The sequence below is a fragment of the Streptomyces afghaniensis genome (genome assembly GCF_044327915.1).
Lineage (GTDB): Bacteria > Actinomycetota > Actinomycetes > Streptomycetales > Streptomycetaceae > Streptomyces > Streptomyces afghaniensis.
In genome coordinates this window covers 414,249-459,397 of sequence record NZ_JBIRGJ010000010.1, presented here as the reverse complement: position 1 = coordinate 459,397, position 45,149 = coordinate 414,249, and the positions used below count along the sequence as shown (strand labels likewise).

Here is a 45,149-nt window from a genome sequence, read left to right as displayed (position 1 = left end):
TTCACCCGCCCGGCGATGATGCACACCCTGGCCCAGATCGGCTTCCAGCAGTCCTACACGTACTTCACCTGGCGCAACTCCAAGCAGGAGCTGACGGAGTACCTCACGGAGCTGTCGGGCGAGGCCGCCTCGTACATGCGGCCGAACTTCTTCGCCAACACCCCCGACATCCTGCACGCCTACCTCCAGCACGGCGGCCGCCCCGCCTTCGAGGTCCGGGCCGTCCTCGCGGCGACCCTCTCGCCCACCTGGGGCATCTACTCCGGCTACGAACTGTGCGAGAACACCCCGCTCAGGGAGGGCAGCGAGGAGTACCTCGACTCGGAGAAGTACCAGCTCAGGCACCGCGACTGGGAGACCGCCGAACGCGAGGGACGCACCATCACCCCGCTGCTGACCAGGCTCAACACCATCCGCCGGGAGAACCCGGCGCTCCAGCAGCTGCGCGACCTCCACTTCCACCACGCGGACCAGGAGGCGGTGATCGTCTACTCGAAGCGGCAGGGTTCGAACACGGTTCTGGTGGTCGCCAACCTCGACCCGCACCACACCCAGGAGGCCACGGTCTCGTTGGACATGCCGCAACTCGGCCTGGACTGGCACGAGTCGGTGCCGGTGCGCGACGAGCTCACCGGCGAGACCTATCACTGGGGCAGGGCTAATTACGTGCGCCTCGAACCGGGCCGTAGGCCCGCGCATGTCTTCTCGGTTCTGCGACCGTCCACCCCGCAGATCGGAGGGTCACCCACAACATGATCGTCAACGAACCCGTTCAGGACACCTTCGAGGACACTCCCGCCAGGGACCGCGACCCGGAGTGGTTCAAGCGCGCCGTCTTCTACGAGGTGCTCGTCCGCTCGTTCCAGGACAGCAACGGTGACGGCGTCGGTGACCTGAAGGGCCTGACCGCAAAGCTCGACTACCTCCAGTGGCTCGGCGTCGACTGCCTGTGGCTGCCGCCGTTCTTCAAGTCCCCGCTCCGGGACGGCGGCTACGACGTCTCCGACTACACCGCCGTGCTGCCGGAGTTCGGTGACCTGGCCGACTTCGTGGAGTTCGTCGACGCCGCCCACCAGCGCGGCATGCGCGTGATCATCGACTTCGTCATGAACCACACCAGCGACCAGCACCCGTGGTTCCAGGAGTCGCGCAAGGACCCCGACGGGCCCTACGGCGACTACTACGTGTGGGCCGACGACGACAAGCAGTTCCCGGATGCCCGGATCATCTTCGTCGACACCGAGGCCTCCAACTGGACCTTCGACCCGGTCCGCAAGCAGTACTACTGGCACCGTTTCTTCTCCCACCAGCCGGACCTCAACTACGAGAACCCGGCCGTGCAGGAGGAGATGATCTCCGCGCTGAAGTTCTGGCTGGACCTGGGCATCGACGGCTTCCGGCTGGACGCGGTGCCGTACCTGTACCAGGAGGAGGGCACCAACTGCGAGAACCTCCCGGCCACGCACGACTTCCTGAAGCGGGTGCGCAAGGAGATCGACGCGCAGTACCCGGACACGGTGCTGCTGGCGGAGGCCAACCAGTGGCCCGAGGATGTCGTCGACTACTTCGGCGACTATCCGAGCGGCGGCGACGAGTGCCACATGGCCTTCCACTTCCCGGTCATGCCGCGCATCTTCATGGCGGTGCGGCGCGAGTCCCGCTACCCCGTCTCCGAGATCCTGGCCAAGACCCCGGCCATCCCCTCGGGCTGCCAGTGGGGCATCTTCCTGCGCAACCACGACGAGCTGACGCTCGAGATGGTCACCGACGAAGAGCGCGACTACATGTGGGCCGAGTACGCCAAGGACCCACGGATGCGCGCCAACATCGGCATCCGGCGCCGTCTCGCCCCGCTGCTGGACAACGACCGCAACCAGATCGAGCTGTTCACGGCCCTGCTGCTGTCGCTGCCGGGCTCGCCGATCCTGTACTACGGCGACGAGATCGGCATGGGCGACAACATCTGGCTCGGTGACCGGGACGCGGTGCGCACGCCCATGCAGTGGACCCCGGACCGCAACGCGGGGTTCTCCTCCTCCGACCCGGGACGGCTGTTCCTGCCCACGATCATGGACCCGGTCTACGGCTACCAGGTGACGAACGTCGAGGCGTCCATGGCCTCGCCCTCGTCGCTGCTGCACTGGACCCGCCGCATGATCGAGATCCGCAAGCAGAACCCGGCCTTCGGACTCGGCTCGTACACCGAGCTGCCGTCGACGAACCCGGCGGTGCTGGCGTTCCTGCGGGAGTACGAGGACGACCTCGTGCTGTGCGTGAACAACTTCTCACGGTTCGCGCAGCCCACGGAGCTGGATCTGAGCGCCTTCGAGGGGCGGCACCCCGTGGAACTGTTCGGCGGGGTCCGCTTCCCGGCGATCGGCGAGCTGCCGTATCTGCTGACGCTGGCAGGTCACGGTTTCTACTGGTTCCGGCTCCGCAGGGACACCTTGTGAGGTCCGAGGCGGCCTGACGAGGCCCTGAATCACGGGGCGGGCCGCAAACCCCCGGGGCGGGGCGTTTCTCCCGCCCCGCCCGGGGCACGCATCAGTAACACCCCGCCCATCCGCGTGAGCCGGAGGGGCGCCGCCGGCACCTGCTGAAGGCCCCGGAGGCGCACCAATCATGGGTGAAAGGACGCGACGCCATGTCGGAAGCCGTCACACGCACCGTCACCGCTCCGCCCGGCCTTCTTGCCTCCCTCGATCCGCTGCTGCGGGAGTGGCTGCCGCGGCAGCGCTGGTTCGCGGGCAAGGGACGTCCGGTCACCGGGTTCACGCTGGTCGAGGCCACCGAGCTGCTCCCGGCCACGGGCAAGCTCGGCCTGTACCACCTGCTCGTGCGCGCCCACCAGCCGTCCGTGCCGTCGCACGGCGCGCCCGGCCACCCCGGCGACTGCTACCAGCTGCTGATAGGCGTGCGCGAGGCGCTGCCGCCTCGGCTGGCGCCCGCGCTGATCGGACACCTGGCGACGGGGCCGCTGGCCGGCCGGACGGCCTACGACGCTCTGCACGACGCCAGGCCCGCCGAACTGCTCCTGGAGGCGCTGCGCACCCAGGCCCGGATCGGCGGGCTCCGCTTCGAGCGGGACCTCGACCAGGACATCCGGTCCGGTCTGGTGCCGCGCGTGGTGACCGCGGAACAGTCCAACTCGTCGATCGTCTACGGAGATACGTTCATCCTGAAGCTGTTGCGCCGGATCGTGCCCGGGGTCAACCCGGATCTGGAGCTGCCGCTGGCGCTGGCCCGCGAGGGCTGTCCCCGGGTGCCCGCGCCGACGGCCTGGATGGTCGCGGACGTCGACCGCACGGCGGACCCGGTGATCTCGGGAGGCCCGGCCGACCTGGCCGGCCAGCCGTATGTGCTGGGGGTGCTCCAGCCATTTGTGCAGGGCGCCTCCGACGGCTGGGAGCTGGCGCTGCGCGAGCTGGCCAAGGGCGAGGACTTCGGCGCCGAGGCGCGGGCGCTGGGCCGGGCCACCGCCGAGGTGCACACCACGCTGGCCCGGGCACTGCCGACGGTCACGCTCGGTCACATGCAGCTCCGGCTCATGGTGGACGGCATGATCGAGCGGCTGGAGGCGGCCGTCCAGGCGGTGCCCGCGCTGCGGCCGTACGCGGCCGACCTGCGCTCGGCGTTCACGGCGCTGGGCGATCTGGCCGCCGAGGGCCGCACCTGGACCGCGCAGCGGGTACACGGCGATCTGCACCTCGGGCAGTGCCTGCGCTCGCCGGCCGGCGAGTGGTGGCTGATCGACTTCGAGGGCGAACCGGCCCGGCCGCTGGCCGAGCGGCGCATGCCGCAGCCGGCGGTGCGGGACGTCGCCGGCATGCTGCGGTCCTTCGACTACGCGGCACGCTCGGCCGATCCGCCCCAGCCGGACTGGGCCGAGACCTGCCGGTCCGCGTACTGCTCCGGGTACGCGGAGGCCTCCGGCCTCGATCCGCGCACGGACCCGGTGCTGCTGCGCGCCTACGAAACGGACAAGGCGATCTACGAGGTGGTGTACGAGGCCCGCCACCGCCCGGACTGGCTGCCGGTGCCCCTGGCCGCCATAGACCGCCTCGCCTCGACCGGCCATCTGACCTGACCTGACTGACCCACCTGCGTCCTGGAGGCTCCGCCCGTGACCCCCCGCCCTGAGTCCAGCGGTTCGCGTCCCAAGGGGACGGCCGGGGAGAAGATCCCCGAGCAGCCCACGGCCGCCCAGAAGAAGAGTGCCGCCAAGAAGACGTCGGTGCCGAAACAGGCAGTGGCCAAGAAGGCGACGGCCCCCGCGAAGAAGGCCGCCGCCAAGAAGACGGCTGCCGCGCAGCCACCCGCGACGAAGGCCACGGCCAAGAAGTCGGCCCCGGCGAAGACGACCGCGAAGAAGGCCGTCGAGAAGAAGGCAGTTGCGAAGAAGGCGGGTGCTGAGAAGGCGGTCGCCAAGAAGACGACCGCGACGAAGACCGCTGCCGCGAAGGCGACGGCGAAGAAGGCCACCGCCAAGAAGGCCACAACCACCAAGGCAACCGCCGCCAAGGCGACGACCACGAAGGCGGCTGCCAAGAAGGCGGTCGCCAAGAAGGCCACGACGGCGAAGGCGGCGGCCACCAAGTCCACCGCAACCAAGTCCACCGCCGCCAAGGCCACCGCCGCCAAGGCCGCTGCTGCCGAGACCACCACCGCGGCCAAGCCTCCCGCGAAGAGGGCCACCGCGAAGAAGACCCCCACGAAGAAGGCTCCCGCCAAGAAGGCCACCGCCAGGAAAACCAGCGCCGGCCAAGCCACCTCCGCCCCCGCCCAGACCGTCCCGCCGGAGATGGAACTCGGCGTCTCGCCCGCCGTCGGCGCGGCGGACCGGGACCGGCTGCTCAACGGCACGCATCACGACCCCCACTCCGTGCTCGGCGCCCACCCCGTGCCCGGCGGGGTCGCGTTCCGGGCGTTCCGGCCGTACGCCCTGTCGGTGACCGTCGTCGCCGGGGAGGTGCGGGCGGAGCTGGACGACGACGGGGAGGGGTTCTTCTCCGGACTGCTGCCGCTGCGGGAGGTTCCGGAGTACCGGCTGCTCGTGGAGTACGAGGGGACGGTCCTGGACACCGAGGACGCCTACCGTTTCCTGCCCACGCTGGGCGACCTCGACCTGCACCTGATCGGCGAGGGCCGGCACGAGGAGCTGTGGACGGCGCTGGGCGCGCACCCGATGACCCACCAGGGCGTGACCGGCACCCGGTTCTCGGTGTGGGCGCCGAACGCGCTCGGCGTGCGCGTGGCCGGCACCTTCAACTTCTGGGACGGCACCGGCCACGTCATGCGCTCGCTCGGCTCGTCGGGCGTGTGGGAGCTGTTCCTGCCGGACATCGGCGAGGGCGAGCTGTACAAGTTCGAGATCACCCGCCCCGACGGTTCGAAGACGATGCGTGCCGACCCGATGGCCCGCCGCACGGAGGTGCCGCCCGCGACCTCGTCGGTCATCACGTCCTCGCAGTACGAGTGGGGCGACGCCGCGTGGCTGGACCGGCGCGCCGAAGCCCCGGCGCACGAGGCGCCCTTCTCGGTGTACGAGGTGCACCTGCCGTCCTGGCGGCCCGGACTGACGTACCGTCAACTGGCCGAGCAGCTCCCGGGGTACGTGAAGAACCTGGGCTTCACGCACGTCGAGCTGATGCCGGTCGCCGAGCACCCGTTCGGCGGCTCCTGGGGCTACCAGGTCACCGGCTTCTACGCACCGACGGCCCGGCTGGGCACGCCCGACGACTTCAGGTACCTGGTGGACTCGCTGCACCGGGCCGGGATCGGCGTGCTGATGGACTGGGTGCCCGCGCACTTCCCGCGCGACGACTGGGCGCTGGCCGAGTTCGACGGCCGGCCCCTGTACGAGCACGCGGATCCGCTGCGGGCCGCGCACCCCGACTGGGGCACGCTGGAGTTCGACTTCGGACGCAACGAGGTGCGCAACTTCCTCGTGGCGAACGCCCTGTACTGGTGCGAGGAGTTCCACATCGACGGGCTGCGCGTGGACGCGGTGGCGTCGATGCTCTACCTCGACTACTCGCGCGAGCCGGGCCAGTGGACGCCCAACGAGCACGGCGGCCGGGAGAACCTGGACGCGGTGGCGTTCCTCCAGGAGATGAACGCGACGGTGTACCGCAGGGTGCCCGGTGTGGTCACGATCGCCGAGGAGTCGACCGCCTGGGACGGCGTCACCCGGGCCACCCACCACAAGGGCCCGAGCGGCTTCGGCGGGCTCGGGTTCGGGCTGAAGTGGAACATGGGCTGGATGCACGACTCGCTCCAGTACATGAGCCACGAGCCGGTGTACCGCAAGTACCACCACCACGAGATGACGTTCTCGATGGTGTACGCGTACAGCGAGAACTACGTCCTGCCGATCTCCCACGACGAGGTGGTGCACGGCAAGCGCTCCCTGGTGTCGAAGATGCCGGGCGACTGGTGGCAGCAGCGCGCCAACCACCGGGCGTATCTGGGCTTCATGTGGGCCCACCCCGGCAAGCAGCTGCTGTTCATGGGGCAGGAATTCGCCCAGGGCGCCGAGTGGTCCGAGGCGCACGGCCCCGACTGGTGGCTCCTGGATCCGGGCTACGGCGCCGAGGCCGAGCACCGGGGAGTGCGGGACCTGGTCCGCGACCTCAACACCGTCTACCGTGCGACTTCGGCGCTGTGGCGGCTCGACACGGACCCGGCCGGTTTCGAGTGGGTGGTCGGGGACGCCGCCGACGACAACGTCCTGGCGTTCCTGCGGCTGGACCCGGAGGGCACTCCGATCCTGTCGGTGTCGAACTTCGCGCCGGTCGTCCGCCAGGACTACCGCCTGGGCGTGCCCGAGGACGTCCCGGCCTGGCACGAGGCCGTCAACACCGACGCCGCGCGCTACGGCGGCAGCGACGTCACCCACCCCGACCCGGTCAAACCGGAGGCCCAGCCCTGGCACGGCCGCCCGGCGAGCATCCGGCTGACCCTGCCACCGCTGTCGACCGTGTGGCTGCGCCCGGCGTAGGCGGCCTGTGACACCGCTGTGACGGGAGGGGTGGCTTCCGTCACAGCCGGTCCGGGTCGCGCCTGGTGAGGTGGCCGGATGCGTGCCACGTCGCTCACCTCACGGTCCGGAAGGGGCTGAGGCCCGTGCTGGTGGGTCTCGGTGTCTCGGCGGCCTGCGCCGTCGGCGCCCTCATCGCCGCGGCGGGGGTCGTCGCGATGGCGTTCCCCGGGCGGCCCGAGCCGTGGGCGGTGCATCTGATGCGCCGGGCGGCGGCAGGGGCCGCGTGGGCGGCCGCGGCCGCGTACTCCCTCGGGTTCTTCGCCGTCCTGATGTCCGAGTCGGAGTTCGGCGAAGGTGCGAGTTCCGTCCCGGCCCCGGCCTGCGTCGACGGTTTCGACGAAGCCACCGTCGAGGGCCTGTCCCATCACCGCTCCTCCTACCTCCCGCTCCGCTTCGACTGCGTCCGCGACGACGGCAGCGTCTACGCCAGTGACCCCTCCTACGTGTGGATGAACGGTGCGAGCGCGTCCCTCGCCGTGTCCGCCGCCCTGCTCGCCATCGGCGCCGGGTACGCGACCGAACTGCGCGCCCGCAGGGCCGCGGTGGTGTCGTGACGCTGCTCCCGGTCTTCGCCGGGCTCGTCGTCGGCTGGGTGGCGCTGCGCGGGCTGCTGACGCACCCGCTGCTGCCGCTGTGGGTGCGGACCTCGACCTTCTGGACCGTGCCGCTCGGTGCCGCCACCTGGGTGTTCATCATGGCGGCGGACGATCCCGTCCTGTTCCCCGAGACCGCCCCCTGCCCCAGGGAGCCGTACCTGGAGGGCGTCATCGGAAGCGGAGAGGTGTCGGGAGTCTCCACGCCGTTCCCGCCGCGTGCCTACTGCGTGTGGGAGGACGGCACCGTCTACGACCTCACGCCCGGGGCCGAGTTCCTCTTCTGGGTCTTCTTCGCCCTGACGGTCGTACCGCTCGCGGCCGGGCTGTGGCACGCCTGGCGGGATCCGAGGGCGTTCCTGCTCTGAGGGGATGCCGTGCCCGGCCAGCAGCGGCCGGGCACGGCATCCGCTCGGCTACGCGAAGGCCTCCGCCAGCGCCTGCGGCAGCTCCCCGGTGTGCAGCACGCCGAGTCGCTGGGTGGCGCGGGTCAGGGCGACGTACAGGTCGCTGGTGCCGTAGCGGCCGGGTTCGACCACGAGGACGGAGTCGAACTCCAGGCCCTTGGCCTGGCGCGGGTCGAGGAGGACGACCGACTGCGTGAGGTCGGGTTCGGCGCCCGCCGTCACGCCGTCCAGCCGGGCCGCGAGGCCGCGGTGCAGGTCGCGCGGGGCGATCACCGCGAGCCGCCCCTCGGCCGGGGTGAGCTCTTCCACAGCCTTGGCGACGGCGCCAGGGAGGTCGTCGGTGGCGCGTGCCCAGGGGCGTACGCCCGTGGAGCGGACGGAGCTCGGCGGCTCGAACTCCGGGTGCTCGGCGCGGACCACGGCCGCGGCGACGTCCATGATCTCGGCCGGGGTGCGGTAGTTCACGCCCAGCCGGGTGTGCTCCCAGCGGTCCTCGACGAACGGGGCGAGGATGCCCGCCCAGGAGCCGACACCGGCCGCCTCCGCCGTCTGGGCGGGATCGCCGACCAGGGTCATCGAGCGGGTCGGGCTGCGCCGCATCAGCAGCCGCCACGCCATCGGCGACAGCTCCTGCGCCTCGTCCACGATGATGTGCCCGAACGCCCAGGTGCGGTCGGCCGCCGCGCGCTCGGCGGCGCTGCGGTGGTCGTCCTCCTCGTGCCGCTCGGCGAACCGCTCGGCGTCGATGATGTCGTGCGCGGACAGCACCTCGGAGGACTCGGGGTCGTCCTCCTCCTTGTCCTCGAACTCGTAGGTCCGGGACGCGTAGGACACGTCCAGCACGCCCTGCGCGTAGGCGATCTGCCGCTCCCGCTCGCGCTGCGCGCGCTCGCGGGCCAGCCGGTCGTCCTCGCCGAGGAGCTCGGCGGCCTCGTCGAGCAGCGGCACGTCCGCGACGGTCCAGCGCCGGGTCACCGGGCGGCGTACGGCGGCGGCGTCCTCGGCGGACAGGAACTCCTCGGGCGCGGCGAGGAAGTCGGCGACGAGCCGCTGCGGGGTCAGCAGCGGCCACAGCTGGTCGATCGCGGCCCAGACCTCGGGGTTCTCGGCGAGGTCGTCGCGGATCTGGGTGATGTCGCTGGGGTCGAGCAGGCTGGACCCGTCGAAGGGGTCGGTGCCGATCCGCTCGGCGTACAGCTCGGTGAGGGTGTTGAGGATGTGCCCCTCGAAGTGCTCACGGGCCGCGTTGTGCGGCAGCTTCGCGGCGCGGGTGCGTTCCCGGGCGACGCCGGCGAGGCCGTCGTCCAGCATGAGCACCTCACGCTCGTGCTCGATCGTGATCACCGGGTCGGGCAGTGCCTGCCGGCTGCGCACGACCTCGGCGAGGACGTCGGCCATCTCGGCGCGGCCCTTCACTGCGGCGGCCTCGGGCGTGTCGGTGGCGGTCGCCCTGACACCGGGGAAGAGCTCGCCGACGGTCGCGAGGAGCACACCGGTCTCGCCGAGGGAGGGCAGCACCTCGCCGATGTAGCCGAGGAACGCCGGGTTGGGCCCGACGATCAGCACCGCCCGCTTGGCGAGCAGTTCCCGGTGCTCGTACAGCAGATAGGCGGCGCGGTGCAGGGCGACGGCCGTCTTGCCGGTGCCCGGGCCGCCCTCCACCACGAGCACGCCGCGGTGCGGGGCGCGGATGATGCGGTCCTGGTCGGCCTGGATGGTCTGGACGATGTCGCTCATGCGGCCGGTGCGGGCGGAGTTGAGCGCGGCGAGCAGCACGGCGTCGCCCGTCGGGTCCTCGTGGCCGGTGCGGGTCTCGTCGCCTAGGTCGAGGATCTCGTCGTGCAGGTGGGTGACCGTGCGGCCGTCGGTGGCGATGTGCCGCCGGCGCCTCAGCCCCATCGGGGTGTGGCCGGTGGCCAGGTAGAAGGGGCGGGCGACGTCGGCACGCCAGTCGATCAGGACCGGTGTGCGCTCGGCGTCGTCCCGGCGCAGGCCGATGCGGCCGATGTGGTGGGTCACGCCCGAGGTGAGGTCGATCCGGCCGAAGCACAGGGAGCCGTCCACCGCGTTCAGCGCGGCGAGCAGCCCGGATCGCTCGGCGACGAGGATGTCCCGCTCCAGTCTGGCCTGCATGGGGGTGTTGCCCTGCGCGAGCGCGTCCGTGACGGAGGTCTCGGCGTCGCCGCGCAGCGCGTCCACGCGCGCGTACAACCCGTCGATGAATTCCTGCTCCTGCCGCAATTCATCGTCCGGAAATTCGGTGTTTGACAATTCCGCTCCCGCCCGGATATACTGTGCTCACTGAACTTAACTGTGCCTTCAATCGACTTGAAGTCACGAATGAACAAATATACGCAAGGAAATCCCCCGAGCGCAATTGCTCGGGGGATTTCCTCGTTTCGGGGCCGCCAGGCCCGCCCTCTACAGCACGTCGGCCAGTTCCTCCAGCAGCCGCCGCTTGGCCCGGGCGCCCACCATCGCCTTCACCGGCTCACCGCCGCGGAAGACCATGAACGTCGGCATCGACAGCACCTTGTAGGCGTTCGTCGTCTCCGGGTTGGCGTCCACGTCGAGCTGCACCACCTTCAGCCGGTCGCCCTCCTCGGAGGCGAGGGCCTTCAGCACCGGCCCCATCTGCTTGCAGGGCGGGCACCAGTCGGCGGTGAACTCCACCAGCACCGGCAGGTCGGCGCCGATCACCTCCGCCTCGAAATCCGCGTCGGTCACATCCGTCACCATGTGTGCCTCCCCAGTTCGCACTGTGGCTCCGGACCCCCCGGAGCCTCCGCCTCGGCGGCCAGCTCGGCCCGCGCCAGCTGCCGGGCGACCGTTTCCCGCACGCTCGTCAGCTGACCGATCAGGGAGTCGAGTTCGTCCAGCTTGCGCCGGTAGACCGCGAGCGACGCCGGACAGGTGTCGCCCTCGGGGTGCCCGGCGCGCAGGCACTCCACGAAAGGCCGCGTCTCCTCCAGGTCGAACCCGAAGTCCTGCAGCGTCCTGATCTGCTCCAGCAGCTTCAGATCGCACTCGTCGTACGTCCGGTACCCGTTGTCAGCACGCCGCGCGGGCAGCAGCCCCCGCGCCTCGTAGTACCGCAGCGTCCGCGTCGTGGTCCCGGCCCGTGCGGCCAGCTCGCCGATTCGCATACGCACGAACGTAGTCCTTGACGCCGACGTCAAGGCAACAGCGGCTTCCGCTCCACCGGGGAGGTCAGCACGATCGACGTCGTGGTGCGGCCCAGCGCGGAGACCGCCTCCAGCACCTCCTCCAGGTGGACGGTGTCCCGGACCGCGGCCCTGAGGATCCAGCAGTCCTCCCCGACCACGTGGTGCACCTCGGTGATCTCGGGCCGCTCGATCAGCTCCAGGGTCCTGGGGTGCTTGAGGTTGTAGCCGCCGTGCGGATCGACCCTGATGAACGCCTGGATGCCGTAGCCGAGCCGGGCCGGCACGACATGGGCGCCGTAGCCGCTGATCACGCCCGCCGCCTCCAGTCGCCGCACCCGTTCGGTGACCGCCGCCGGGCTGAGCCGGACCCGGCGGCCCAGCTCGCTGAGCTTGATCCGGCCGTCGGTCTGGAGCAGCTGGAGGATCTGCCGGTCCAGCGCGTCGAAGGCCACCGAGGTTTCGTCGGCGACGGTGCGCGGATGCCGTGGTTCTTTCGGCGTAGCGGCCTGAACTCCCATGGTTCCCCCTTCAAGGCGTGGCTGTGCGCCAGGAGAATTATGGTCATGGAAAAGGCCCTGGAAGTCCTGGTCATCGGCGGGAACCGTTACGCCGGAAAGCGTCTGATCGCACGGCTGCTCGCCGACGGCCGCCGCGTCACGGTGCTGAACCGGGGGTCCTCCCCGCCGCCCGCGGGAGTGGAGCACGTGGTCGCCGACCGGGACGACGAGCGGTCCCTGACCGGCGCGCTCGGCTCGCGCGTCTTCGACGTCGTCGTCGACCAGGTCTGCTACACCCCGCGCCAGGCGGCACTCGCCCGCCGCGTCTTCTCCGGCCGTACCCGCCGCTATGTGATGACCTCCACGGTCGAGGTGTACGAGTACGAGGACTCCCCCGCCCTCGTGCGCGAGGAGGCCGTCGACCCTGCCACGGTCACCGTGGACCTCGGGCTGCCCTGGGACGACCCGGCGTTCCTGGAGGCGAACTACGGCGAGGGCAAGCGGCAGGCCGAGGCGGTCCTCGCGGCCGGCGGCCCGGCGTTGCCGTACACGGCGGTGCGGGTGGCCCACGTCCTGGGCGGGGACGACGACTTCACCGGGCGGCTGGCCCACTACGCCGAGCGGATGCGCACCGGCGAGCCGATCGCCGTGCCGGTGGTGAACCGGCCCGCCACCTATGTCCACGTCGAGGAGATCGGCCGGTTCCTCGCCTGGGCGGCGGGCGAGGACTTCACGGGGCCGGTGAACGCCGCCTCCCACGGGACGCTGACCACCGGGGAGTTGTGCGAGGCGGTGGCCGCGCACGTCCCGGGCGGCCGGGCCGTGTTCCGGCCCGTCGAGGTCGGCGAGGTCTCGCCGTTCTCCTTCCGCCGCTCCTACGGCATGGACAACGCCCGGGCCGCGCGGCTCGGCTTCACCTTCACCGACGCCCAGCAGTGGCTGCCGAGTGCCGTCGCCGAGACGCTCGGGAAGGGCGACTGACATGCGGTACAGGACACTCGGCGGGCTGCGGGTGAGCGCGGTCGGGCTCGGCGCGATGCCGCTGTCCATCGAGGGCCGCCCGGACGAGCAGCGCGCGCTGGCCACCGTGCACGCCGCGCTCGACGCGGGCGTGACCTTCTTCGACACGGCCGACTCGTACCATCTGCCGGGCGCGGAGCCCGGCCACAACGAGCGGCTGCTGGCCCGCGCGCTGGCCACGTACGGCGGTGACACCTCCGGCGTGCTGGTGGCGACGAAGGGCGGCCGTGGCCGCCCGGCCGGCGGCGACTGGACGGTGAACGGCTCCCCGCGCCACCTCAAGGCCGCCGCCGAGGCCTCCCGCAAGCGCCTCGGTGTGGAGGCGATCGGCCTCTACCAGCTCCACAAGCCGGACCCCGAGGTGCCCTTCGAGGAATCGGTCGGCGCCCTGCGCGAGCTGATCGACGCGGGCACGATCCGGCTGGCCGGGGTGTCCAACACGGACGCGGACCGGATCCGCCGGGCGCGGGAGATCCTCGGGGAGAAGCTGGTGTCGGTGCAGAACCGGTACTCCCCCGCCGTCCGGGACAGCGAGCCGGAGTTGCGGCTGTGCGCGGAACTGGGGCTGGCCTTCCTGCCGTGGAGCCCGCTGGGCGGGCTGGCCCGCAGCTCCCTGGACGGCCCGTCGCGCACCGAAGGCAGGGAACGTCTGGCCGCCTTCCACGAGGTGGCGGCAGCCCGCGGTGTCAGCCCTCAGCAGGTCGGTCTGGCCTGGCTGCTGGCGCGCTCCCCCGCCGTCGTCCCGATCCCGGGGGCGAGCCGGCCGGAGACGGCGAGGGACTCGGCGGCCGCGGCGGACCTGTCGCTCACCCCGGAGGAGCAGACCCACTTGGACGAGGCCACCGAGCCGGTCGTTCAGTGAACCCCCGCGGACTCCAGCTCCTTCTCCTCGGCGGGCTCGTCCGCGGTCTTCCCCTTGCCGGGCAGCAGCAGTGCCACCACGACCGTCCCGACGCCCAGGATCACGGCCCCGGCCAGACTCGTGTGCGCGACCGCGTCGGCGAAGGAGGACCCGACCGCGTCGGCCATCTGCCGAGCCCCGCCGGCCAGTTGCTCGGCCTGCGTCCGCAGCCGCTCGGCCTGCTGCGGGTCGCTCGTGTGCGCCGCCTGCTCGGCCAGCCGGCGCGCCTTGTCACCGATGCCCTGGGCCACGGCGTACCCGGCCCCGACGGAGTCCTGGGCCGTCTGAAGCGCGGAGGCGGGGAGCTTGCCGCCGGCCGTCGCGTCCGCGAGGTGGCCGGAGTACGACGTCGCCAGCAGCGAGCCGAGGATGGCGATGCCGAGCGACCCGCCGAGCTCCAGCGATGTGTCGTTCACCGCGCCGCCGATGCCCAGCTGGGACTCCGGGAACGCCCCCATGATCGCGTCCGTGCAGGGCGAGAGCGCCAGCCCGATCGCGAGGCCGAGCACGATCAGGGGCGCGACGAAGTCGCCGTACGACGACCCCGAGTCGACCCGGGTGAGCAGCGCCAGGGCCGCCGTACCGCCGACCATGCCGGCCGTGACGGTCCACTTCATGCCGACCCGCGGGGTGAGGTAGCCGGTGAGGGCGGAGCCCACGAAGACGGCACCGGCCAGCGGCAGCATGCGCAGGCCCGTGTCCAGGGCGTCGTAGCCGAGGACGAACTGGAGGTGCTGGGTCAGGTAGTAGAAGGCACCGAAGACGGCCAGGAAGAACAGGGCGACGGCGAGGTTGGAGCCCGCGAAGCGGCGGTCGGTGAAGCGGCGCACGTCGAGGACGGGACGCGGGTGGCGCAACTCCCAGAGCACGAAGGCCACGAGCGCGACGCCCGCGACGACCGCCGCCCCGACCGCCTTGACGCCCCAGCCGAAGTGCGGGCCCTCGATGATCATGTAGACGAGCGCGCCGATCCACACCACCGACAGCAGTCCGCCGCCGTAGTCGATACGCCCCTGGTGGCCGGCCTTGGACGGCGGCACGAGGACGAGCGCGCCGACGACGGCCAGGGCGGCGATGGGCACGTTGATGAGGAACGTCGACGACCAGCCGTGGTGCTCGAGCAGCGCCCCGGCGACCAGCGGCCCGGCCGCGATCGCGAGCCCGGCCGTGGCGGTCCACAGGGTGATGGCCTTGGCGCGTTCGGCGCGCGGGAAGGTCGCCGCGAGCAGGGACAGCGTGGCGGGCATGATCATCGCGGCGCCGGCGCCCATCACGGCACGCGCCGCGATCACCGCCGTGGCGCTGCCGGCGAGGTAGCCGGAGACGGCACCGCCGCCGAAGACGACCAGCCCGAGGACGAGCGCGCCCCGGCGGCTGTACTTGTCGCCTATGGCGCCGAGGAGCAGCATCAGCGCGGCGTACGGGACCGTGTAGCCGTCGATGACCCACTGGAGGTCGGCGCTGGACAGGCCGAGGTCCTCGGTCATGGCGGGCGCGGCGACGGTGAGGGCGGTGTTCGCCATCACGATGATCAGCAGGCTCAGGCAGAGCACGAGGAGCGCCCACCAGCGGCGTGCGTAGGGGCGGTCCATCCTCTCGGCCGGTTCGGTCATGACGAGTCGCATGGCAGGGGGTCGCCTTCCTCACTGACTTGCACAGGGGTGTGCATTTGCACAACACTGTGCAATGTACGTCGTTGCACAGCGTTGTGCAAATCGATGAGGGAAGGGGCACAATGGCGTCCATGACCACGGGCACCACCAGCCGCGCCGACGCCAACCGGCGCCGCATCCTCGACGTCGCCTTGGCTGAGCTGCTGCGCGACCCCGACGCGTCGATGGACCAGATCGCACGCGCGGCGGGTGTCGTACGGCGGACGGTGTACGGGCACTTCCCGAGCCGCGAGGCGCTGATCAGCACGCTCGTCGACGAGGCGGTTCAGACCCTGTCGGCCGCGCACGCGGCGGGCCGGGAGGGCGTCGACGACCCGGCGGAATCCGTGGCCCGCTCGGTGCTGGCGGTGTGGGAGCTGGCCGACCGCTACCGGCTGCTGATCGCGCTCGCCCAGCGCACGGTCACCATGCAGGGCATCCGGGAGCGGCTCGCCCCCGTCCGGGAGGCCGCCACCGGGGTGCTCCGGCGCGGCCTCGACGAGGGCGTCTTCAGCTCACCGCTGCCCGCGCCGGCCCTGGCCTACGTGCACGAGCAGATGCTGGTCGCGCTGATGGAGGCGGTGAACGACGGGCTCGTGGCAGCGCGAGAGGCGGGCCGCTGCGCCGCGGTCACGGTGCTGACCGCGGCGGGCGTACCCGCCTCCGAAGCCACCGAACTGGTGGCGAAGCTCAACGATTGATCTTGTCCGTGCACGGACCGGGCGGCTGAGCGACGGGGGGACACTCAGCCGCCCGGAGTCTCACGGGGCGCGACGCGCGGCCGTCAGGCCTTCGCCAGCTCCTTCTCGCCGCCCTGCTCGGACACCTCGGCCTGGTCGTCGGCCGGGCCGCCGTGCGCGTCGTCCAGCAGCGTCTTCTCGTCGAAGGGCAGCTGACCGGCGAGGACCTGGCCGACCCGCTCCTTGTCGATCTCCTTCGTCCAGGTGCCGATCAGCACGGTGGCCACGGCGTTGCCGGCGAAGTTGGTCAGGGCGCGGGCCTCGCTCATGAAGCGGTCGATGCCGACGATGAGGCCGATGCCGTCCACCAGGGCCGGCTTGTGCGACTGGAGACCACCGGCCAGCGTCGCGAGACCGGCGCCGGTGACACCGGCGGCGCCTTTCGAGGCGACCAGCAGGAAGAGCAGCAGCGGGATCTGCTCGCCGATCGACATCGGCGTGCCCATCGCGTCGGCGATGAACAGGGACGCCATGGTCATGTAGATCATGGTGCCGTCGAGGTTGAAGGAGTAGCCGGTCGGGACCGTGATGCCGACCACCGGCTTGCTGACGCCCAGGTGCTCCATCTTCGCGATGAGCCGCGGCAGCGCGGACTCCGAGGAGGACGTCGACAGGATCAGCAGGAACTCGCGGCCCAGGTACTTGAACAGCGTGAGGATGTTCAGGCCGGAGATCACGCGCAGCAGGACGCCGAGCACGATGAAGACGAAGAGGAAGCAGGTGACGTAGAAGCCGAGCATCAGCACGGCGAGGCTCTTGAGCGCGTCCACGCCCGCGGAGCCGGTGACGGCCGCGATCGCGCCGAAGGCACCGATCGGGGCGGCCCACATCACCATGGCCAGGATGCGGAAGACGAGCCGCTGGATGTGCTCGATACCGCGCAGGATCGGCTGACCGGCCGAGCCCATGCCCTGGAGCGCGAAGCCGGCGAGCAGGGCGATCAGCAGGGTCTGCAGGACCGACTCGTTGGTGAACGCGGAGACGATCGTGGTCGGGATGATGCCGAGCAGGAACTCGGTGGTGTCCTTGGCCTCGGCGTCGACCTGGGCGTGACCGGCGTCCTTGATCGCGTCGGTCACCGCGAGGCCGGTGCCCGGCTCCAGGATGTTGCCGACGACCAGGCCGATACCCAGCGCGACCAGCGACATGATCGTGAAGTAGACCAGGGCGATACCGCCGACGGCACCGACCTTGGCGGCCTTCCGGACCGAGCCGATACCCAGCACGATCGTGCAGAAGATGATCGGCGAGATCATCATCTTGATCAGATTCACGAAGCCCGTGCCGATCGGCTTCAGCCCGACCGCGAAGTCCGGTGCGGCCAGACCCACCGCGATACCGGCGGCAACCGCGATGATCACCGCGATGTAGAGATAGTGCGTACGGTCCCGCTTGGCTTTGGGTGCGGCTGGTGCCGTATCGGCTGCGCTGGTCACGGCGGCCCTCCTTGACGACGTCGTCGGCATCACCGGCGTGCGGCTCACGTCCGGGAAAAGGGAGCGGGGGCTCCCGGAGATGCGTATTGGGGAATGCCGTGACTATGTCCTGCTCTGTGAGCGCGGTCACCCTTCCGTTCATTTAGTTCACAATCAGCCACGGTGCAGACTGACGGCATGCGCTTCTCCGTACCCGGTCCCCGCAGCCTGGCGGGCCAGCTCTTCGCCATGCAGGCCGTCCTGATAGCGGTCGTCGTGGCCGGATACGCGCTGTTCAGCTACGTCAGTGACCGCAACCAGGCCGAGGAGGCGGCGCGGCGCCAGGCCAGGGCGGTGGCGCGGTCCGTCGCCGACTCCCCTTCGGTGCTGGAGGCGGCCCGCAGCTCCGACCCGACGGGCCGGCTCCAGCCGTACGCGCTGAAGGTCATGCGGGACACCGAGGTCGACTTCATAACGATCATGAGTCCGCGGGGCATCCGCTGGACGCACCCCGACCCGGACCGGATCGGCCAGCCCTTCCAGGGCCACACCGAGAAGGCCCTCAAGGGCCAGACCTTCACCGAGACCTACACCGGCACGCTCGGCCCGTCGGTACGCGCGGTCACCCCGATCCAGGACGGCAAGGAGATCGTCGGCCTGGTCAGCGCGGGCATCCGGGTCGAGGAGATCAGCCAGCGGGTGCAGGACCAGCTGACGGCCCTGCTCGGCGTCGCGGCCGGCGCTCTGGTCCTGGGCGCCGTCGGCACCTATGTCGTCAACGCCCGGCTGCGCCGCCACACCCACGGCATGAACGCGGCCGAGCTCAGCCGGATGCACGACTACCACCAGGCCGCCCTGCACGCCGTACGCGAGGGGCTGCTGATGCTGGACGGGCAGTACCGTGTGGCGCTGATCAACGACGGAGGGCGGGAGCTGCTCGGCGTGGCCGGGGACGTGGTGGGCAGGTCGGTGGCGGAGCTGGGGCTGCCCGCCCCGCTGACGGGCGCGCTGCTGGCGTCGGAGCCGCGGGTGGACGAGGTGCATCTGACGGCGTCGCGGGTCCTGGTGATCAACACGTCTCCGGTGTCGGGTGGTGAGCGGCGCGGTACGGTCGTCACCCTGCGCGATGTCACCGAACTCCAGTCGCTGATGGGCGAGTTGGACTCCGAGCGGGGTTTCACGCAGGCGCTGCGCTCGCAGGCGCACGAGGCGGCGAACCGGCTGCACACGGTCGTCTCGCTGATCGAGCTCGGCCGGGCGGAGGAGGCGGTGGAGTTCGCGACGGCCGAACTGGAGCTGGCACAGGCGTTGACCGACCAGGTCGTGGCGGCGGTGAGCGAGCCGGTGCTGGCGGCACTGCTGCTGGGCAAGACGGCCCAGGCGAACGAGCGGGGCGTGGAACTGATGGTGTCGGAGGACAGCAGCCTGGACGACGGCCTGCTGCCGGAGTCCCTGCCGTCGCGGGACCTGGTGACCATCCTGGGCAACCTGATCGACAACGCCGTGGACGCGGCACAGGGCAGCGCGCGGACGCGGGTGACGGTGGCCGCGTACACCCAGGACACCGGGGACCCCGAGGCTCTCGATGACGCCCCGGAGCTGGTGCTGCGGGTCTCGGACACCGGCCCGGGCGTGGACCCGGAGCACGCCGAGGCCGTCTTCCAGCGGGGCTTTTCGACCAAGCCGGCGGGGCCGGGCGGCCGGGGGCTGGGGCTGGCCCTGGTACGGCAGGCGGTCCAGCGGCACGAGGGGACGCTGTCGGTGTCGGAGGCCGAGGGGGGCGGGGCGGAGTTCGAGGTACGGCTGCCGCTGCGGGAGTCGGGGGCGGTGGCCGAGGGCGTGACATCCAGGACCTCGGTGTCCAGAGGCGCTGGAGGCAACGCATGACGAGCGACAGCACGCCCGAGAGGGACATCCGCGTCCTGGTCGTGGAGGACGACCCGGTCGCCGCCGACGCGCACGTGCTGTACGTCGGCCGGGTCCCCGGCTTCGTGGCGGTGGGCAAGGCGCACACGGGCGCGGAGGCCCGCCGGGCCCTGGAGCGCACGCCCGTCGACCTGCTCCTGCTCGACCTGCACCTGCCGGACGTGCACGGACTGCACCTCGCGCGCTCCCTCCGGGCGGCCGGACACCACGCGGACGTGATCGCGGTGACGTCGGCACGCGATCTGGCGGTCGTGCGCGAGGGCGTCTCCCTCGGAGTCGTGCAGTACGTCCTGAAGCCGTTCACCTTCGCGACCCTGCGGGACCGCCTCGTGCGGTACGCGGAGTTCCATGCCGCGGTCGGCGAGGCGAGCGGCCAGGACGAGGTCGACCGGGCGCTGGCGGCCCTGCGCGCGCCGGGCCCGGCCGCCCTGCCCAAGGGGCTGAGCGCACCGACGCTGGAGCGGGTGACCGTGGCCCTGCGCGACAGCGCGGAGGGCCTCACGGCCGCCGGTGTGGCGGAGAGCGTGGGCATCTCCCGCATCACGGCCCGGCGTTACCTGGAACATCTGGTGGACGCGGGGCGCGCGGCCCGCCGCCCGCAGTACGGCACGGTGGGGCGCCCGGAGTTGCAGTACCGCTGGGTCACGGGCCAGTGACGGACCGTCAGTTACGGTCGGCCACGATCGAACCCGCGCACACGCATTGACCTGACTAGACCACTCAACTTAGGTTCACCACGCAGCCGTCCCGGCCACAAAGAAGTGCGTCCGTAGGAGGTTCGTGCCGTGCGCCCCACCGCCGCTTTCACACCTCTCCTCGCCCTGGCCCTCGCCGCGACCGCCCTCACCGCCTGCGGTGGCGGCTCCGGCAGCGACCCCGACACCGTGAAGGTCTCCTTCAAACAGTCCACGGACAACTCCATCAAGGTGATGGACACCTATCTCGCGGACATCAAGAAACAGTTCGAGAAGGCCCACCCGGGCAAGAAGGTCGAGCTCGTCCCGATCAAGGCCCCGGACTCGGAGTACTACACCAAGCTCCAGCAGATGCTCCGCTCCCCCAAGACCGCACCCGACCTGGTCTACGAGGACACGTTCCTCATCAACTCGGACATCACCAGCGGCTACCTCAAGCCCCTCGACCCCTACCTCGCCAAGTGGCCGGACTGGAACCGGTTCATCGACACGGCGAAGGCGGCCGCCAAGGGCGAGGACGGCAAGACGTACGGCGTCCCCGACGGTACCGACACCCGCGGACTCTGGTACGACAAGGACGTCTTCGCCAAGGCCGGCCTCCCCGCCGACTGGCAGCCGAAGACCTGGAAGGACGTCCTGACCGCGGCCCGCACCATCAAACAGAAGGTCCCCGGCGTCATCCCGCTCAACGTCTACACGGGCAAGCCGGTCGGCGAGGCGGCCACCATGCAGACCTTCGAGATGCTGCTCTACGGCACGGACGACGGCAGCACGGACCCGCTCTACGACAAGGCGAGCAAGAAGTGGATCGCCGGCGGCCAGGGCTTCAAGGACGCCCTCGCCTTCGTCGAGACGGTCTACAAGGAGAAGCTGGGCCCGGACGTCTCCGACGCGCTCGACCCGAACGTCATGACCCGGGTCCGCGGCGAGTGGCTCCCGCAGGGCAAGCTCGGCATCGCCCTCGACGGCTCCTGGCTGCCCCAGGACTGGCTGCCCGGCAGCGGCCACGAGTGGCCCGAGTGGTCGAAGAAGCTGGGACTGGCCGCCATGCCGACCCAGAACGGCCAGGCGCCCGGCAAGGTGAGCATGTCCGGCGGCTGGACCTGGTCGATCCCGGCCAAGGCCGGCAACCCGGACCTGGCCTTCGAGTTCGTCAAGACGATGCAGACCAAGGCCAACGCGCGGAAGTGGTACGTCGCCAACTCCGGCATCGCGGTCCGCGAGGACGTGGCGAAGGACCCCGAGTACGCCACCGCCCAGCCGGGCACCGAGTTCTTCACCGACCTGGTGCGGCACACCCACTACCGCCCCGCCTACCCGGCCTATCCCAAGGTCTCCACGGCCATCCAGGAGGCCATGGAGGGCGTGACGACGGGTGACGTGTCGGTGGACGAGGCGGCGGACAACTACGTGGACGCCCTGAAGGACGCCACGGACAACCAGGTCGTCGAGCGATAGGCGACGGGGACGCCTCGATGACCACCACAGCACCGCACACCGGCCTCGGAAAGGCGCCCGGCCCCACGGCTCCCCGCCGCCCCCGGCGGGGCCCGGGCGCACTGGTCCGGGCCCTCCCCCTCACCCCCGCCGTCGTCCTCCTGCTCCTCTTCCTCGCCGGCCCGATCGCCTACTGCGTCTCCATCGCCTTCACCGACCTCCAGCTCACCGGCCAGGCCGAGGACTCCTTCGTCGGCTTCGAGAACTTCACCCGGGCCTTCGGGGACGAGGCGTTCCTCAACGCCGTATGGCTGACACTGGTGTTCACCGTCCTGTCGTCCCTCATCGGGCAGAACACGCTCGGCCTCGCCCTGGCGGCGCTGATGCGGCGCGCGTCGAAACCGGTCCGCACGCTCACCGGCGGCATCGTGGTCACGGCCTGGGTGCTGCCGGAGGTGGTGGCCGGCTTCCTCCTCTACGCCTTCTTCCGCCGCGAGGGCACCCTGAACGCCATCCTGGACTGGCTCCACCTGCCCGCCCAGAACTGGCTGTTCACGCTCCCCATCCTGGCGGTGTCCTTCGCCAATGTCTGGAGGGGCACGGCCTTCTCGATGCTGGTCTACTCGGCCGCGCTGAACGAGATCCCCCAGGAGATCACCGAGGCCGCCGAGGTCGACGGGGCCGGGGGCCTGCGCCGTATGTGGCACATCACCCTCCCCATGATCCGCCGCTCCATCGCCACGAACCTGATGCTCAACACCCTCCAGACCCTCTCGGTCTTCGGGCTGATCTGGGTGATGACCAGGGGCGGCCCGGGCGGCAGGAGCCAGACGCTGCCGCTCTTCATGTACGAACAGGCCTTCCAGAACAGCCTGATCGGCTACGGCACGGCGGTGGCCCTGCTGCTCCTGCTGGTCGGTTCCCTCTTCTCCCTCGTCTATCTGCGCCTGCTGCGGACGGAGGTCTGACCCGCATGGCCGTCACACTCGCCTCCCGCCGCACGGCCCGACGCCTGGCAGCGGACGCGGGCCTCCTGGTGGTCGCCGCCGCGTTCGTACTCCCCCTGGCCTGGGTGGTCCTGTCCTCCCTGGACCCTCACGCCGACCTCCGGGTGAAGGCACCCGACGGCCTCACCCTGGACAACTTCGACGCGATCCTGACGCCCGAGATCACCTTCACGCCCCTGCTCAACAGCCTGATCCTGTGCGGCAGCGCGACGCTGCTGACGGTGGTCTGCGCGGCCCTGGCGGCCTACCCGCTCTCCCGCTTCCGCTCCCGCTTCAACCGCCCGTTCCTGCTGACGATCCTCTTCGCGACGAGCCTGCCCATCACGGCGATCATGGTCCCGGTCTACGCGCTCTTCGTCCGGGTGGACCTGATCGACACCATGCAGGGCACGATCTTCTTCTTCGCCGCGTCCCAACTGCCGTACGCCATCTGGCTGATGAAGAACTTCATGGACGGCGTACCGAAGGAACTGGAAGAGGCGGCCTGGACCGACGGGGCGTCGTCCCTCCAGTCCCTGATCCGCATCGTGCTGCCCCTGATGGGCCCGGGCGTGGCCGTCGTGACGGTCTTCTCCTTCGTCATGATGTGGGGCAACTTCTTCGTCCCCTTCATGCTCCTGCTGACGCCCGACCAGATGCCGGCGTCCGTCAGCATCAACGACTTCTTCGGGAACCGGGGCATGGTGGCGTACGGGCAGCTGGCGGCGTTCTCGGTCGTCTACTCGACACCGGTGATCCTGCTGTACGTCCTGATCGCCCGACGCCTGGGAGGGGGCTTCGCACTGGGCGGCGCGGTGAAGGGCTGACCGGCGCCGGGCCGGGCCCGCGCCCACCCGTACCGCCCTCAGCGGCACGATTGCCCGCGGCCAAGCGGACCAGCGGCCTGCGGCGACGGCCTGCGGCAGCTGAACCGGAGGGTTGCGCGGCACGACTGCCCGCAACTGAGGCGGCCACGACGGCCCGCAGCGCGGCAGCCTGCGGCAACTGAGCGACCACCGCGCGCCCGCAGCGCAGCGGCCGGCCCGGCAGCCAGGGCGGCCACGAACGCACGCGCACCCGCCGACGGCGAGAAGGGGACGTGTCGGGGGGTGTCCGCCCGCAGCGGTTGGCGCGTCAACGGACAGTCAGTCGGCGTCCGACCCCATCGCGCCGTTCCGAGGACGGACACCCCCCGACACGGCCCCGACCCACCACCGGCGAGCAGGCGCTACGCGCGCCCCCCCCGAAGCCGCACAGGCCGCCGCAGGCCCCCCGCCCAACCGCCGGAGGCACCCGGCGATCACCGCACCAGACACGGCCGCTTACCGTCGAACTCCCAGCCAGGCACCAGATACCGCATCCCCACCGCATCATCCCGAGCCCCGACCCCCTTCTCCCGGTACAGCTCGTGCGCCGCCAGCAGCCGGTCCATGTCGACCTCGACCCCCAGCCCCGGCGCGTCCGGGACGGCAACCTCCCCGCCCACGATGCGGGGCGGCTCGACGGTCAGCCGCTCCAGCCCCTCCTGCCAGATCCAGTGCGTGTCCAGCGCGTTGTACTCCCCCGGCGCCGCCGCCCCGCAGTGCGTCACCATGGCCAGGGAGATGTCGAAGTGGTTGTTGGAGTGACACCCCCAGGTCAGCCCCATCGCGTTGCACAACTGCGCCACCCGCACCGACCCCTGCATCGTCCAGAAGTGCGGGTCGGCCAGCGGGATGGAGACCGACTGGAGAGCCAGGGCATGGGCCATCTGGCGCCAGTCCGTCGCGATCATGTTCGTCGCCGTGGGCAACCCCGTGGCCCGGCGGAACTCCGCGAGGATCTCCCGCCCGGAGTAACCGCCCTCCGCCCCGCAGGGATCCTCGGCGTACGCGAGCGTGCCCACCAGCGGCCGGCACAGCTCGACCGCCTCCCGCAGCGACCACGCCCCGTTCGGGTCCAGCGTGATCCGCGCCTCGGGAAAGCGCGACTTGAGAGCGCGCACCGCCGCGACCTCCTCGGCCCCGGCCAGCACACCCCCCTTGAGCTTGAAGTCCCGGAACCCGTAGTGCTCGTAGGCCGCCTCCGCCTGCCGCACGATCGCCTCCGGCGACAGCGCCTCCTCGTGCCGCACCCGGTACCACTCCACGGACGAGTCCGGCTCCCGGACGTACTCCAGATCCGTCCGGTCCGGGTCACCGACGTAGAAGAGGTACCCCAGCACCCGCACGGAGTCCCGCTGCTGCCCGTCACCCAGCAGCGCCGCCACGGGCACGTCCAGATGCTGCCCGAGCAGATCGAGCAGCGCCGACTCGACCGCGGTCACCGCATGGACGGTGGTCCGCAGGTCGAAGGTCTGCGCACCCCGCCCCCCGGCGTCCCGGTCGGCGAACCGCTCGCCGATCTCGCGCAGCACCCGCTTGTAGTCCCCCACCTTCGCCCCGACGACCAGCGACTCGGCGTCCCGCAGGGTCCGCGTGATCTTCTCCCCGCCGGGCACCTCCCCCAGCCCGGTACGCCCCTCGGAGTCGGTGAGTACGACGATGTTGCGGGTGAAGTACGGGCCGTGCGCGCCGGAGAGGTTCAGCTCCATGCTGTCCCGGCCCGCGACGGGGTAGACGGCGAACGCCGTGACGGTCGGCTGCCTGCTGCTCATCAGTTGCCCTTCCTCAAAATGCGGTGCACAGAACGGAATACGGTTCACAGACTCAGGACGTCGAGGCCCCACTCGACGACGAGCACCCCGCCCAGCCCGAGCACGGCGAGCACGGTCGTATAGGACGTACGGACCTTGATGGCCTCGATGACGGAGAGGTTGAAGTACTCCTTGAACAGCCAGAACCCGGGGTCGTTCACATGCGAGAACGCGATGGAGCCGCAGGCCACGGCCAGCACCATCACCTCCGGATGGACCCCGCTGCCCGCGAGCAACGGCAGCGCCACTCCGGAGGCCGTGACGACGGCGACCGTGGCCGAGCCGAGCGCGATGCGGAGGATGACGGCGACGAGCCAGGCGAGGACGATCGGCGAGATGGACCAGCCGTCCGTGACGTCCTTGATGTAGTCGGAGATCCCGCCTTCGACGAGGACGTTCTTGAAGGCCCCGCCCGCGCCGATCACCAGCAGGATCATCGCCATCGCCTGGGCCGCCGAGCCGCAGGAGGCGCCGACGTCGCTCAGGCTGCGCCCGATCCGCGGTCCGAACGCCCACACCGCCAGGCACAGGGTCAGCAGCAGGGCGATCGGCGCCGACCCGACGAAGGCGACGACGTGCAGGAACGGGCTGTCGCCCGAGGCGGCCATGTCGGTCACGGCGGCGGCCACGATCAGCACGACAGGGAAGAGCGCCACGAGCAGCGACCAGCCGAGGCCCGGCATCTCCTCGTCGGTGAACTCGCGATCGCTGACCAGGCCCTGGGGGATGGCCGGTGTCAGCCGCGCGACGAACGGGAGGCGAGGCCAGGTCAGGGCGATGAGCGCACCGGCGGGCACGGCGACGAACAGGCCGTAGAACAGCGTCAGTCCGACGGAGGCGTGGAAGGTCGCGGCGACGGCGGTGGGGCCGGGGTGCGGCGGCAGGAAGCTGTGCATGGTGGACAGGGCGATGGACATCGGCAGGCCGACCCACAGCAGCTTCGCCCCGGTGACCCTGACCAGGGTGAACGCGATGGGCACGATGATGACGAACGCGACCTCGTAGAACATGGTCACGCCGATCAGCATGGACGTGACGACCATGGCGACCTGGACCCAGCGCGGTCCGAAGGCGTCGAGGAGCTTGCCGGCTATCCGCTGCGCGGCGCCGGCGTCCCCCATCACCCGGCCGACCATGGCGCCGAGTCCGATGGTCAGCATGGTGTCGCCGATCTGGTCCCCGATGCCCTCGGAGAGGACGTCCGGGATGGTCGCCACGGGAATCCCCTGGACCAGGGCGACCCCGACCGCCACGAGCAGCAGGGCCGCGAAACCGTTCAGTCTCAGCCTGGTCATGAGGAGGAGCAGAACCAGAACGCTGATTCCGACTACGAGCAGAGGCAAGGCAGTTCCCCTTTGAACCGGTGTCCCATCCCTATATGCAGACGGCGTCCACGTATGCAGATGGAGGCTAAGTGCGTGAACCTGCCGGGTCAATGGCCGTGCGATCACGGATTCCTGCGGACCTACGATGAGCGCATGCAGGAGAGCAGAGGGGTCCGCGGCGTGAAGTCGGCGGCCCGGACCGTCGCGCTGCTGGAACTGCTCGCGGAGCGGGGCGAGCAGCCCTCGCGCCTCGACCAGCTCGCGGAGGACCTGGGGGTGCCGCGCAGCAGCATGTACCAGCTGCTCCAGACGCTCGTCGACGCCGGCTGGGTCCGCACGGACGCCACCGGCTCCCTCTACGGCATCGGGATCCGCGCGCTGCTCACCGGCACCAGCTATCTGGACGGGGACCGGCACGTCCGGGCGGTCCGCCCGTACCTCGACGAGGCGTCGGACACGCTCGGCGAGACGATCCACCTGGCCCGGCTCGACGGCCTGGACGTCGTCTATCTCGCCACCCGTGAGTCCCACGAGTACCTGCGGACCATCAGCCGGGTGGGCCGCCGGGTCCCGGCCCACGCCGGCGCGCTCGGCAAGGCACTGCTCGCGGAGCGCGCCGACGAAGAACTGCCGTTCACGCGGTGGCCGTTGGCCGCGCTCACGGAGAACACCCGCACCGACCGGGCAGCCCTCCTCGCCGACCTGGCCGGGGTGCGCGAACGCGGCTACTCCATCGACCGCGAGGAGACGGTGCCCGGCATCGCCGGCTTCGGCTTCGCCCTGCGCTACGGCACACCGGTCGTCGACGCCATCAGCTGTTCGGTCCCGGTGGCCCGGCTGACCCCGGAGCACGAGGCCCGCATCGTCTCCGTGATGGGGGACATCCGGGCGAGGATCGAATCCCGGCTACCACCGGCACCGGGCACACCCGACTGGCGTTAGGGAGGGCCCGCAGGGAGGCCCTCCGAAACCGTCCGTCAGCCGGCCGCCCCGTCCGGCAGGACCCCGGCCCGGAAGGGCTCCACACCCTCCAGCCTCCGTACCCGAGTCGGCTCGATCAGCAGCATCACCCGGCGCTCCCCGGGCAGCAGCCAGGGATACCGGTCCTCCCCGAGGTACTTCCGCGCGAGCCGGTCCATCGCCCGCTCCGCCTCCTCGCCCTCCACGAACCGGACGACCTTCCCCCGGATCTCCGCCCGGTCGTACGGGTTCTCGGGGTCGTGGTGGGACAGCGAAACGTACGGATTGCGCCGCAGATTCTCTTCCTTCACCCGCCCGATCGACGTGTTGACCATGACGTACTCCCCTTCGATGTCCGCCCACATGGGCGACACCTGGGGCGCACCGTCCGCACCGACCGTCGCGAGATGCCAGAAGTTCGTCGCGAGGAGACGTTCGCGAATATGCCCGTTGAGCTTGCCGTTCACGTGAGTGCCCGCCTTTCCGGGCCCATGCTCACCAGGCCCGGCGCCATCCTCGCCGCACCTCCGCCCCGGCCGACAGACGATCTTCAGCCCCGCTCGAACCCGCCGGTAGCCGTAGCTTCCTACAATCCGTGATCCTGGCCGAACAGACCGTAGTCACCGCAGCCCCGCGCCCCTAGCTTGTGGCCCGTGCGCCGACCTTCAGCCCGCCCGAGCCAGCCCGCACCCCACTCCCTGCCCGCCACCCCGACACCCCCGCCCTTCAACGCCCCCGCCGCGCGCCGGCTGCGCGCGGCCCTCGGCATGACACCCGAGCGCGTCGCCCACGACATGCGCGTCTCCTACGGACACCCCCGCATCACCCCGGACCACGTCATGGCCTGGGAACGCGGGGCGGCGGCCCCTTCCGCGTCGGAACTCACCGCCCTCGCAGGGGTGTTGTGGTGCTCGCCCGGCGAACTCATCGGCAGACCCCGCACCCTGCGAGAGCACCGCATCGCCCGCGGCTTCGCCCCCGAGGACGTGGCCCGTGCCGTGGGCCACGAACTCCACGCCTATCTGCGGATGGAGGAGACCGACACCTGGCGCGGCACCGACCGTCAGTCCGCCGCCCTCGCCGACCTGCTCGGCCTGCGCCTGCCCGACTTCGTCACCGTCACGGGCGGCAACGCCAGGCTCGGCGACCTGCTGCGCAACGCCGTCACCACCCGCTGGCAGGCCTACGTACGCCCGGTGGCCAAGGTCGTGCCCCTGGACCGGCCGTTCCTGGAGGGCGCCCTACGCGGGCTGCACCAGGACTACCAGGGGCACATGGCCGCCACCCTGAGCTGGGGCGGCGGCAGCAGCGACGCCGGCGACGCGGCCCGCGACTTCCTCGACCGGATCGTCGAGCACTTCTGGACGAGGATCCAGCAGAGCCCGGCCTAGGCCGGGCTCGGGCCTCTCTAGAAGACCGACTCGGCCTCGTCCATCCGGTCCTTCGGCACGGTCTTCAGCTCGGTCACGGCCTCCGCGAGCGGCACCATCACGATGTCCGTCCCGCGCAGCGCGGTCATCCTGCCGAACTCCCCCTGGTGCGCGGCCTCCACCGCGTGCCAGCCGAACCGCGTGGCGAGCACCCGGTCGTACGCGGTGGGTGAGCCGCCGCGCTGGACGTGGCCGAGAATGACCGGCTTGGCCTCCTTGCCGAGCCGTCGCTCCAGCTCGTGGGCGAGCGCCGTGCCGATGCCCTGGAAGCGCTCGTGGCCGAATTTGTCTATGGCGCCCTTGCCGTAGTCCATGGTGCCGTCGGCGGGGTGGGCGCCCTCGGCGACGCAGACGACCGCGAACTTCTTGCCGCGGGCGAAGCGCTCCTCGACCATCTTCACGAGGTCGGCCGGGTCGAACGGCCGCTCCGGCAGACAGATCCCGTGCGCACCGGCCGCCATGCCGGACTCAAGCGCGATCCAGCCCGCGTGGCGTCCCATGACCTCGACGACCATCACCCGCTGGTGGGACTCGGCGGTGGTCTTCAGGCGGTCCATCGCCTCGGTGGCGACCCCGACCGCCGTGTCGAAGCCGAAGGTGCGGTCGGTCGACGAGATGTCGTTGTCGATCGTCTTCGGGACGCCGACCACCGGCAGACCGGCGTCGGACAGCATGCGCGCCGCCGTCAGCGTGCCCTCGCCGCCGATCGGGATCAGCGCGTCGATGCCGAACTCGTGGATCATGTCGGAGGCGTTCTCGCACGCCTCGCGGAGCCGGTCGCGCTCCAGCCGGGACGACCCCAGGATCGTGCCGCCGCGGGCCAGGATGCCGCTGACCGCGTTCAGGTCGAGGGTGCGGTAGCGGCCGTCCAGCAGGCCCGAGTAACCGTCCTCGAAGCCGATGACCTCGTCGCCGTAGTTGTCGACCGCCCGGTGCACGACCGACCGGATCACGGCGTTCAGGCCGGGGCAGTCGCCGCCTGCGGTGAGAACTCCGATACGCATCGTGCTGTGTCTCCTGCTCGCTGTTGACACCGGTGAGCCTCTGCCGATTGTTTCACGCTCCACAGCCCGGCGTCGCACCCCGAGGCTGACGGGCGCCTTATCTATCGGCGGAGGTATTGTCAAGAGGGTTCTGCTCACCTCGGTGGGCGATTTTTGTGCCCCTGGCTGGTTAGCCATTGGCTTGATGTGTACCCCCACTCGAGACGAAACGGAGAGCGCGCGTGACCCGCAGCGTGTACGTGACCGGCATCGACCGCGGCGACGGCCGCCAGGTCGTCGAACTGGGGGTCATGGAGCTCCTCACCCGGCAGGTCGACCGGGTCGGCGTCTTCCGCCCCCTCGTCCATGACGGGCCCGACCGCCTCTTCGAGCTGTTGCGCGCCCGCTACCGGCTCGCCCAGGACCCGGCGACCGTCTACGGCATGGACTACCACGAGGCGTCCGCCCTCCAGGCCGAGGCCGGCACGGACGAGCTCGTCTCCACGCTCGTCGACCGCTTCCACCTGGTCGCCCGCGACTACGACGTGGTCCTGGTCCTCGGCACCGACTACGCCGGGACCCAGCTCCCGGACGAGCTGTCGCTCAACGCCCGGCTGGCGAACGAGTTCGGCGCGTCCGTGATCCCGGTCGTGGGCGGCCGCAAGCAGACCGTCGACTCGGTGCTCGCCGAGACGCGCAACGCCTACCGCGCCTACGACACGCTGGGCTGCGACGTGCTGGCCATGGTCGCCAACCGGGTGGCCCGCGAGGACCGCGACGAGATCGCCGCCCAGCTCGACTCCCGGCTGCCCGTGCCGTGTTACGTCCTGCCCGACGAGCCGGCGCTGTCCGCCCCGACCGTCTCGCAGATCGGCCACACCCTCGGCGCCAAGGTGGTGCTGGGCGACGACTCGGGGCTGGCCCGGGACGTGCTCGGCTTCGTCTTCGGCGGGGCGATGCTGCCGAACTTCCTGGGCGCCCTGACTCCGGGCTGCCTGGTCGTCACCCCGGGCGACCGGGCCGACCTGGTCGTCGGCTCGCTCGCCGCGCACAGTGCCGGCACCCCGCCGATAGCGGGCGTGCTCCTCACCCTGGACGAGGTGCCCGGCGACGACATCCTCACGCTCGCCGACCGTCTCGCGCCCGGCACCCCGGTGCTGTCGGTGGCCGGCACCAGCTTCCCCACCGCCGAGCAGCTGTTCTCCCTGGAGGGGAAGCTCAACGCGGCCACCCCGCGCAAGGCGGAGCGGGCGCTCGGCCTGTTCGAGCGGTACGCCGACACCGGCGACCTGGCCCGCCGGGTCTCCGCGCCGAGCAGCGACCGTGTCACGCCGATGATGTTCGAGCACAAGCTGCTGGAGCAGGCCCGCTCCGACCTGCGCCGGGTCGTCCTGCCCGAGGGCACCGAGGAGCGTGTGCTGCACGCGGCCGAGGTGCTGCTGCGCCGGGGCGTGTGCGAGCTGACCCTGCTCGGCCCCGTCGACCAGATCCGCAAGAAGGCCGCCGACCTGGGCATCGACCTCGGCGAGTCCCAGCTGATCGACCCGGCCACCTCCGACCTGCGCGACGCCTTCGCCGAGCAGTACGCGGCCCTGCGCGCCCACCGGGGCGTCACCGTGGAGCTGGCCTACGACGTCGTCTCGGACGTGAACTACTTCGGCACGCTGATGGTGCAGGAGGGCCTCGCCGACGGCATGGTGTCCGGCTCGGTGCACTCCACGGCCGCGACCATCCGCCCAGCCTTCGAGATCATCAAGACCAGGCCGGACGCCGACATCGTCTCGTCGGTGTTCTTCATGTGCCTGGCCGACAAGGTCCTCGTCTACGGCGACTGCGCGGTCAACCCCGACCCGAACGCCGAGCAGCTCGCCGACATCGCCATCCAGTCGGCGGCGACGGCCGAGCGGTTCGGCGTGGAGCCGCGGATCGCGATGCTGTCGTACTCCACGGGCACGTCCGGCTCCGGCGCCGACGTCGACAAGGTGCGCGAGGCCACCGAGCTGGTCCGCTCGCGCCGGCCCGACCTGAAGATCGAGGGCCCGATCCAGTACGACGCCGCCGTGGAGCCGTCGGTCGCGGCGACCAAGCTGCCCGGCTCCGAGGTCGCCGGACAGGCAAGCGTGCTGATCTTCCCCGACCTGAACACCGGCAACAACACCTACAAGGCCGTGCAGCGCTCGGCCGGCGCGATCGCCGTCGGCCCGGTGCTGCAGGGTCTGCGCAAGCCGGTCAACGACCTGTCCCGGGGCGCCCTCGTCCAGGACATCGTCAACACGGTCGCCATCACGGCGATCCAGGCCCAGTCCCCCGCCCCGTCCCCGAGCGAGAAGGCAACCGCCCAGTGAGCCCCACCCGCGTCCTCGTCCTCAACTCCGGCTCCTCGTCGGTGAAGTACCAGTTGCTCGACATGAGTGACAGCAGCCGGCTGGCGGTGGGCCTGGTCGAGCGCATCGGCGAGCAGACCTCCCGGCTGAAGCACACCCCCGCCGGCGGCGAGAGCCGGGAGCGCGGCGGGGCGATCGCCGACCACGACGCCGCCCTGAAGGCCGTCGCCGAGGAGCTCGCCAAGGACGGCCTCGGGCTGGACTCGCCCGAACTGGCCGCGATCGGGCACCGGGTGGTGCACGGGGGCAGGTCCTTCACCGAGCCGACCGTGATCGACGACGCCGTGCTCGCCGAGATCGAGCGGCTCATCCCGGTCGCCCCGCTGCACAACCCGGCCAACCTCACCGGGATCCGCACGGCCCGGGCGCTGCGGCCCGACCTGCCGCAGGTCGCCGTCTTCGACACCGCCTTCCACACGACGATGCCGGAGTCGGCCGCCCGCTACGCGATCGACGTCAAGACGGCCGACGACCACCGCATCCGGCGCTACGGCTTCCACGGCACCTCCCACGCCTACGTCTCCCGGGCCACCGCCGAGCTGCTCGGCAAGGACCCCGCCGAGACGAACGTGATCGTGCTGCACCTGGGCAACGGGGCGTCGGCCTCGGCCGTGCGGGGCGGGCGCTGCGTGGACACCTCCATGGGGCTGACGCCTTTGGAGGGGCTCGTGATGGGTACGCGCTCGGGAGACATGGACCCGGCCGTCATCTTCCATTTGATGCGTGTTGGTGGAATGTCCGCCGACGAGATCGACACTCTTCTCAACAAGAAGAGCGGTCTGATCGGTCTGTGCGGTGACAACGACATGAGGGAGATCCGCCGCCGCGTCGACGAGGGCGACGAGCAGGCGGAGCTGGCGTTCGACATCTACATTCACCGCCTGAAGAAGTACATCGGCGCCTATTACGCCGTTCTCGGACGGGTGGACGCGGTGGCCTTCACCGCCGGTGTCGGCGAGAACGCGGCGCCCGTGCGGGCGGCCGCCCTGGCGGGCCTGGAGGAGCTGGGCCTGGCGGTGGACGGCGAGCGCAACGCCGTGCGCGGCGACGAGGCACGGCTGATCTCGCCGGAGGGCGCCCGGGTCGCCGTGGCGGTGGTGCCTACTGACGAGGAATTGGAGATCGCGACACAGACCTACGCGCTGGTAATTGGTTCGGGGAATCACACCTGAGCGGCATCCCGCCCTTTTGTATTTTCCGCCAGACGGAATATTCCGTTGCGAAACAAACCGATAGGATCGCCCCCATGCGCCGTTCGAAAATCGTCTGTACTCTCGGCCCCGCGGTCGACTCCCACGAGCAGCTTGTCGCGCTGATCGAGGCCGGCATGAACGTGGCCCGCTTCAACTTCAGCCACGGCTCGCACGCCGAGCACCAGGGCCGGTACGACCGGGTCCGTGCCGCCGCCAAGGAGACCGGCCGGGCCATCGGGGTCCTCGCCGACCTCCAGGGCCCCAAGATCCGTCTGGAGACCTTCGCCGAGGGTCCCGTGGAGCTGGTCCGGGGTGACGAGTTCACCATCACCACCGAGGACGTCCCGGGCGACAAGACGATCTGCGGGACGACCTACAAGGGCCTGCCCGGCGACGTGACCAAGGGCGACCAGGTCCTCATCAACGACGGCAACGTCGAGCTGAAGGTCACCGAGGTCGAGGGCCACCGGGTGAGGACGATCGTCATCGAGGGCGGCGTCATCTCCGACCACAAGGGCATCAACCTGCCCGGCGCGGCCGTCAACGTGCCCGCGCTGTCCGAGAAGGACATCGAGGACCTCCGCTTCGCGCTCCGCATGGGCTGCGACCTGGTCGCGCTGTCGTTCGTCCGGGACGCCAAGGACGTCCAGGACGTGCACCGCATCATGGACGAGGAGGGCCGGCGCGTCCCGGTCATCGCCAAGGTGGAGAAGCCGCAGGCGGTGCAGAACATGGAGGACGTCGTGATGGCGTTCGACGGCGTGATGGTCGCCCGTGGTGACCTCGCCGTCGAGTACCCGCTCGAGAAGGTCCCCATGGTGCAGAAGCGCCTGATCGAGCTGTGCCGGCGCAACGCCAAGCCGGTGATCGTGGCGACCCAGATGATGGAGTCGATGATCACCAACTCCCGTCCGACCCGCGCCGAGGCCTCCGACGTGGCCAACGCGATCCTGGACGGCGCCGACGCGGTCATGCTGTCCGCCGAGTCGAGCGTGGGCGCGTACCCGATCGAGACCGTCAAGACGATGTCGAAGATCGTCACCGCGGCCGAGCAGGAGCTGATGTCCAAGGGGCTGCAGCCGCTCGTGCCGGGCAAGAAGCCGCGCACGCAGGGCGGTTCGGTGGCCCGCGCCGCCTGCGAGATCGCCGACTTCCTCGGCGGCCGGGTCCTGGTGGCCTTCACCCAGTCCGGCGACACCGCCCGCCGGCTGTGCCGCTACCGCGCCACCCAGCCGATCGTCGCCTTCACCACCGACGAGGGCACCCGCAACCAGATGGCGCTGAGCTGGGGCGTGGAGCCGTACGTGGTGCCGTTCGTGAACAGCACCGACGAGATGGTCGACCTGGTGGACCAGGAGCTGGTCAAGCTGAACCGCTTCAACGAGGGCGACATCGCGGTCATCACCGCCGGCTCGCCCCCCGGCGTCCCCGGCACCACCAACATGGTGCGCGTCCACCACCTGGGCGGCGCCAAGAGCTGATCCGGAAAGGGCCTGAGGGCCCGTGTACGGCGCCGAGGGCGCCCCCTGGGAACAGGGGGCGCCCTCGGCTTGTGCGGCTCCCGAACGGGCCTGGAGAGGCGCTCAGTCGGTGATGTAGTTGTGCAGCCCGGGCACGTGCAGCGTCCCGCCGAACTGGCCGGCCTGCTGGACCTTCACGTTGGTGAAGTAGATCAGCGGGATGTTCAGCGGCGGCGGGTGCTCCGGGTCGAACGTGATCGGGATCAGTCCGAGCAGGTTGCCGGAGATGCTCTCGGTGTACATCACCGTGTCGCCGTCGCGGATCGTGGACGTCGAGCCCTTGGCCGCCTGCACGTGGTAGGTCTTGCCGGACTGCTTGTCCTTGACCGTCTGGTGGAGGTCGCCGATGTCGGTACCGCCGGAGATGACGTACTTCAGGACCTTCTTGACGGTGCCGTTGGCGGTGCGCACCTCGACGACGCCCTTGTAGTCGGCGCCCTTCAGCGTCAGCGAGCTGGCGTTGAGGAACCACGGGTCGTCGGGCAGCGGCACCTTGTTGTCGACGCCGCCCTCGGCGTCGGTGGCGGCCGGGCAGTCCTCGGCGTCCGTGCCGGAGCTCGGGGACGGGCTGGGCGAGGCGGTGGCCTCCCCGGCCTCCTGCGCCGCCTCCCCGGCCTCCTGGGCCGCCTTCCCGGCTTGCTCCGCCGCCTTCTCGACGGCCTTGCCGGTGTCCTCGGCCGTCTCGGACGCCTTGTCGGTGGTGTCCTTGACGGTGTCCTCGACCGTGTCCGTGGCCTTCTCGGTCGTGTCCCGCACCGTGCCGGCGGCGTCGTCGTCCGTCGTCCCGCTGCTCTCGGACGCGGAGGCGGACGGGGTGGGGCTCGGGCTCGCGCCGGCCTTGTCCCCGCCGTTGAAGATGCCCCCGATGGCGTCGCCGATGTCCTCCAGCACGTTGCCGCCGCTCTCGGACGGCGAGGGGGACGGAGTCCCGGCCGAGTCGCCGTCGCCGGGCGCGCTCGGGGACGGGACCGGCTCGGGCTCGCCCTTGTCGTCGGAACCTGAATCCGACGAAGAGGAATCGCCCTCGTCCGCGCCCGTACCGCCCTCGGTGGCCGAGGGGGAGGGGGTGGGATCCGTCTCGCCCTTGCCGGCGTCCTCGTCCTTCGCCCCGTCGCTCGCCGAGGGAGACGGCGTCGGGGAGGCGGAGTCGTCGCCCTTGTGGTCCTTGGCGTCCTCCAGGGCCGCCACGCAGTCCTTGTACTCGTCGGCCGTCAGGCTCTTCGACGACGGCGTCGCCGGGTTGTTGCTGTCGGCGATGGCGAGCGTGGATGTGAAGCCCATCCCCATGAGGACCGCCGTCGGCATCGCCGCCATGGCTATCGCCTTGCCCGCGGGCCTGTTGAACCTGGTGAACAGCGGCTTCTTGGGTGCCGCGTGGCGCGGCCCGGTTCTCACACGGGACGCCTCCACATCAGCCCCGTGGGTCACCTCGTCAGCCGGCACTGTGCCTCCCGTTCGCCCCGTTGGCCGGGTTCGTTCCTGACAGATCGTTCGGCTCGTCCACCCCGTCCACGGGCCGCAGCACCGTGGTGTCGTGGTCCTTGGTACCGGCGGCCTCGCCCGTGCCCGTGGCCGCGTGGCCGGCGAGCTGCCCCGCAGGCGGCGGGGCCGGGGCCCAGGCCACGGCCATCGCCCCGCCCACGAGGGCGAGGAGGAAGCCGATGAGGAAGCCGCCGAGGTTGGACACGGGGATGGACACCAGCGCCAGCAGGATCGCCGCGACACCCGCGAAGACGCGGACGTGCTTCTGGAACCAGAGGCTGACGCCCAGCACGACGAGCAGCACGCCGATGATCAGGGAACCGGCACCCGCGGTGGTCGCCATCGCCAGCGTCAGGTGACCGATCTGGAGGTTCGCGTACGGGAAGTAGGCGATGGGCAGTCCGCTGAGCAGGACGAACAGCCCGGCCCAGAACGGCCGCGTACCCCGCCAGGCGCGGAACTGCTGCCTCCGGTAAGTGAACTGGCCGTCTGCGGCAGGAGTCTCGGCGCTCATGGAAAAACAGCTCCCTGGTACGGCGTTGCTGTGGTGGTGATGTGGGCCGTCCGTGAAGGCCCGGCCGGAAGGTGGACGGGCGGGGGCGCCACCGGCTCCCCCGCCCGTCAGCGAGTGCTTAGTAGCACTCCTTGACACCCGTCGACAGCGACATCTTCAGGCCGCTGAGCTTGAAGGTTCCGGCGGTGGTCGCCCACGCCGTCTGCTTCACGTCGGTCAGGGTCGCCTTGTCGGCCTGCTGGGCGAAGCCGTACGGGTTCGCCGTCTCGCCCTTCCTCATGGCCGGACCCTTGTTGGCGTCCTTGGCGGCCACACCGATGTCGATGTTCTCGAACGTCGCGTCGGCGCTCAGGTCGGCGACATCGATGTAGAGGTTCTGCGCCTCGACCGGCTTCGCACCCTGACCCGCACGCAGGATCAGGCTGACGTTCCCGAGCACCGGAATGTTCGGGGTGACGACCGACTGGCACAGGTTCTTGATCGTCGCCTGCTTGAACGACGAGACGGCGACCGGGTGGACGGCCTTCTTGCCGTCCATCGTGTATCCCTCATCGAGGGCGCCGTACTGCGAGAAGCCCGTACCGACGAGCTGGTCGGTCGTGACCTTGAACGACTGCCCGGAGACACTGAACGACGCGGCGAGAGCGCCCTGCGCGAGGGCGACACCTATCGCAGCCGTGGCGGCGACGCTGGGCACCATCACCACAGCGAACCGCTTCCATCTGGTCCCGCCACGCACCTGGGACTCCATATTTCCTCCTTCTCGGACGTACATCTCCTGACCTGGCTCGCCCCGAATCGCGGCTCAGCCGTGCAGGGATGGGAGAAGTGCTACGTCCTCGGGAAGGAGAGCGCCTGCACTCGGCGGCGCAACTAGCGCCCGAATCACCGGCGATCACCCCCGAGCGACAACCACTGGTCGCGCCTGACACGCATCACGCACAACCCTGCTGGACAGGCTTCGCCGGGTGGGCGAAGACCCCCCTGTCCAAGAGCCGGCGCCACTGCCGCCGGCTCTGCTCGGTGGGGACCCAGGACGTCCCGCGACCCAACCGGCTGCCGGGGTACGGGAATGGACCGAGCGTGGCCGATCGTGGTGCATTCTCGCCGCCCGCACAAGGGGGTTCGTTACTGGCTAGTAACGGCGGGATAACCGAACAACGACCCCCCGGTCTCGGGCGGCGACACAGGGTGGTGCCGAACGGCGGTACAAAGCTGTTGATCGCTGGACAGAAACCGACAGATCAACGCCCCGGACTTACTCGTAGTAACAGCGGCCGCGATTACCAAGTTTTGGTAAAACGCGGCCGCGGTGACGCTCTTTCGGCAAATCCTTCACATGGGAACCACAGGCCCGTGCGTTTAACGACTGGTCAGAACAGGGCCCGGGCCAAGGCCCTGCGGGCCGCGATCACACGGGGATCCTCGGGTCCGACCACCTCGAACAGCTCCAGCAGCCGCATCCGCACGGTGTCCCGGTCGTCACCCACCGTACGCGCCACGGTCTCGATGAGCCGGCCGAAGGCGTCCTCCACATGGCCGCCCACCAGATCCAGGTCGGCGGCGGCGATCTGCGCCTGCACGTCGGCCGGCTTCTCGGCCGCCTCCCTGCGCACCTGCTGCGGGTCCACACCCTGCACCCGCTGGAGCAACTCGGCCTGGGCGAGACCCAGTTTGGCCTCCTCGTTGCCCGGGTCCTCGTTCAGTACGTTCTTGTAGGCCTGGACGGCACCGCTCAGGTCACCCGAGTCGAGCGCCTGCACGGCGGCTTCGAGGAGCGCGTCGTACGGGCCGGCCGGCCGCTCGGGAGCCGGCTGGGCGCCGCCGCCCGGCTCGGCCTCGGGGTCGACGGCGAGGCCGGTCAGACCGAAGCGCTGTTCCGCGACCTGCACCAGCTGGTCCAGCGTCTGCCGGATCTGCGCCTCGCCCGCGGCCCCCTGGAAGAGCGGCAGCGCCTGCCCCGCGACGACCGCGAAGACCGCCGGGATCCCCTGGATGCCGAACTGCTGCATCAGCATCTGGTTGGCGTCGACGTCGATCTTGGCGAGCAGGAAGCGGCCGTTGTACTCGACGGCCAGCCGCTCCAGGACCGGGCTCAGCTGCTTGCAGGGCTGACACCACTCGGCCCAGAAGTCGATGACGACGGGCACCTCGGCGGACCGCTGGAGGACGTCCCTCTCGAACCCCGCCTCGTCGACGTCGATGACGAGATCGGCCGGGGAGATCGCCCCCGCGCCGCCTTCCCGGGCGGCTTGCGCACGCGCCTGCTCCGCCTTCGCCTTGGCCTCCTGGGCCGCCTTCACCGCGGCGAGGTCGACGACTCCGCTCATGGACATGTTCCGTGGCTGCATGCGTCTATCCTCCCCCGTACTGCGCGCGCGTGTGAAAAACGGTGTGAAAGCCGGGCCGGTCGGATGCCCTTCGGCGCTGGGTCCCCACCCACGCCATGTCACTCGAGCCCGTGTACGTCCCTCACGGGCTTTCGCTACGAGTCGTAGCGTAATGCCACATCGGACCGCCGGAACACCACCCCCCGGTGATCTCCCTCACGGCCGCACGGGAACCGCCGGTTTATGGTCATGACATGCACAGCCGCAGCCCAGCCAGCCGCACCGGGCGCCCGCGCAGCGCCACGGCGGACGCCGCGATCCTGGCCGCGACGCGGGCGGCGCTGGTCGAACTGGGCTGGTCCAAGCTCACCTTGGGAGACGTGGCGACACGCGCCGGGGTTGCGAAGACGACGCTGTACCGCCGCTGGTCCGGCAAGAACGAACTGGTCGTCGACGCGGTAGCGGAACTCTTCGACGAACTGGAGCTCCCCGACAGCGGCTCACTGGCCGCGGACATCGAGGGCGTCGTCCTCCAGTTCGCCGCCATCCTGGCCCGCCCGGAGGCGAAGAGCGGCCTGATGGCGGTGGTCGCGGAGGCCACCCGCGACGACGCCCTGCGCGAACGCATCCGCGAGTCGGTCGTCGACCGCCAGAAGCGCCTGGTCCTGGAGGGCAGATCCCGGGCCCAGGCCAGGGGCGAACTCCCGCCCGAGCCGGACCCCGGCACCGCGTCCCGCACAGCGGACCTGATCTTCGACATGGTGGCGGGAGCGGTGGTCCACCGCACGCTGGTGAGCGGGGAGCCGGTGGACGAGGAGTGGGTCCGCGGCTTCACCCAGGTGCTGCTCAGGGGGCTGGCGGGAGAAGCCGCGCACCCGGCCGCCGGCTGAGCGTCGGCCCGCCCCTCGGTGCGCGGGGGCCCGGCGGGCTGACGCGGGGCTCAGAAGCCGGCAGGCTCCGTGTACACCCCCCACTCGTCCCGCAGCACCCCGCAGATCTCGCCGAGCGTCGCCTCGGCCCGTACCGCCTCCAGCATCGGCTCGATCATGTTCGCGTCCGACCGCGCCGCGGCGATCATGCCGTCGAGCGCCGCACGGACCCGCGCGTCGTCACGCCCGGCCTTCCGCTCCGCGAGCACCCGGACCTGCTCCCGCTCCACCTCGTGGCTGACCCGCAGGATCTCCAGATCCCCGGTCACCGACCCGGTGTGGACGTTCACCCCGACGACCTTCTTGTCGCCCTTCTCCAGCGCCTGCTGGTACCGGAACGCCGACTCCGCGATCTCCCCGGTGAACCAGCCGTCCTCGATGCCGCGCAGGATCCCGGAGGTGATGGGCCCGATCGGGTGCTGCCCGTCGGGGTGCGCCCGCAGTCCCCGCTCCCTTATCTGCTCGAAGATCTTCTCGGCGTCGGCCTCGATCCGGTCCGTGAGCTGCTCGACGTACCAGGAACCGCCCAGCGGGTCGGCCACGTTGGCGACCCCGGTCTCCTCCATCAGCACCTGCTGCGTCCGCAGCGCGATCTCCGCCGCCTGCTCGCTGGGCAGCGCGAGGGTCTCGTCGAGGGCGTTGGTGTGCAGCGAGTTCGTCCCGCCGAGCACGGCCGCCAGCGCCTCCACGGCCGTCCGTACGACGTTGTTGTACGGCTGCTGAGCGGTGAGGGAGACACCCGCGGTCTGAGTGTGGAAGCGCAGCCACTGGGCCTTCTCGGACTTCGCCCCGTACACGTCCCGCATCCAGCGGGCCCAGATCCGCCGGGCCGCCCGGAACTTCGCGATCTCCTCGAAGAAGTCGACGTGCGCGTCGAAGAAGAAGGACAGACCGGGGGCGAAGACGTCGACGTCCAGCCCGCGCGACAGCCCCAGCTCCACGTACCCGAAGCCGTCCGCCAGGGTGTAGGCCAGCTCCTGCGCGGCCGTCGCCCCGGCCTCCCGGATGTGGTAGCCGGAGACCGACAGCGGCTTGTAGGCGGGGATGCCGGCCGCGCAGTGCTCCATCAGGTCGCCGATGAGCCGCAGATGCGGCTCCGGCTGGAAGAGCCACTCCTTCTGGGCGATGTACTCCTTGAAGATGTCCGTCTGGAGCGTGCCGTTCAGGACGGAGGTGTCGACGCCCTGCCGCTCGGCGGCGACCAGGTACATGCAGAAGACGGGCACGGCCGGACCGCTGATGGTCATGGACGTCGTGACGTCACCCAGCGGGATGTCCTTGAACAGGACCTCCATGTCGGCCGCCGAGTCGATCGCGACACCGCAGTGCCCGACCTCGCCCAGCGAGCGCGGGTCGTCGGAGTCGCGGCCCATGAGCGTCGGCATGTCGAAGGCGACCGAGAGCCCGCCTCCGCCGTTGCGGAGGATCATCTTGTAGCGCTCGTTGGTCTGCTCGGCGTTGCCGAACCCGGCGAACTGCCGGATGGTCCACGTACGCCCTCGGTAGCCGGTCGCGTACAGGCCGCGGGTGAAGGGGTACTCCCCGGGCCAGCCGATCCGCTCGAACCCGTCGTACCTGTCGCCGGGCCGGGGCCCGTACACCGGCTCCACGGGATCTCCGGAGAGCGTGCTGAAGTCGGCTTCGCGCTTGCGCGCGGAGTCGTACCGGGCCTGCCAGCGACGGCGGCCTTCCTCTATGGCGTCAGCGTCCATACCATCGAATTTACTAGGACGTCCAAGTAAATGTCGATGGCAGACCGCCGTACGTTCGTCCGTACGGCGGTGCGGTTACGCCTTGGCGGTCGCGGGCGAGTCCTCCGCGACCCTGGCCTCGAGCTCGTGGCTGATCTTGCGCTCCACGAAGAACGCGGCCGTCGGGATGGTCCCGGCGAGCAGCACCCACAGCTGCTTGCCCACCGGCCACTTCGCCTTGGAGCCCAGGTCGAAGGCGAAGATCAGGTACACGACGTACAGCCAGCCGTGCGCGATGCCGACGACGCGCGTGAAGTCGGCGGCACCGTCCATCTCGAGCAGGTACTTGGCGATGACGCCGAGGGTCAGCAGGACCAGCAGCACACCGGTGACATAGGCCATCACGCGGTAGCGGGTCAGCACGCTCTTTTTCATGCCGTCGAGCGTAACCACCCGTTCCGGGAGATCTTGGCCCGGGTCACCCCTCCTCGAAGTCCCCCGCGGCGATCCGCAGCGGCCGCAGCATCGCGAAGATCTCTGCGCACTCCTCCGCGTCGTACACCCCGAGCCCGAAGTCCATCGCCATCAGGTCGCGGGTGGCCGCCTCGACCACCTCACGGCCCTTGCCGGTGATGCTGGCGAGGGTGCCGCGTCCGTCGTTGGGGTTGGGCCGCTTGTCGACGAGACCCGACTTCACGAGCCGGTCCACGGTGTTCGTCACGGACGTGGGATGCACCATGAGCCGCTCGCCGATCTTCGACATCGGCAGCTCGCCCGACTTGGAGAAGGTGAGCAGCACCAGCGCCTCGTAGCGCGCGAACGTCAGCCCGTACGGCTTGACCACCGCGTCGACCTCGGCGAGGAGGATCTGCTGGGCGCGCATGATCGAGGTGATCGCGGCCATGGACGGCACGTTTCCCCAGCGCTGCTTCCAGCGTTCGTCGGCGCGCGCGATCGGATCGAAGGAGAGACTGAGCGGCTTCGGCACGAACCCGACCTTACCGGCCGGTCACATGATGGTCAGCCCTGTCTCGGCCTTCGGTCACCCGCGCTCTCGGGCATGATCTCGAAGACCCCGGTCCACCGGTCGTCGTGCAGACAGGCGTTCATCGGCCCGACCAGAGTGGTGTGCTCGGGGTCGGTGCGCCACCGCTTGATGGCTTCGAGGCTCTCCCACTCACTGGTGAGCAGCCATCGACCGGGATCGTCCACGGAGCGGCAGAGCTGTTCGCGCAGATGCCCGGGAGACCGCATGGCGCCGTCGCGTACGCCTTGGTAGGCGTCCACGAAATCCGCTTCCCTCCCCTCCCGGACGTGCAGCAGGCGAACCACTCGCACCCGCGCCGGTGCCGCAGCCCGCCCCGTCACGACGGGTCGAGGACGACGGGGAGTTCCGCGAGCCCGCGGAAGGCGGGGAACGGCACGGTCAGCCAGCGCACGTTCTCCGGCTCACCGACCAGGGCCATCTCGGGGTGGCGTCCGAAGAGCGTGGTGAGGGCGATCTGCATCTCCAGACGTGCCAGCGGCGCGCCGATGCAGTAGTGCGGGCCGAGGCCGAATGCGAGGTGTGTCGCCTGGACGTTCGGACGCTCGACGTCCATGCGGTCCGGGTCGGGGAACATCTCCGGGTCCCGGTTGGCCGCCGTGAGCGAGATCTGCACGAGCGCACCCTTGGGGATGAGCGTGTCGCGCATCTTGATGTCTTCCGTCGCGTAGCGGAACGTCGAGTTCTCCACGGAGGTCTCGAACCGGAAGATCTCCTCGACGGCCGCGGCCGTCGCCTCCGGGTCGCGGAATGCCAGGCGCTTCTGCTCCGGCCGGCTGAGCAGGTGGTGGACGGCGTTGCCGATCTGGTACGCGGTCGACTTGTGGCCCGCGAAGAGCAGCACCCACGCGGTGGAGACGAGCTCGTGGTCGGTGAGCGCGCCGTCCTCGTCCTGCGCCGTGACGAGTGCGCTGAGCAGAGCTCCGTCCGGCTCCTTCCGCTTCCGCGCGATCAGGTCCACCAGATAGTCGCGCAGGTTGCCCTCGGCCAGTTCCAGCGCCTTCCTCGCCTCCGGCCCGAAGCCGGTCTGGGCGACGGTGGCGGACCACTCCTGGGCTTGCCTGCGTTCGTTCTCCGGCACGCCGAGGAGCTCACAGATCACGTGCAGCGGCAGCGGGAAGCAGAACTCCTGGAGGAGGTTCACGGGCTCCGACGCCGGGCAGCGGTCCAGCAGTTCGTCGGTGATCTTCTGGACCTTCGGCCGCAGCGATTCCACCCTCTTGGGGGTGAAGGTGGTGCCGACGATCCTGCGGAGCCTCGTGTGCTTGGGAGGGTCCGAGAAGAGCATGTTGTCGTCCAGGGCGATCGACGAGTCGCCGAAGATCCGGTGATAGGCGTCGATGGCGCCGTACATGTCCTTGCTCAGCCGAGGATCGGCCAGGGCGGCACGGGCGTCGTCGTACCGGGTGATGAGATACGTGTCGACCCCGTGCGGGGGCTTCAGCGTGCATACGGGGGCTGTCGCCCTGAGCGCGGCGTAAACGGGATGGGGGTTGGCGCGAAACTCCCGGCTGCATGCCGAGGCCGCGGCGGCGGCCTCTTCGGACGACATTTCCTCGGATGCGAACGCTTGCGTCATGGCTGGTCCCGGGGGTCGAGAGTTCCGTCGGTCGGTCACACGATTTCCCGGGCGGCGCTGTGCCGCAAACGCTGCTGGGCCATATGAGTCCGCGCCGCCGGATGTCCGCGGAATTGCTCCGGTTACCCGGCCGGCGTACCCCCGGGGCGCCCCGGATCGCGCGCGTAAGTCCTGCTTGGTAAACATCAGGGACGGGCCAGTCCACCGTTTCCGGGCTGGGCAGTCGCCGGAGGACGAGGAAACCAGTGAGCGGACGCGGAGTGGAATCTGTACCAGTTCTCATCGTAGGCGGATCCCTGGTGGGGCTTTCCACCTCTGTGTTCCTGGGGCGTCTCGGAATCGAGCACATGCTCGTGGAGAGGCATGCCGACACATCGACACACCCACGCGGCCGCGGGAACAACGTGCGCACCATGGAGATCTTCCGGACCGCGGGACTCGAGCAAGGCGTGCGGGAGGCCGCCTTCGCTCTCGCCGGGAACGACGGCGTTCTCCAGGTGGACACCCTCGTCGGGGACCAGCGCCGCTGGATCGTCCGGGACGTCGCCGCAGGCATGGACGTCTCCCGGGTCAGCTCCTCGAACTGGTGCCTGTGCAGCCAGAACGATCTGGAGCCGGTCCTGCTGAACCGC

The 45,149-nt window shown here is 70.5% G+C and carries 40 protein-coding genes (1 of these 40 only partly in view); 21 read left to right on the top strand and 19 right to left on the bottom strand.

The window, feature by feature from the left end:
- From ACH4G3_RS36485 to ACH4G3_RS36460, 6 genes are all read left to right on the top strand, one after another.
- A partial coding sequence (locus ACH4G3_RS36485; RefSeq protein WP_397628478.1) for an alpha-amylase family glycosyl hydrolase occupies nt 1–756 on the top strand: 756 nt, incomplete at its 5' end.
- Nucleotides 753–2,453 carry a maltose alpha-D-glucosyltransferase gene (treS, locus tag ACH4G3_RS36480; protein WP_397628477.1) on the top strand — a complete coding sequence of 567 codons (1,701 nt, stop codon included), beginning with the start codon at nt 753–755 and terminating at the stop codon, nt 2,451–2,453. The genes ACH4G3_RS36485 and treS, both read left to right, overlap by 4 nt.
- Before the next feature lie 191 nt (nt 2,454–2,644).
- Complete coding sequence (locus ACH4G3_RS36475) at nt 2,645–4,087, top strand: maltokinase N-terminal cap-like domain-containing protein (RefSeq protein WP_397628476.1); 1,443 nt, start codon at nt 2,645–2,647, stop codon at nt 4,085–4,087.
- 36 nt (nt 4,088–4,123) lie between these two features.
- On the top strand, nt 4,124–7,000 hold the full coding sequence (gene glgB, locus ACH4G3_RS36470) for a 1,4-alpha-glucan branching enzyme (RefSeq protein ID WP_397628475.1): 2,877 nt from the start codon (nt 4,124–4,126) through the stop codon (nt 6,998–7,000).
- Between the two features lie 125 nt (nt 7,001–7,125).
- Nucleotides 7,126–7,596 carry a hypothetical protein gene (locus ACH4G3_RS36465; RefSeq protein ID WP_397628474.1) on the top strand — a complete coding sequence of 157 codons (471 nt, stop codon included), beginning with the start codon at nt 7,126–7,128 and terminating at the stop codon, nt 7,594–7,596.
- Nucleotides 7,593–8,003 (top strand): hypothetical protein, encoded by a 411-nt coding sequence (locus ACH4G3_RS36460; RefSeq protein ID WP_397628473.1) that lies wholly within the window; start codon nt 7,593–7,595, stop codon nt 8,001–8,003. Before ACH4G3_RS36465 ends, ACH4G3_RS36460 begins: the two co-directional genes overlap by 4 nt.
- A 48-nt stretch (nt 8,004–8,051) precedes the next feature.
- Here ACH4G3_RS36460 and ACH4G3_RS36455 read toward each other — a convergent pair whose 3' ends face one another.
- The 4 genes from ACH4G3_RS36455 to ACH4G3_RS36440 all read right to left on the bottom strand — a co-directional run bounded on the left by ACH4G3_RS36455 (nt 8,052) and on the right by ACH4G3_RS36440 (nt 11,727).
- Complete coding sequence (locus ACH4G3_RS36455; protein ID WP_397628487.1) at nt 8,052–10,331, bottom strand: HelD family protein; 2,280 nt, start codon at nt 10,329–10,331, stop codon at nt 8,052–8,054.
- 132 nt (nt 10,332–10,463) lie between these two features.
- A complete protein-coding gene (locus tag ACH4G3_RS36450; RefSeq protein ID WP_397628472.1) occupies nt 10,464–10,781 on the bottom strand; it encodes a thioredoxin family protein in 318 nt (105 codons plus the stop codon).
- Entirely contained in the window at nt 10,775–11,188 is a 414-nt protein-coding gene (locus ACH4G3_RS36445; protein ID WP_397628486.1) for a MerR family transcriptional regulator, read from the bottom strand. Before ACH4G3_RS36445 ends, ACH4G3_RS36450 begins: the two co-directional genes overlap by 7 nt.
- Nucleotides 11,189–11,217: 29 nt before the next feature.
- Complete coding sequence (locus tag ACH4G3_RS36440; protein WP_031140825.1) at nt 11,218–11,727, bottom strand: Lrp/AsnC family transcriptional regulator; 510 nt, start codon at nt 11,725–11,727, stop codon at nt 11,218–11,220.
- Nucleotides 11,728–11,772: 45 nt separating this feature from the next.
- Between ACH4G3_RS36440 and ACH4G3_RS36435 the strand changes: the two genes are divergently transcribed.
- Complete coding sequence (locus ACH4G3_RS36435; protein ID WP_397628471.1) at nt 11,773–12,687, top strand: NAD-dependent epimerase/dehydratase family protein; 915 nt, start codon at nt 11,773–11,775, stop codon at nt 12,685–12,687.
- A gap of 1 nt (nt 12,688) precedes the next feature.
- The gene (locus ACH4G3_RS36430; protein WP_397628470.1) at nt 12,689–13,588 is read left to right on the top strand and encodes an aldo/keto reductase; all 900 of its coding nucleotides are present in this window, start codon (nt 12,689–12,691) and stop codon (nt 13,586–13,588) included.
- Here the strand turns inward: ACH4G3_RS36430 and ACH4G3_RS36425 are convergent.
- Nucleotides 13,582–15,252 (bottom strand): DHA2 family efflux MFS transporter permease subunit, encoded by a 1,671-nt coding sequence (locus ACH4G3_RS36425; protein WP_397628469.1) that lies wholly within the window; start codon nt 15,250–15,252, stop codon nt 13,582–13,584. The genes ACH4G3_RS36430 and ACH4G3_RS36425 overlap by 7 nt on opposite strands.
- Before the next feature lie 110 nt (nt 15,253–15,362).
- Between ACH4G3_RS36425 and ACH4G3_RS36420 the strand changes: the two genes are divergently transcribed.
- Complete coding sequence (locus ACH4G3_RS36420; RefSeq protein WP_397628468.1) at nt 15,363–15,980, top strand: TetR/AcrR family transcriptional regulator; 618 nt, start codon at nt 15,363–15,365, stop codon at nt 15,978–15,980.
- Between the two features lie 83 nt (nt 15,981–16,063).
- Here the strand turns inward: ACH4G3_RS36420 and ACH4G3_RS36415 are convergent, their stop codons facing one another.
- Nucleotides 16,064–17,455: a cation:dicarboxylate symporter family transporter gene (locus tag ACH4G3_RS36415; protein ID WP_397628467.1), complete on the bottom strand. Its 1,392-nt coding sequence runs from the start codon at nt 17,453–17,455 to the stop codon at nt 16,064–16,066.
- 177 nt (nt 17,456–17,632) lie between these two features.
- Here ACH4G3_RS36415 and ACH4G3_RS36410 point away from each other — a divergent pair, with 177 nt between their 5' ends.
- From ACH4G3_RS36410 to ACH4G3_RS36390, 5 genes are all read left to right on the top strand, one after another.
- A complete protein-coding gene (locus tag ACH4G3_RS36410; RefSeq protein WP_397628466.1) occupies nt 17,633–19,321 on the top strand; it encodes a sensor histidine kinase in 1,689 nt (562 codons plus the stop codon).
- Entirely contained in the window at nt 19,318–20,016 is a 699-nt protein-coding gene (locus ACH4G3_RS36405; protein WP_397628465.1) for a response regulator, read from the top strand. The genes ACH4G3_RS36410 and ACH4G3_RS36405 overlap by 4 nt, the downstream gene beginning before the upstream one ends.
- A 129-nt stretch (nt 20,017–20,145) precedes the next feature.
- Entirely contained in the window at nt 20,146–21,513 is a 1,368-nt protein-coding gene (locus tag ACH4G3_RS36400; protein WP_397628464.1) for an extracellular solute-binding protein, read from the top strand.
- A 17-nt stretch (nt 21,514–21,530) separates the two neighbouring features.
- Nucleotides 21,531–22,460 (top strand): carbohydrate ABC transporter permease, encoded by a 930-nt coding sequence (locus tag ACH4G3_RS36395; RefSeq protein WP_397628463.1) that lies wholly within the window; start codon nt 21,531–21,533, stop codon nt 22,458–22,460.
- A gap of 5 nt (nt 22,461–22,465) precedes the next feature.
- Nucleotides 22,466–23,305 carry a carbohydrate ABC transporter permease gene (locus tag ACH4G3_RS36390; RefSeq protein ID WP_397628462.1) on the top strand — a complete coding sequence of 280 codons (840 nt, stop codon included), beginning with the start codon at nt 22,466–22,468 and terminating at the stop codon, nt 23,303–23,305.
- A gap of 473 nt (nt 23,306–23,778) precedes the next feature.
- On the opposite strand, the gene ACH4G3_RS36385 is transcribed toward ACH4G3_RS36390, so the two are convergent.
- Both ACH4G3_RS36385 and ACH4G3_RS36380 read right to left on the bottom strand, forming a co-directional pair.
- Nucleotides 23,779–25,113 (bottom strand): enolase C-terminal domain-like protein, encoded by a 1,335-nt coding sequence (locus tag ACH4G3_RS36385; RefSeq protein WP_397628461.1) that lies wholly within the window; start codon nt 25,111–25,113, stop codon nt 23,779–23,781.
- 44 nt (nt 25,114–25,157) lie between these two features.
- The gene (locus tag ACH4G3_RS36380; RefSeq protein ID WP_397628460.1) at nt 25,158–26,495 is read right to left on the bottom strand and encodes a gluconate:H+ symporter; all 1,338 of its coding nucleotides are present in this window, start codon (nt 26,493–26,495) and stop codon (nt 25,158–25,160) included.
- Between the two features lie 135 nt (nt 26,496–26,630).
- Between ACH4G3_RS36380 and ACH4G3_RS36375 the strand changes: the two genes are divergently transcribed.
- Complete coding sequence (locus ACH4G3_RS36375) at nt 26,631–27,419, top strand: IclR family transcriptional regulator (protein ID WP_397628459.1); 789 nt, start codon at nt 26,631–26,633, stop codon at nt 27,417–27,419.
- A gap of 35 nt (nt 27,420–27,454) precedes the next feature.
- On the opposite strand, the gene ACH4G3_RS36370 is transcribed toward ACH4G3_RS36375, so the two are convergent.
- Entirely contained in the window at nt 27,455–27,904 is a 450-nt protein-coding gene (locus ACH4G3_RS36370) for a PPOX class F420-dependent oxidoreductase (RefSeq protein ID WP_397628458.1), read from the bottom strand.
- A gap of 186 nt (nt 27,905–28,090) precedes the next feature.
- Here ACH4G3_RS36370 and ACH4G3_RS36365 point away from each other — a divergent pair, with 186 nt between their 5' ends.
- Nucleotides 28,091–28,828 (top strand): helix-turn-helix domain-containing protein, encoded by a 738-nt coding sequence (locus ACH4G3_RS36365; protein ID WP_397628457.1) that lies wholly within the window; start codon nt 28,091–28,093, stop codon nt 28,826–28,828.
- A 17-nt stretch (nt 28,829–28,845) separates the two neighbouring features.
- Here ACH4G3_RS36365 and ACH4G3_RS36360 read toward each other — a convergent pair whose 3' ends face one another.
- On the bottom strand, nt 28,846–29,871 hold the full coding sequence (locus ACH4G3_RS36360) for an ATP-dependent 6-phosphofructokinase (RefSeq protein ID WP_086844696.1): 1,026 nt from the start codon (nt 29,869–29,871) through the stop codon (nt 28,846–28,848).
- 221 nt (nt 29,872–30,092) lie between these two features.
- On the opposite strand from ACH4G3_RS36360, the gene pta reads away from it, so the two are divergent.
- From pta to pyk, 3 genes are all read left to right on the top strand, one after another.
- Nucleotides 30,093–32,195 carry a phosphate acetyltransferase gene (gene pta / locus ACH4G3_RS36355; protein WP_397628456.1) on the top strand — a complete coding sequence of 701 codons (2,103 nt, stop codon included), beginning with the start codon at nt 30,093–30,095 and terminating at the stop codon, nt 32,193–32,195.
- The gene (locus ACH4G3_RS36350) at nt 32,192–33,406 is read left to right on the top strand and encodes an acetate kinase (protein WP_397628455.1); all 1,215 of its coding nucleotides are present in this window, start codon (nt 32,192–32,194) and stop codon (nt 33,404–33,406) included. Before pta ends, ACH4G3_RS36350 begins: the two co-directional genes overlap by 4 nt.
- Before the next feature lie 74 nt (nt 33,407–33,480).
- A complete protein-coding gene (gene pyk, locus ACH4G3_RS36345; protein WP_397628454.1) occupies nt 33,481–34,908 on the top strand; it encodes a pyruvate kinase in 1,428 nt (475 codons plus the stop codon).
- A gap of 102 nt (nt 34,909–35,010) precedes the next feature.
- Here the strand turns inward: pyk and ACH4G3_RS36340 are convergent, their stop codons facing one another.
- The 4 genes from ACH4G3_RS36340 to ACH4G3_RS36325 form a co-directional block, all read right to left on the bottom strand.
- Nucleotides 35,011–36,390, bottom strand: coding sequence for a hypothetical protein (locus ACH4G3_RS36340; RefSeq protein ID WP_397628453.1), 1,380 nt, complete (start codon nt 36,388–36,390; stop codon nt 35,011–35,013).
- Nucleotides 36,380–36,943: a DUF6114 domain-containing protein gene (locus ACH4G3_RS36335; protein ID WP_397628452.1), complete on the bottom strand. Its 564-nt coding sequence runs from the start codon at nt 36,941–36,943 to the stop codon at nt 36,380–36,382. Before ACH4G3_RS36335 ends, ACH4G3_RS36340 begins: the two co-directional genes overlap by 11 nt.
- A gap of 118 nt (nt 36,944–37,061) precedes the next feature.
- Nucleotides 37,062–37,694: a DUF6230 family protein gene (locus ACH4G3_RS36330; RefSeq protein WP_107455404.1), complete on the bottom strand. Its 633-nt coding sequence runs from the start codon at nt 37,692–37,694 to the stop codon at nt 37,062–37,064.
- A 622-nt stretch (nt 37,695–38,316) separates the two neighbouring features.
- Complete coding sequence (locus ACH4G3_RS36325; RefSeq protein ID WP_397628451.1) at nt 38,317–39,294, bottom strand: tetratricopeptide repeat protein; 978 nt, start codon at nt 39,292–39,294, stop codon at nt 38,317–38,319.
- Between the two features lie 233 nt (nt 39,295–39,527).
- Here ACH4G3_RS36325 and ACH4G3_RS36320 point away from each other — a divergent pair, with 233 nt between their 5' ends.
- Complete coding sequence (locus tag ACH4G3_RS36320) at nt 39,528–40,163, top strand: TetR/AcrR family transcriptional regulator (RefSeq protein ID WP_397628450.1); 636 nt, start codon at nt 39,528–39,530, stop codon at nt 40,161–40,163.
- 50 nt (nt 40,164–40,213) lie between these two features.
- On the opposite strand, the gene ACH4G3_RS36315 is transcribed toward ACH4G3_RS36320, so the two are convergent.
- The 5 genes from ACH4G3_RS36315 to ACH4G3_RS36295 all read right to left on the bottom strand — a co-directional run bounded on the left by ACH4G3_RS36315 (nt 40,214) and on the right by ACH4G3_RS36295 (nt 44,517).
- Nucleotides 40,214–41,914, bottom strand: a complete 1,701-nt coding sequence (locus ACH4G3_RS36315) for a coenzyme B12-dependent isobutyryl-CoA mutase large subunit (RefSeq protein WP_397628449.1) — start codon at nt 41,912–41,914, stop codon at nt 40,214–40,216.
- A gap of 75 nt (nt 41,915–41,989) precedes the next feature.
- Nucleotides 41,990–42,328, bottom strand: a complete 339-nt coding sequence (locus ACH4G3_RS36310; RefSeq protein ID WP_397628448.1) for a DUF3817 domain-containing protein — start codon at nt 42,326–42,328, stop codon at nt 41,990–41,992.
- 43 nt (nt 42,329–42,371) lie between these two features.
- A complete protein-coding gene (locus ACH4G3_RS36305) occupies nt 42,372–42,881 on the bottom strand; it encodes a MarR family winged helix-turn-helix transcriptional regulator (RefSeq protein WP_193502891.1) in 510 nt (169 codons plus the stop codon).
- 32 nt (nt 42,882–42,913) lie between these two features.
- The gene (locus ACH4G3_RS36300; RefSeq protein ID WP_397628485.1) at nt 42,914–43,225 is read right to left on the bottom strand and encodes an antibiotic biosynthesis monooxygenase family protein; all 312 of its coding nucleotides are present in this window, start codon (nt 43,223–43,225) and stop codon (nt 42,914–42,916) included.
- Between the two features lie 32 nt (nt 43,226–43,257).
- Complete coding sequence (locus ACH4G3_RS36295) at nt 43,258–44,517, bottom strand: cytochrome P450 family protein (RefSeq protein WP_397628447.1); 1,260 nt, start codon at nt 44,515–44,517, stop codon at nt 43,258–43,260.
- Nucleotides 44,518–44,762: 245 nt separating this feature from the next.
- Here ACH4G3_RS36295 and ACH4G3_RS36290 point away from each other — a divergent pair, with 245 nt between their 5' ends.
- Nucleotides 44,763–45,149, top strand: partial view of an FAD-dependent oxidoreductase gene (locus tag ACH4G3_RS36290; RefSeq protein ID WP_397628446.1) — the 5' portion only. 1,242 nt of this gene lie beyond the right edge of the window; the window shows 387 of its 1,629 coding nt (coding positions 1–387); it begins with the start codon at nt 44,763–44,765; the stop codon falls past the right edge of the window.

Bases quoted from the DNA above. Each gene is read 5' to 3' on its own strand.
- ACH4G3_RS36330 (WP_107455404.1), bottom strand. From the start codon at position 37,694: ATGGAGTCCCAGGTGCGTGGCGGGACCAGATGGAAGCGGTTCGCTGTG.
- ACH4G3_RS36315 (WP_397628449.1), bottom strand. From the start codon at position 41,914: ATGGACGCTGACGCCATAGAGGAAGGCCGCCGTCGCTGGCAGGCCCGG.
- ACH4G3_RS36395 (WP_397628463.1), top strand. From the start codon at position 21,531: ATGACCACCACAGCACCGCACACCGGCCTCGGAAAGGCGCCCGGCCCC.
- ACH4G3_RS36385 (WP_397628461.1), bottom strand. From the start codon at position 25,113: ATGAGCAGCAGGCAGCCGACCGTCACGGCGTTCGCCGTCTACCCCGTC.
- ACH4G3_RS36325 (WP_397628451.1), bottom strand. From the start codon at position 39,294: ATGCAGCCACGGAACATGTCCATGAGCGGAGTCGTCGACCTCGCCGCG.
- ACH4G3_RS36335 (WP_397628452.1), bottom strand. From the start codon at position 36,943: ATGAGCGCCGAGACTCCTGCCGCAGACGGCCAGTTCACTTACCGGAGG.
- ACH4G3_RS36375 (WP_397628459.1), top strand. From the start codon at position 26,631: ATGCAGGAGAGCAGAGGGGTCCGCGGCGTGAAGTCGGCGGCCCGGACC.
- ACH4G3_RS36410 (WP_397628466.1), top strand. From the start codon at position 17,633: ATGCGCTTCTCCGTACCCGGTCCCCGCAGCCTGGCGGGCCAGCTCTTC.
- ACH4G3_RS36450 (WP_397628472.1), bottom strand. From the start codon at position 10,781: ATGGTGACGGATGTGACCGACGCGGATTTCGAGGCGGAGGTGATCGGC.
- ACH4G3_RS36445 (WP_397628486.1), bottom strand. From the start codon at position 11,188: ATGCGAATCGGCGAGCTGGCCGCACGGGCCGGGACCACGACGCGGACG.
- ACH4G3_RS36310 (WP_397628448.1), bottom strand. From the start codon at position 42,328: ATGAAAAAGAGCGTGCTGACCCGCTACCGCGTGATGGCCTATGTCACC.
- ACH4G3_RS36320 (WP_397628450.1), top strand. From the start codon at position 39,528: ATGCACAGCCGCAGCCCAGCCAGCCGCACCGGGCGCCCGCGCAGCGCC.
- treS (WP_397628477.1), top strand. From the start codon at position 753: ATGATCGTCAACGAACCCGTTCAGGACACCTTCGAGGACACTCCCGCC.
- ACH4G3_RS36435 (WP_397628471.1), top strand. From the start codon at position 11,773: ATGGAAAAGGCCCTGGAAGTCCTGGTCATCGGCGGGAACCGTTACGCC.
- ACH4G3_RS36440 (WP_031140825.1), bottom strand. From the start codon at position 11,727: ATGGGAGTTCAGGCCGCTACGCCGAAAGAACCACGGCATCCGCGCACC.
- ACH4G3_RS36475 (WP_397628476.1), top strand. From the start codon at position 2,645: ATGTCGGAAGCCGTCACACGCACCGTCACCGCTCCGCCCGGCCTTCTT.
- pyk (WP_397628454.1), top strand. From the start codon at position 33,481: ATGCGCCGTTCGAAAATCGTCTGTACTCTCGGCCCCGCGGTCGACTCC.
- ACH4G3_RS36420 (WP_397628468.1), top strand. From the start codon at position 15,363: ATGGCGTCCATGACCACGGGCACCACCAGCCGCGCCGACGCCAACCGG.
- ACH4G3_RS36405 (WP_397628465.1), top strand. From the start codon at position 19,318: ATGACGAGCGACAGCACGCCCGAGAGGGACATCCGCGTCCTGGTCGTG.
- ACH4G3_RS36360 (WP_086844696.1), bottom strand. From the start codon at position 29,871: ATGCGTATCGGAGTTCTCACCGCAGGCGGCGACTGCCCCGGCCTGAAC.
- ACH4G3_RS36295 (WP_397628447.1), bottom strand. From the start codon at position 44,517: ATGACGCAAGCGTTCGCATCCGAGGAAATGTCGTCCGAAGAGGCCGCC.
- ACH4G3_RS36390 (WP_397628462.1), top strand. From the start codon at position 22,466: ATGGCCGTCACACTCGCCTCCCGCCGCACGGCCCGACGCCTGGCAGCG.
- ACH4G3_RS36430 (WP_397628470.1), top strand. From the start codon at position 12,689: ATGCGGTACAGGACACTCGGCGGGCTGCGGGTGAGCGCGGTCGGGCTC.
- ACH4G3_RS36425 (WP_397628469.1), bottom strand. From the start codon at position 15,252: ATGCGACTCGTCATGACCGAACCGGCCGAGAGGATGGACCGCCCCTAC.